This is a genomic window from Pseudomonas sp. AKS31 (assembly GCF_023634765.1).
In the GTDB taxonomy this organism is placed as follows: Bacteria; Pseudomonadota; Gammaproteobacteria; order Pseudomonadales; family Pseudomonadaceae; genus Aquipseudomonas.
Genome location: NZ_JAMLFX010000006.1, coordinates 100,960 through 148,169, shown reverse-complemented (window position 1 = coordinate 148,169; position 47,210 = coordinate 100,960). Strand labels below are relative to the sequence as shown.

Genomic DNA, 47,210 nt, shown 5'->3' with positions numbered 1-47,210 from the left:
CTCGCTCCCACAGTGGGTTTGTGTTGAGGCGGGAGGACGGGGGTCAGGCAGAGATAATCCGATTCTTGCCCTGCCGTTTTGCCTCATACATCGCCCCATCCGCGCGGGCGAACAGGCTGTCGAGGCTCTCGTCTGCTTCGGTAAGACAGGTCAAGCCCTGACTGACGGTGATGCCGAATGTCTGGCCATCATGGCTGAAGCTCAATCGCTGAATCTCCTGCTGCAGCCGTTCAGCCACTTGCATGGCCATGTCCGGGGCACAACCGGGAAACACCGCCGCAAACTCTTCGCCGCCAATCCGCCCGAACAGATCGCCCCGGCGTAACGAGCCGCGTCCGCACTCGGCAATCCGCTGCAGCACGTTATCGCCTTCCGGGTGGCCGTAGGTGTCGTTGATCATTTTGAAATCATCGATATCCAGCAGCAGAAAGGCCATTTGCGCGCCCTGCACCCGCGCTTCTTCGAACGCGCGGTTGGCGCACTCGAAGAAGTGCCGACGATTGCTGCTTTGCGTCAGCACGTCGGTGGTCGCCAGACGGTGCAGCTCGGTTTCCATCTGCTTCTTGTCAGTAATGTCTTCGGCGATGCCGACGATGATCACCGGTTGCCCGGGTTCGTCCTGACGGTTGATGAAGCATTTGTCGCTGAGCCAGCGTACCTGGCCGTCGGCGGCGATGATCCGGTATTCGCGATTTTCCACCGCGCCTTTGTGCAGCACTTCGGCGAGGCTGCGTTCGGCGTAGTCGAGGTCGTCGGGGTAGATGCTGTCGCGCCACTGGTTATAGTCAGCGAGCAGCAGGCCGGCGGAGCGGCCGAAAATCCGTTCATAGGCGGGGCTGACGTACAGCACCTGCCGGGTTTCCCAGTTGAAGGCCCAGAGCACGGCATTGACGCTGACCAGCAAGGAGCTGAACAGCTGCTCACGTTCGCTCAGACGGGCGACTTCGCCCTGGGCGTGCATCAACGCCATGAGGGTTTGCGCGGCCTCGGGCCACTGCGGGAAGGATGAGTCTTTTTGATTGTTGTTGACCATCGGCACAGATCTCAAAGGACGTGCCGCAATTCGACAACGGCCACAGTACAGCCCGCCGGGATGGCGAAGTGTCTTTGAGATAGGCGATTTTTAGCGAAGTTCCCAGCGATGGCGGGGTTCCGCCGGGCGGTGAGTGGCGACGCGTTTTAGCTGTTAAAACGCGTCGTCAGGTTTTGCGACTGCTGCGCAGCCGCACGGGAGCAGGCTCCCTCGCCACATCAGACCGCTGCAGGACGCAGCGAGTAGGTTTTCAACTGGTCAGCAAATTCGCGCAGGGACTGGATGCCACTGGCTTCTGCCTCGTGAATCCACTCTTTGATGGCCGCGAGCATGTCGTGGCCATTTGCGCTGGTCTTGACCCAGATCTGCTGCAGGGCCAGGCGTTTTTCGTAAATTACCTTCAGTGCGTGGCTGTGCTCGAGCATGGTCTGGATGCGCAAGTGATGACGATCTTCCAGCAGGCTGGTTTCCCGCGACAGCAGACGCTTGGCCCGGTGGAACTGGTGACGCACCGAATGATCAACCTTGGCCAGCTCTTGCTTGACCAGCGGGCCGATCACCAATTTGCGGTACTGGGCCATGATCTGGAAGCGGTTGTTGAGGATGGCCATGGCGGTGTCCATGTCCAGATTGCCCTTGCCTTCGACACGGTGGGCGATCGGCGCCACACGCTGAACCTTGGCCAGACGCAGGAAACAGAAGACTTTGATCCACGCCCAACCGAGGTCGAACTCCCACTTTTTCACCGAAAGCTTGGCCGAATTAGGGTAGGTGTGATGGTTGTTGTGCAGTTCTTCGCCGCCGATCAGGATGCCCCATGGCACCAGATTGGTCGCCGCGTCGCGGCATTCGAAGTTGCGATAGCCGACCGCATGGCCCAGGCCATTGATCACGCCAGCAGCCCACACCGGGATCCACATCATCTGGATGGCCCAGATGGTGATGCCGATGGTGCCGAACAGCAGCAGGTCGATAACGCCCATGATCGCCACGCCCAGCAGCGGGTAGCGGCTGTAGACGTTGCGTTCGATCCAGTCTTCGGGGCAGTTCTTGCCGTAGATGCGCAGGGTTTCCGGGTTCTGCGCTTCGGCGCGATACAGCTCGGCGCCGGTGCGCAGCACAGTGGAAAGACCTTTGATGACCGGGCTATGCGGGTCGTCTTCGGTTTCGCACTTGGCGTGATGTTTACGGTGGATGGCGGTCCACTCGCGGGTGTTCTGCGCCGTGGTCAGCCACAGCCAGAAACGGAAAAAGTGCTTCAGGCCGGCATTCAGCTCCAGCGAGCGATGGGCCGAGTAGCGGTGCAGATAGACCGTGACGGCAACAATTGTCACGTGGGTCATCAGCAGGGTGACTGCGACCAGAGACCAGGCCGACAAGCCAAGAAAACCTTCGTACCACATAGGCTATAGGGCCCTCGATAAAGATAAAAACAGCCGTTGCATTATCACCAAGCACACAGATAAAACCAGTCGCCCTTTCAGATAAGAGTCGCTGGATGTTTCTTGACCTATAATTCCAACCTTTTTGTGGGGACATGGACAGCCGAATGCGTGCCACTTACCGCGATGCCTTGCGTGCAGCGCTGCTCTATCTCGTGCTTGCCGCTGTCTGGCTGCAGGGTACTGATCATTTATTAAACAATTTCTTCGATAACTCCGTCGATCTTGCCCGATGGCAACTGATCAATGGTTACGTGTTTGCGGTGCTCAGCGCCGGGCTGATCTTCCTCGCGCGAGCACGCTTGTGTGAGTTCCTCGGGATTGGTGCACGTTTGCGCGAGCGCCACGCTGATCGCGAACGCCTGCGTCAAGCGGCGGCCGTGTTCGATTGCACCCGCGAAGGGGTGTTGGTCACCAACCACCAAGGGCTGATCGTGCATGTCAATCGCGCGTTCATCGAGATCACCGGTTATCAGCGCGAAGAAGTCCTCGGGCAGCAGCCGAGCCTGTTCAAGTCCGGCCATCATCCACCGGGGTTCTATCAAGCGATGTTCGCCACTCTGGAATCGCTGGGCGAATGGAGCGGCGAGATCTGGAACCGGCGCAAAAGCGGCGAGATTTATCCACAGTGGCAAACCATCCGGGTCATTCATGATGATCAGCGCCGGCTCAGCCATTACGTCGCGGTGTTTTCCGACATCAGCGCAATCAAGGATTCCGAACACGAGCTCAAACACCTTGCGCACCACGATCCGCTGACCGATCTGCCCAATCGCCTGCTGTTCAGCGACCGTGCCGAACAGGCACTGGCCTCGGCGCAGATCCACAAGCGCGGCTGTGCGTTGCTGATGCTCGATCTCGATCATTTCAAAATGATCAACGACAGCCTCGGCCATAACGTCGGCGATCGCTTGCTGAAGGCGGTGGCGGCGCGCCTGCAAGCGCTGTTTGGCCCCGGCATTACCCTGGCGCGCCTAGGGGGCGACGAGTTCGCGGTGCTCGCGGAAAGTTGTCCACAGCCGGTGCAGGCAGCGGCGCTGGCGCAACGGATTCACGATGCGCTAAAGGAGCCGTTCTGCATCGATGGCCATCAGCTGTTCATCAACGCCAGCCTCGGCATCAGCCTGTTCCCCAGTGACGCCTTGAGTGCAGAGCAACTGTTGCGCAATGCCGATGCGGCGCTGTTCAAGGCCAAGAGTAGCGGGCGTAACGGCTACGCCTTGTATACCGAAGAACTCACCGCCCACGCCCAGCAACGTGTGGAGATTGCATTCGAGCTGCGCCGGGCGCTGGAGCAGCAGGAACTGCGGGTGTACTACCAACCGGTGCATGACTTGAAAACCAGTCGCCTGATTGGCGTTGAAGCGCTGGTTCGCTGGCAGCACCCGCAGCGTGGCCTGGTGTCGCCGGCGGAATTCATCCCGATTGCCGAACGCACCGGGTTGATCGCCGATATCGACGCGTGGGTGATGCAGCAGGCGTGCCGGCAGATGTGCCAATGGCAGCAGGCCGGGGTGGTGCTGTCATTTGTCGCGGTGAACGTGTCGTCGCGCCTGTTTGCCCGGCGCGAGTTGTACCAGCAGGTGGCGCAGGTGCTACATGAAACCGGACTGGATCCGGCGTATCTGGAGCTGGAAGTCACTGAAAGTGCGGTAATGGATGATCCGGAAGTGGCGCTGGAGCAGATGCACCGTTTGCGCGAGTTGGGTATTCGCCTGGCCATCGATGATTTCGGCACGGGCTATTCCTCATTGCTGCGGCTCAAGCGGCTGCCGGTGCAGAAGCTGAAGATCGATCAGGGTTTCGTCGCCGGGTTGCCGTGGGACGAGGATGACGTGGCGATTGTCCGGGTGATCATCGCGCTTGCGCGGAGCATGGGCATGCAGGTGCACGCCGAGGGTATCGAGCAGGTTGAGCAGGCGGCGTTTTTGCTGGGGCAGGAATGTGATCTGGGGCAGGGGTATTGGTTTGGGCGGCCGGTTCAAGCGCAGGAGATTGATTGGGCAAGAACACCGGTGATTGGTTAAAAGATCAAAAGATCGCAGCCTTCGGCAGCTCCTACACCGATCCCTGTAGGAGCTGCCGAAGGCTGCGATCTTTTGCTCCACCAACGCGCAAACCCTTGCCGTGCCACATAATGTTTTCTGGTTATATAAACATTCTTAAATAGTCTTTTTAAGAATATATGTGCCTCTCTTATATTGCTCCCACGCCGAACGCAGTGCCGCCCACTGCCAGGCATATCCCATTCAAGGAGCAGCACCATGAGCGCATCCCTTCGCAGCGTTGACGGTCAGGACGAAAGCACCATCTTGCGTGAAATCCAGAGCGCCCTGCGCGATCTGCGGTTCGGCGCGGTGGAGATCACTGTGCACAACGCGCAAGTCGTACAGATCGAACGCAAAGAGAAATTCCGGTTGCAGCAACCGGGCAAACAACCGGGCTAAAAGATCGCAGCCTGCGGCAGCTCCTACAGGGGGCTGTGCGTAGGAGCTGTCGAAGGCTGCGATCTTTGAACCGACAACACGATTCCCGAAATACATAAAAAAAAGCCACCACCCAGAATTCCAGGAGCTTTCACCATGTCGTCGATTCGCCGTTACGCTTTGGCCGCACTGGCCAGTGCTGTGTTTGCCGGTTCCGCCGTTGCCAAGGATTACGAACTGCTCAACGTCTCGTATGACCCGACGCGCGAGCTGTATCAGGACTACAACGCTGAATTCATCAAGTTCTGGCAGAAAGATCACGCCGGCGACACCGTGAAAATCCAGCAATCCCATGGTGGTTCGGGCAAGCAGGGCCGCGCAGTGATCGACGGTCTGCGCGCCGACGTTGTGACCCTGGCGCTGGCCGGCGACATCGACGAAATCGCCAAACTCGGCAAAACCCTGCCCGCCGATTGGCAGAAACGTCTGCCGGACGCCAGCACCCCGTACACCTCGACCATCGTGTTCCTGGTGCGCAAGGGCAACCCGAAAGGCATCAAGGACTGGGGCGATCTGGTCAAGAACGACGTCTCGGTGATCACCCCGAACCCGAAAACCTCCGGCGGTGCGCGCTGGAACTTCCTCGCCGCTTGGGCCTACGGTCTGAAAGCCAACGGCGGTGATGAAGCCAAAGCCAAAGAATACGTACAGACCCTGTTCAAACACGTGCCCGTGCTGGACACCGGCGCTCGCGGTTCGACCATCACCTTCGTCAACAACGGTCAGGGCGACGTGCTGCTGGCCTGGGAAAACGAAGCGTTCCTGGCGTTGAAAGAAGATGGCGGCGCCGACAAGTTCGACATCGTCGTGCCTTCGCTGTCGATCCTCGCCGAGCCACCGGTGGCCGTGGTCGACAAGAATGCCGAGAAGAAGGGCAACGCGCAGATCGCCGAAGCCTACCTGAAACATCTGTACAGCCCGGCCGGTCAGGAGATTGCCGCAAAGAACTTCTACCGTCCGCGTGACAAGGACGTGGCCGCGAAGTATGCCCAGCAGTTCCCGAAACTGGAACTGGTGACCATCGACAAGGACTTCGGCGGCTGGAAAACCGCGCAGCCGAAATTCTTCAATGATGGTGGCGTGTTCGACCAGATTTATCAGGCGCAGTAATCTCACCCTTAACCAGCCTGATGTTTGGGCACATGACATGTGGGAGCGAGCCTGCTCGCGAAGGCGGTATTTCAGGCGACAAGGATGTTGACTGATACTCCCTCTTCGCGAGCAGGCTCGCTCCCACATTGATGCGTTTTTAACCAGGGACTTTTATGTCGCGTCGTATCTCCCCCGTCATACCCGGCTTCGGGCTGACGCTGGGCTACACCTTGGTGTACCTCAGCCTGATTGTGCTTATCCCGCTGGCGGCGATGTTCGTCCACGCCGCCCAACTCACCTGGGATCAGTTCTGGACGATCATCTCCGCGCCGCGTGTGCTGGCCGCTTTGAAGCTGAGCTTCGGCACTGCGCTGTGTGCGGCGATCATCAACGGCATCATCGGCACGCTGCTGGCGTGGGTGCTGGTGCGCTACACCTTCCCCGGGCGCAAGGTGATCGACGCGATGATCGATCTGCCGTTCGCCCTGCCGACTGCGGTGGCCGGTATTGCGCTGACCGCGCTGTACGCGCCGGCCGGTCTGGTCGGCCAGTTCGCCGCCGACCTCGGTTTCAAAATCGCTTACACCCCACTCGGTATCACTCTGGCGCTGACCTTCGTGACCCTGCCGTTCGTGGTGCGCACGGTGCAGCCGGTACTGGCCGACATTCCCCGTGAAGTCGAGGAGGCCGCCGCGTGCCTCGGTGCGAAGCCATGGCAGGTGTTTCGCCACATCCTCGTTCCCGCGTTGCTGCCTGCCTGGCTGACCGGTTTTGCCCTGGCCTTTGCCCGTGGCGTCGGCGAGTACGGTTCGGTGATTTTCATCGCCGGCAACATGCCGATGAAAACCGAGATCCTGCCGCTGCTGATCATGGTCAAACTCGACCAATACGATTACACCGGCGCCACTGCCATCGGCGTGCTGATGCTGGTGGTTTCCTTCGTCCTGTTGCTGCTGATCAACTTGCTGCAGCGGCGCATCGAAACCCCATAAGGAGGCGCGAACATGTCCCAATCGTCTATTGCTGCCGCCTCTTCGGCCAACGCTGCGCGCCGTGGCAGTGCCACTTCGCGCAGAATCCTGATCGGTCTTGGCTGGCTGATCTTTTTCCTGTTTCTGCTGCTGCCATTGTTCATCGTGGTGTCGCAGGGTTTGAAGAATGGCCTCGGCGCATTTTTCACCGCGATCTTTGAACCGGACGCACTGTCGGCACTGAAACTCACCGTGTTCGCCGTGTTGATTTCGGTGCCGCTGAACCTGGTGTTCGGTGTCAGCGCCGCGTGGTGCGTGAGTAAATACTCGTTCCGTGGCAAGAGCATGCTGGTGACGCTGATCGACCTGCCGTTTTCGGTGTCGCCGGTAATCGCCGGTCTGGTCTACGTGTTGATGTTCGGCGCACAAGGCCTGTTCGGGCCGTGGCTGCAGGATCACGACATCCAGATCGTCTTCGCCCTGCCGGGCATTGTGCTGGCGACGATCTTCGTCACCGTGCCGTTTGTGGCCCGTGAGCTGATCCCGCTGATGCAGGAACAAGGCACGCAGGAAGAGGAAGCCGCGCGCCTGCTCGGTGCCAACGGCTGGCAGATGTTCTGGCACGTCACCGTGCCCAACATCAAATGGGGCCTGATCTATGGCGTGGTGCTGTGTACCGCACGGGCCATGGGCGAGTTCGGTGCGGTGTCGGTGGTCTCCGGGCATATTCGCGGGGTGACCAACACCTTGCCGCTGCACGTCGAGATCCTCTACAACGAATACAACCACGTGGCCGCGTTCGCCGTGGCGAGCCTGTTGCTGATCCTGGCGCTCTTCATCCTGCTGCTCAAGCAGTGGAGCGAAAACCGTATCAACCGCCTGCGCGCCAGCGCCGCGGAGGAATAATTCATGTCGATCGAAGTGCGTAACGTCAGCAAGAATTTCAACGCGTTCAAGGCGCTGGACAACATCAGCCTGGACATTCACAGCGGTGAGCTGGTCGCGTTGCTCGGCCCGTCCGGCTGCGGCAAGACCACCCTGCTGCGGATCATCGCCGGCCTGGAAACCCCGGATAACGGCAACATCGTGTTCCATGGTGAAGACGTTTCCGGCCACGACGTGCGTGATCGCAATGTCGGTTTCGTGTTCCAGCATTACGCCTTGTTCCGCCACATGACCGTGTTCGACAACGTCGCATTCGGCCTGCGCATGAAACCGAAAAACCAGCGCCCGAGCGAAAGCCAGATCGCGACCAAGGTCCACGAACTGCTGAACATGGTGCAACTGGACTGGTTGTCGGATCGCTACCCGGAGCAGTTGTCCGGTGGTCAGCGTCAGCGCATCGCATTGGCTCGTGCCTTGGCGGTGGAGCCGAAAGTGCTGCTGCTGGACGAGCCGTTCGGCGCCCTCGATGCCAAGGTGCGTAAGGAGTTGCGCCGCTGGCTCGCACGACTGCACGAAGACATCAACCTGACCTCGGTGTTCGTGACCCACGACCAGGAAGAAGCGATGGAAGTCGCCGACCGTATCGTGGTGATGAACAAGGGTGTGATCGAGCAGATCGGCTCACCGGGCGACGTTTACGAAAACCCGGCCAGCGATTTCGTTTATCACTTCCTCGGCGATTCGAACCGCTTGCTGTTGAGCGACGACAACCACGTGCTGTTCCGCCCGCATGAAGTGTCGCTGTCCAAACATGAGCTGGAAGATCACCATGCGGCTGAGGTGCGTGACATTCGCCCGTTGGGCGCGACCACGCGGGTGACGCTGAAGGTGGAAGGGCAGACGGATCTGATCGAGGCCGAAGTGGTGAAAGACCATGACAGCCTGATCGGTCTGGCCAAGGGTGAAACCCTGTTCTTCAAGCCGAAGGTCTGGCAGAAAGTCGCCAACCTCTAAGATCAAAAGATCGCAGCCTTCGGCAGCTCCTACAGGGAAACGCATTCCAATGTAGGAGCTGCCGCAGGCTGCGATCTTTTAAGCGGCCTAAGCCGCCGCTTTGCGATTCGGATTGACTCGCACCACCCCCGCCCGCGCTTCGATCTGTTCTTTCAATTCATGGCGCATCCCGAGGATGAACGCCAACTCGGCGACGACAAACAACGGCCCGACAATCAGCCCCGATAAATCATCGACAAACGCCGGTTTGCGTCCTTCATAGTGATGCCCGACAAACTGGATCACCCAGCCGATCACAAACATCGCCAGGCCACTGCTTAGCCAGACCAGGGTGCTTTGCTGCGCCAACGCATGCCCGGCCCAGACCGATAGCCCCATCAGCACCGTCATCAAGACCCCCAGCTTCACTTCCAGCCGCAAATAAAACCACGCCGAGGCCAGCGCCACGACAACGGCCGGAGATAGCCACAACATGCCCAGCGACCATTCCGGCCGCGACAACAAAACTGCCACGGCCACCACAATCAGCGGAATGCCGATAAAGTGGCTGGCGATGTTGCGCGGATCACGGTGGTAGGCGGCGTATTGACTGAGATGGTCGACGAGGCTTTTCATTGTTGTTCCTCCGGTAGGGTTGATCGCATCATCCCTCGGGATCAGGGTTCGCTCTGTCAGGCAGGCGACAGTCCAGGAGTGTTTATGCAAATACGTTCGCGGCTGATGCATGGCCAGTGGTTCAGTCATCTGCCGGCATCCTTTCAGGATAGTCTGCTGGCGACAGCGCGAGAGCGGCGGCTGACGGCGGGGCAACGCCTGTTCCAGCGTGGCGATGCGCCGTGTGGCTTGTACGCGGTGCTCGATGGCGCCGTGCGTATAGGCGCGGTGAGTGAGCAGGGCAAAGAGGCGTTGTTGAGTCTGGTGGAAGCGCCGCACTGGTTCGGCGAAATCTGCCTGTTCGATGGCCAGCCGCGCACCCATGACGCCTACGCGGTCGGGCCGTGCACCTTGCTCAATATTCCTCAGCCGACGTTACTGAAACTGCTCGACGAGCAGCCGGTGTACTGGCGACATCTGGCGCTGCTGATGAGTCATAAACTGCGTCTGGCCTTCATCAACCTCGAACAACTGAGCCTGCTGCCGGCCCCGGCACGTCTGGCCCATCGACTGCTGATGATCGCCGAAGGCTACGGCGAACTCGACGCGCCACGCCGCGTGCTGCAACTGCCGCAGGAGCAATTGGCATCGATGCTGTCGCTGTCGCGGCAGACCACCAACCAGATTCTCAAGGATCTGCAGGGGCAGGGGATTATCGGGCTCGGGTACGGCGAGATTGAAATCCTCGACGCTGCGCGATTGCGCAGCCTCGCCACGATCTAAAAACACCCATTCCAGACACCACGAACTTGTGGGAGCTGGCTTGCCAGCGATAGCGGAGCATCAACCGACATTGATGTTTTCTGAACGGCCGCCATCGCTGGCAAGCCAGGCTCCCACAGGGTTTCGGGCTTTCGTGACATCTCAGGCAAAGCACAGAACCTGTAGGAGTGAGCCTACAGGGGATTTTTATGGCGATCAGGAACCGCGATAGGTCGAGAAGCCGTACGGGCTGAGCAGCAGCGGGATGTGGTAGTGCTGATCGGTCTGCTTCACTTCGAAGATCACCGGAATCTCCGGGAAGAACGTGTCGTGCTTGACCTTCTTGAAGTACTCGCCGGTCTTGAACACCACCCGGTATTCACCTGCTTCGAAAGGCTGTTTGGCCGGGAACAGTTCGGCAATCCGCCCTTGTTCATTGGTTGTGCCTTGAGCCAGGGGCTGCCAGTTCTGGCCGACGTGTTTCTCCAGTGTCACGTCGATGCCCGGCGACGGCAGGCCGTTTTCCAGGTTGAGCACGTGCACGCTCAACGGGTTGCCGGCGGCGAGGGTCAGACTTGAAAAAGCGCTCAGGCCGAGCGCAGCGAGGGTCATGCGCAAAGTCGTCATGGATGAAACTCCTTATTGGGAACGGGTAGTGGCCAGACCGGTTTTCTCGGCCGCCTTGATTGCACAGTTTTCGTCTTGCTCACCGCCGCCGGAACCGGCCACGCCCATGGCGCCGACCAGTTCCGTGCCGAGGAACAGCGGAATGCCGCCGCCGAGTAACAGCAACTCGTCGAGGGTGTTGAGGTTGGCGGTTTCCGGATTGCTGCGAGCGCGTTCGGCAAACAAGCGGGTGGCGGTTTTGCTCGACAGCGCGGTGTAGGCCTTGCGTTGGCTGGCGGCGGTGTTGTGCGGACCGACGCCGTCGCCGCGAAGGGTTACCAACAGATTGCCGCCCCGGTCGAGCACCGACACCGTGCCGGTGCAGTTGGCCAATGCGCTGTCAGCGAGCAGCCGTGCGGTTTTCAGGTCGAGGTCAGCGTGACGCGGCAGTTCCGGGCTGGCGACAGCGGCACCACTGAGGCCGATCATCAGGCTTGCAACGAAGTATTTGACGGTCATGGACAGGCTCCAAAAGCGAAGGTGATCACCTTAATCGCCGGACTTCGTCAGAACCTCGTCAGTCTGATTACAAGTTTGTAATGGGCAACGCCGCCGAAGGCGCCTAGCCTGTACGCCTGATCAATCGAGGTGTGCCATGCGTTTGCTGGTCGTAGAAGATGAAGCCAAAACCGCAAATTTCCTCGCCAAAGGCCTGGGCGAGTCGGGTTTTGCCGTAGACGTGGCGCTCAATGGCCTCGATGGGCGCTATTTTATCGAGCAGCAGGAGTACGACCTGATCATCCTCGACGTGATGCTGCCGGGCCTCAACGGTTGGCAATTGCTGCAACTGATCCGCCAGCGCGGCGCCACGCCGGTGTTGTTTCTCACCGCCAAGGACGCTATTGAAGACCGCGTGCGCGGCCTCGAGCTGGGCGCTGACGATTACTTGCTCAAACCCTTCGCCTTCGCCGAACTGCTCGCGCGGGTACGCACCTTGCTGCGGCGTGGGCCGATGCGCGAAGCGGAGTCGTACACCATCGCCGATCTGGAAATCGACGTCCTGCGCCGCCGCGTCAGCCGTGGTGGCCAGCGCATTGCCCTGACCAACAAGGAATTCGCCCTGCTGCAATTGCTCGCCAGTCGCCAGGGCGAAGTGCTGTCGCGCACGCTGATCGCCTCGCAGGTGTGGAACCTGAATTTCGACAGCGACACCAACATGGTCGAGGTTGCAGTGCGCCGTTTGCGCTCCAAAGTCGATGATCCCTACATGCCGAAACTGATCCACACCGTGCGCGGTGTCGGTTATCAATTGGAAGCGCCTGACGATGCGCTCTAGGTCGATCGCCTGGCGCCTGGCGCTGGCGTTCGCATTGGTCTGCGCTTTGGTGCTGAGCGCGATTGGCGTGTTTCTCTACCGCTCGCTGGCCACGGAAATCGCCTGGCGTGATGACCTCGCGTTGCTTGGGCGGCTGGAACAGGTCCGCGCCTTGCTCGCCGACAGCGACAGCCTGGGCGCCTTGCAGGCACGGCCGCGGTTGTATCAAAACATGCTCGGTAATCTCGACAGCCTGTTGCTGGTGCGCCGCGCCGATGGTTCCAGTGTGATCGCCATTAATCCACGTCAACGCGAATTGCCGGCGCTGAACGCGATCCCCCGCGAGCAAACGCCGCAGCGCCGCGACGTGCTGACGTGGCAAGCGCCGGATGGTGCCGAGCTGGCGCTGTTGTCCGGTGAAGCGCAAGGGCCGAACGGTGAGCCGCTGACCGTCATCGCCGGCAAGGTGCTGAGCGAACGCGAACAGATGCTCGCCAGTTACCGTTTACGCCTTTATCTGGCCGTCGGCGTCGGTGCGTTGCTTGCCTTTGCCTTGGGCTTGCTGTTGCTGCGCCGGGGTCTGCAACCGTTACGGCAGTTGAGCGCAGCGGTGCGCGGCATCGATCTGCGCAGCCTCGACCAACGCTTGCCCGCCAACGGCACGCCCGCCGAACTGCTTGAACCGGTGCAGGCGCTCAACGGCATGCTCGCGCGGCTGGACGACAGCGTGCAGCGCCTGTCGCAGTTCTCCGCTGACCTCGCCCACGAGATTCGTACGCCGCTGCACACCTTGTTGGCGAGCAACGGGCAGGCGCTGAATCATCCGCGCAGCACCGAGGAGTATCAGGAAGTGCTGGCTTCGAACATGGAAGAGTTCGAACGGCTCAAGCGCATGGCGGAAAACCTGATGTTCCTTGCCCGCGCTGAGCAGGCCGAGCGCGCGCTCAATCTGCAAACGCTGGACTTGCACAGCGTTGGCGGTGAACTGTGTGACTACTTTGAAGCCTTGGCCGATGACCGCGATCTACGGCTGGAGAATCAATTGCACGGCGAACTGTTTGCCGATCAGCAACTGTTGCAGCGTGCGCTGGGCAATCTGCTGGCCAATGCCGTGCGTCATGCCGATCCCGGAACCGTGATCAGCCTGCGTCGCCGCGATGAGTCAGGTTGCTGCTGGTTGCAGGTGCACAACCACGGCCCGGCCATTGCGCCAGAGCACCTGGGCAAACTGTTCGACCGTTTCTACCGCGTCGATCCTGCACGGGCAGAGCCGGGGGATTCCGGTGGGTTGGGGTTGGCGATTGTGCAGTCGATCATGCAATTGCATGGCGGGCAGGTGCGGGTGAACAGTGATGCTGACGGCAGCGTTTTTGAGTTGGGCTTTGCGGTGGTCCGGTGACAGCTTCTTGATCATTCCAAATTAGGCTAAGCTCGATCAATGACTGCATCAAATATGATGCAAAATAAAGAAATAGTTTAGATTTGCATCGTAAATAATGCAGGATTTCGTCATGGAACAGCTTGGTGAGTTGATTAGAGCTTTGCGCAAGGCAAGCAAACTGTCGCAGCAGGCGCTGGCCCAGCAATACGGCATGAGTCGCGCGACCATCTCGGGAATCGAAAACAACACGGTCTCGGAAATCGGTTTGCGCAAGGTGGAAGCGATCCTGAACGGGTTCGGCTATGAGTTGACGGCGGTTCCCCGTCAGTCTCGCCGCCCGACGCTTGATGCGCTGCAAAAGGTAAATTTCCATGACTGAATCGACGGATCGATTGAACGTCTGCGTCGGTGGGCAAATAGCGGGAACACTGGGGCGCGGGCAGGATCGCGCGGATAGCGTCTTCAGTTACCGCGAAGAGACCAGTGACAAAAACGCCGTGTCACTGACAATGCCGCCCCGTCTGGAAACTTATGGTTGGGAGCATGGTATCCATCCGGTCTTCGAGATGAATTTGCCTGAGGGTGCGCTGCGTGATGAGCTGGTCCGGCGCTTCAGTAAAGCGGTTCGTGGTTTCGATGACTTTGCATTGTTGGCGATCGTCGGTCCTTTTCAACTCGGTCGTTTGTCAATTGCCAACGCATCGCCGGCGGACTGCCCGCCCGAAACGTCTCTGGCCGATCTGCTGGTGCACGATGGCGCGCAAGGCTTGTTTGAGGATCTGTTGCAAACCTATGGTCAGTATTCCGGGGTGTCAGGTGTGCAGCCCAAAGTGCTGGTACGTGACAGTACTGCTGGGATTGATCGCCTGACTCATCGAGGGTCAACCCATCTGGTCAAAGCGTTTCGTGCCGATGAATATCCGCAGTTGGCAACCAACGAATACTTCTGCATGCGTGCCGCGCAGCACTGCGGGCTTGAAGTGCCAAAGTTCGAGCTCAGCGAGCAGGGCAAATTTCTGGTCATCGAGCGCTTTGACTTGAGCTCTACGGGCTACCTCGGTTTCGAGGACTTTTGCGTACTCAATGGTTGGTCATCGAAGGCCAAATACGACGGCTCTTACGAAGGTGCGGCCCGGCAGATCAAAGCGTTTGTGTCACCCGCGCTGCTCAATCAGGCGCTGGAAGCATTTTTCAAAATAGTGGCTTTGTCCGCAGGCCTGAAAAACGGCGACGCGCATCTAAAAAATTTTGGCGTGCTTTACGAAAACTGCGGTGAGGAATCAGTAATCAGGCTCGCCCCCGCATACGACATCATCACCACCTCGGTCTACATAAAGAACGACAGTATGGCGTTGCTGTTGGGTGGTTCGAAGGCCTGGCCAAAGCACAAAATGCTGGTGCGCTTTGGTCGAACTGCCTGCAATCTGACCGAAGCGCGTTGCAATGAATTACTGCAGCAAGTCGCTAATGGCATGCAGATAACGATGGGCGAAATGGCCGAGTACAGCGCAGGTCATCCAGCGTTCGCTGAGATGGGTGCTGCGATGATCGAACAATGGTTGTCTGGTATGGCGCGCAGCCTGAGTAAAAGCTGACGATCAGCGCAAGCCATCGCGAAACTGCCCCGGCGTCAGCCCCGTCCAGCGCTTGAACGCGCGGCTGAAGCTGCTGGTGTCGGCAAAACCCAGCAAATAACTCACCTCACTCAACGAGCACTGCGGATCGCGCAGGTGCAGCAGCGCCAGATTCTCGCGGCTCTCGTTGAGCAACGTATCAAAGCGACAACCTTCATCCGCCAGATGCCTTTGCAGACTGCGCAGACTCAGGTGCAAGGCCTGAGCAATCCGTTCGGCACTGGGCTCACCTTCCGGCAGTTGCTCTTCAATGGCATCGCGAACCTTGCGCTCCCAGGTCAGCGGCTGGAGCTGGGCCATCGTGCGATTGAGCACCGCTTCATTGTGTTCGGCGAGTTCCGGGTTGGCGTCGTCGAGGTGGCTGTCGAAGTCGGCGAGGGCGAACTCCAGGCGATCCTCGACGCAGCCGAAGTGCACCGGGGCGCGGAAGACTTTGTGCCATTGCTGCGAATCGCTCGGTTCCGGGCGGCGCAGGTACACGGCCAGCGGCGCGTAGTCGCGGCCGAGGCGATTGCGGCAGGTGCGCACGTAGATCGCGGTGAAGGCGTCGATGGCTTCGAAGGCTGGCGCCGGATTGCCTGACGGAATTTTCAGACGGAATTGGTAGCGGTCGTCGCCGCGGCTCAGCTCCAGCTCCAGCGCATCGCTGACCACCGGGTGATAGCGCACGATGCGTTCGAACACTTCGCGCAAACTGCCGCTGGCCACCAGCGCATAACCGAGTGCATGAAAAGTAGTCGGGCTGACGAACCGCGATACGCGCAAACCAATCGCCGGGTCGCCGCTGCTCTGCACGGCAATTTCCCACAGGCGCGTGGTGCCGGACAGTGGATAGCGCGCGTTGGGGTCGTCCATCAAGTTCGGGTCGAGCCCGGCCTGTTGGCACAGGGCAATGCTGTCCAGCCCCAGCGCATCGAGTTGCTTGCGCAAGGCACGGGTCCAACTGGCGAGAGAGGTCGGTTCCTTCATGCTGATTGGCGCTTCCGGTCAACAGGTTGGCGTTCTCGGCTACCGCGAAACAAGGTCTGACGAGGCACGATGCGAGCATCCATAAACAGAGGATGGAAGCATGGACGGTACTTCTGCAAGTCCCCAGCGACACAATGCTGCCCAGCGATCAGCGCATATTCGCGAAGTGGTGCTGGCCAGAGGCGTCGAGCTGCGTCAGCGCTACCCGATTCTCCAGCATCAGGATGCGCTGGGCGCGGGGATTCTGGCCTTTGCCCTGGCGGGGATGATCGGTTCGGCAGCGTTGTACATCAGCGGCCATATGGCGTGGTGGGTGTGCCTGCTGCTCAACGCGTTTTTTGCTTCGCTGACCCATGAGCTGGAGCATGACCTGATCCACAGCATGTACTTCCGCAAGCAGCGTGTGCCGCACAACCTGATGATGGGCCTGGTCTGGCTGGCGCGGCCGAGCACGATCAACCCGTGGATCCGCCGGCATCTGCACCTCAATCACCACAAGGTCTCCGGGACTGAAACCGACATGGAGGAGCGCGCGATCACCAACGGCGAACCATGGGGTTTTGCGCGCTTGCTGATGGTCGGCGACAACGTAATGTCGGCGTTTATCCGCATGCTGCGGGCCAAGACCTGGGCGCACAAGTTCAGCATCATCAAGCGCACGCTGAAGGTCTACGCGCCGCTGGCGCTGGTGCATTGGGGCGCCTGGTATGTGTTTCTCGGTTTTCATGCGGCCAATGGCATCGCCTATCTGCTGGGTTCGCCAATCGAGTGGTCGGCGACGACGTTGTCGGTGATGCAGGTGATCGATATCGCCGCCGTGGTGATCATCGGCCCGAATGTGTTGCGCACGTTTTGCCTGCACTTCATCAGCTCGAACATGCATTACTACGGCGATGTCGAGTTGGGCAATGTGCTGCAGCAGTGCCAGGTGCTGAACCCGTGGTGGTTGTGGCCGTTGCAGGCGTTTTGCTTCAACTTTGGCAGCAGTCACGGGATCCATCATTTTGTCGTGAAGGAGCCGTTTTACATTCGCCAGATGACCGTACCAGTGGCGCATAAGGTGATGCGCGAGATGGGCGTGCGGTTCAATGATTTCGGCACGTTCGGGCGGGCGAACCGCTTTGTTCGTCGGGATGAAGTTGCGGTGTCTGGTGAGGCGGTGGAGGCCTGACAAGCTGCCCTCACCCTAGCCCTCTCCCAGAGGGAGAGGGGACTGACCGAGTTGTTTGCGCTTGATACATCGACCTGAAACTGCGAGTCGAACTCAGGTTTGAAGAACATGAAGATCTGCTCCCTTTCCCCCTCTCCCTCTGGGAGAGGGCTGGGGTGAGGGGCTCTTGATCCTGTCTCAATCCGGCTGAAACGGCGAAGCACTGAGAATCACCCCGGTCTCTTCCACATATTGCTGCCAATGCCCGATCAACGTGCTGAGCTTGTCCGGCTCACTCAACGCCAGATCATGAATCTCCCCCGGATCACTGCTCAAATCATAGAGCTGCCACGTCGCCGGCCCCACCGGCCCGGGAATCCATACCGCTTTCCACGACCCTTGGCGAATCGCTCTCCGTCCGAACAACTCCCAACCCGTCACCGTATGCTCGTCATGCACTTGCGCGGTCTCGCCGGACAAGAATCCCAACCACGATTTACCGCGCAACGGCGCTACCGGTTTGCCGTGCCAGAGCTTGCCCGGATGCCTCACGCCGGCCAGATCGAGAATGGTCGGCGTGATGTCCATCACCGTGCCGAAACCATGGCTGATCTGCCCTTTGAGCGGCAACTGCGGATAGTGCAGCAGCGCCGGCACGCGAATTCCGCCCTCGGTGGTGAACGCCTTGAACAGACGCGACGGCGCAGTCGCTACCTGCGCCCAGTTCGGCCCGTACCAGACGTAGGAATTGGCCCGGCCGATGTTGTCCAGGCTGTTGTCGTAATGCTGGTTCAGATAGGTCATCAACTCCGGCCCGAATTTCGGGAACGCCTCCAGCAGCGCACCTTCGGCACCGTTGTCGGACATGAACAGGATGAACGTGTTGTCGAGTTGCCCCTGCTGGCGCAGATAGTCGACGACCCGGCCGATGTTCCAGTCCATGCGCTCGACCATCGCCGCGTAGACCTCCATCGCCCGCGCGGAAATCTGTTTTTGTTCCTCGCTCAACGCGTCCCACTGTTGGGTCAACTGAATCAGTGGATGCGGCTCGACGTCTGGCTCGATCAGCCCCAACGCTTTGAGTTTTTCCAGTCGCTCCAGACGCAGCACTTCCGGCCCGGCGTCATAGCGGCCACGGTATTTCTCGACAATGTCGGCCGGCGCCTGCAACGGCCAGTGCGGCGCGGAGAACGGCAGATAGGCGAAGAACGGCCGGCTCTGGTCACGCTCCTTGAGGTATTGCAGCAGCTTGTCGCCAAAGGCATCGGAGGAATAGAAATCCTTGGGCAATTCGTCGAGGAAGTTGTCGTCCTCGATGTACAGCGCCGGGGTGGATTTCAGCAGACCTGGGGTTTGCTCATCGTAGGTCGGCTCGAAGCCGTAATGGTTGGCCGCGCCCGGCAACAGCGAAAACGAGCGCTCGAAACCTCGTGCATGGGGCGCCAGTTCGGCCTTCAGACCGAGGTGCCATTTGCCGCTCATCAAGGTTTGATAACCGGCCTCGCGCAGCAGCTCCGGCAGCGCCACAACACGATCATTGAGGTAACCCTCGTAACCCGGTTTGCCGATCAGCTCTGGGGTCAGCGCTTCGGCCATGGTGCCGATGCCGGCGATGTGGTGGTCAGTGCCGGTCAGCAACATCGAACGGGTCGGCGAACAGGTTGGCGCGGTATGAAAGTCGGTCAGGCGCAGGCCGTTGTTGGCCAGGGCATCAAGGTGCGGCGTGGCGATTTCGCCGCCGAACGCACCGATGTCGGAGAAACCTAAATCGTCGGCAAGAATCACCAGAAAATTGGGACGTTGCGGCATCGCAAAACTCCTGTTCAGCAGGCAATGAACGTCAGCGGCAGATCGCGGATCTGCACTGGCACGCTCGGTTGGTAATGGTCATCACTGGTCAGTTCGTGCAGCAGTTCTTCACGCAACTGATGGAAGTCGAAACTGCTGCGCTGACGCGGGTGCGGCAGGGCGATGTCGACCACTTGCTTGATCCGTCCCGGGCGCGGCTCCATCACCACCACGCGGTCGGCGAGGAAGATCGCTTCTTCGACGTCATGGGTGACGAGGATCGTGGTGATTTTTGCGCGATCGCGAATCGCCAACAGCTCGTCCTGCATCTGCTGGCGGGTCAGTGCATCAAGGGCACCGAAGGGTTCATCAAGCAGCAGAATGCGTGGGCTGGCGACGAGGCCGCGAGCGATCGCCACGCGCTGGGCCATGCCGCCGGACAACTGATGCGGGTAGGCGCGGGTGAAATCGCGCAGGCCGACCAGATCGATGAAGTCGTTGATCCGTTGTTGCTTCTGCGCAACGCTCAGCGGTTCGTTGACCAAGCCCAGACCGATGTTGTCGGCGACGGTGAGCCACGGGAACAAACGGTGCTCCTGAAAGACGATGCCACGCTCGCCACCGATGCCGCTGACGGCTTTGCCGTCCACGGTAATCTGCCCGCGAAACTGCGTATCCAGGCCCACCAGCAAGCGCAGCAAGGTGGATTTACCGCAGCCGCTGGAGCCGACAATGGCGACGAATTCGCCCTCGGCGATGTCCAGGTTGAATTCGCGAATCGCCTCCAGTTCGAAACCGTCGACGTCGAAGGATTTGCCTACGTGATTGAAGCTGACAATCGGTGCGTTCATGCGTGTCTCCAGCGGGTCGCGTGAATTTCCAGGCGTTGGCCAATGAGGTTGAGCAGGGCGCCGGTGAGACCGACGAAAAGCATGCCGGCCATGATCAGGTCCATGCGCAGCAGTTGTTGTGCGCCAATCATCTGGCTGCCGATGCCGCCATTGGACGGCATGAAATATTCGGCGCCGATGGTGCCGAGCCAGGCGTAGATCAGGCTCAGGCGCAGACCGGCGAAAATCCCCGGCGCGGCGCCGGGCAGCACTAATCGACGCAGACGCTGGCCGAGGCTCAGGCGCAGCACTTGCGCGGCTTCGTTGAGCTGTGGCGAGAGGTTGGCGACGCTGCGTTGCGTGGCGATAAACAGCGGGAAGAATGCAGCGAGGGCGACGAACACCCACTTTGCCAATTCGCCGAGGCCGAACCACGCGGTGAGCAGCGGCACCCAGGCGAAAATGGCGATCTGGCGGATGGCCGCGAGAGTTGGGCCGAGCAGGCGTTCGCTGGTGCGCGACAAGCCCAGCAGCAAGCCGAGGGCGAAACCGAGTCCGCCGCCTAACAGCAAACCGCCGAGGGTGCGACCGAGGCTGAGCGCCATGCCGCTGATCAACGTGCCATCGAGCACGCCAGCCCATGCCGTGCTCAAAACGGCCAACGGGCTGACCAGAATATTGGCGTCGACCCACTGCTGGTCACTCGCCAATTGCCACAGTGCCAACAAGCCCAACGGCAGCAGCCACGGTTGCAAACGCTGCCAGCCTTGATAGCGCGGGCCGCGACGGATTTCGGCAGTGGCCGGGTGCGGCCAGTGCACCAGTTTCTTGTCCAGCAGACCGATACCGCGATCCATCGCCACGCCGATCAAACCGATGACGACGATGCAGACGAACACGATGTCGAGCATGAACAGTTGTCGCGCCCAGACCATCAGGTAGCCGATGCCTTCGCTGGAGGCCAGCAACTCGACGGCCAGCAATGAGGTCCATCCGGCGGCGAGCGCCAGACGTACGCCGGCCATGAACGCGGGGAGGGCGGCGGGCAATACCAGGCGCCGAATCAGCAGGCGTGGCGGCAGGCGCAAAACGGCGGCGGCTTCACGCAATTTCGGCTGGGCATCTCTTACGCCGACGAGTGTGTGCAGCGTCACCGGCACCACGATCGCTTTGATCAGCACCACCAGTTTCAGCACTTCGCCGATGCCGAAAAAAACCATGAACAAGGGAATCCACGCCAGCGTCGGTACTTGCGACAGGCCGGCGAAGGTCGGGAAGATCAAACGTTCAAGACGCTGACTGAAGCCCAGTGCTGCGCCGAGCAATGCACCGGCCGAAACCCCGGCAAGCAGGCCCCAGAACAAACGCTGCAGGCTGATCCACAAATGGCTCCATAACTCGCCTTGAGACAGCTCGACAGCGCTGTTCCAGACCAGCGACGGCGCCGGCAAGATCTGCTCGCTCATCCATTCATTGCCTGCGGCCAGCCACCACAGCGTGAACAGACTGAGCGGCAGCAGCCAAGGCAACAGGCGTTGGTTCAGGCTTGGCCAGGTGCGGCGGCTTTTCAGCGGCGGCGCGGGCAGGGGGAGACTGAGCAAGGATTGGCGGGCCATGGGTGACCTCCGTTGTCGGGTTGGCTCAAGATCAAGATCAAAAGATCGCAGCCTTCGGCAGCTCCTGCGGGGGAATGCGTCCGTGAAGTGACCCCTGTAGGAGCTACCGAAGGCTGCGATCTCTTGCGGTATTAACTAAGAGCTAATGGTTATAAATAATCTTTAATAAGTTGTTTTTAGAGATAAGCAGCGCCATTTAAGGCCTCCAGCCCACACGCATCCAATGCATTCGAAGAATATTTTCAATGCTGTTAATGCATATGCCGCTGCAAGCCCCGGCGCTGCTCGCTTAGCGTAAAAAGCTATAAAAATGTGCATTTATAGTATTTAAGCGCTGGTAGTCGTTCGGCCTACTTTCGGCTCCTCAACGCCCGTCGTGATCAAGGAGCAGCACCCATGAACCTTCCCTTCAAACGTGTTTTCAGTCTGTTTGCCGTTCCGGCTCTGGCGGGCCTGCTGGCGTTCACCGCGCATGCCGACGAGCTCAAGGAAATCAGGATCGCCGTGCCTGACCTGAGCGCCGGCACTCAGCACAGCGGTGGGGGTGTGGTTGATGTGTTGCGCGATCAGCAGATCTTCGAAAAGGCCTTCGCCGATCAGGGCATCAAGATTCAGTGGAGTTTCTTCAAAGGCGCGGGACCGGTGATCAATGAGGCGTTTGCCAACGGTCAGGTTGATCTGGCGTATCTGGGCGACCTGGCGGCAATCATCGGCAAGTCCAACGGCCTGGATACGCGTTTGCTCAGCGCCAGTGCCCGTGGCGTGAAGCAGTATCTGGGCGTGGTGCCGGGTTCGGGGATCAAGACGTTGCAGGATCTCAAGGGCAAGCGCGTGGCGATCTTCCGTGGCACCGCGACGCAGTTGTCGTTTGATGCGGCGCTGGCCAGTCAGGGCCTCAGCGAGAAGGACCTGAAAGTCATCAATCTGGATTTCAATGCGGCGGTCGCGGCGTTGGCAGCCAAGCAGATCGATGCGTCATGGGGCAGCTCCGGGTTGAGCGCATTGCAGGCCAAGGGGCTGGCCGAGTTGCCGCTGAACACCAAGGATCTCGGTGGCGCAGGCAGCGTGCAGTCGGTACTGGTCGGCACGGGCAAGTTTGTCGACGCGCACCCGGAAGCAGTGGCCAAGCTGCTCAAGGCGCAACAACAGGCCGTGGAGTGGCTGACGCAGGACAGCAACAAGGCCGCTTACGTGCAACTGGTCTCGGGTTTGGCCAGCTATCCGCCGGTGATCCTGACCCAGGATCTGCAGGATCAGAAGTTGAGCGAAGTGTTCCCGTCGACGCTGGATCCGGTGTTCCTTGGCAAGTTGCAGGACTCGGTGGATCTGGCGGCGAAGGAGAGGCTGATTCGCAAGCCGTTCAAGGTCAGCGATTGGGTGGCGCCTGAGCTGGCTGCGGCCAAGCTATGAATCTCTAGCGCCTGCTCTGGCCTCTTCGCGAGCAGGGTTCTTAGGTGAACACAGATTCTGCATTCACCACCGAACCACTGTGGGAGCGAGCCTGCTCGCGAAAGGGCCCTAAACAGCGACGCTGATCTTCTGCCGATCCACCGCCACCAACGTCTCGATCATTGCCCGTGCCGCCGGCGACAGCCGAAACCCGGTACGACTGACAATCCCGCAGCGCGCATTCATGCTCTCCAGGTTCTGCGGCAAATTGCGCCAGTGCAGCAACACCAGCGAACCCTTGGCAATGTCCTCGACAAATGCCTCCTCCGTACCGACGCCAATCGCATTCGATTGCAGCACCACTTTGACCAGCGCCGGAAAGTGCTCGGTCTCGATGCTCGGGGAAAAATCGATGCGCCCGCTGAGGTTCGCCAGCAGTTTGCGAATGCCCGGCGGGATCAGCGTGGTCGCCAGCGGATAGTCGAACATATCGTTGGTCGACAGGCTTTCCTTGGCCAGCAACGGATGCCCCGGGCGGCAGAAAAACACCCCGCGCTTGGGCGTCAGCGCCTGGGTCTGGAAGTTCGGATCGGACTCGAAATGGCGAATGTCGGCGATGAAGAACTCGATCTCTTCACGGCTCAGTGCGCGGCTGAGTTTTTCCCAGTTATCCACCTGAAAACAGGTGCGCACTTTCGGGTGCGCATTGATGAATTGCGCCACCGCATCCGGCACCAGTTTCACCGCCGGTGCCGGGCCGCAGCCGAAGTGCACCTCGCCGGCGTCGAGCTTGGTCATCTGCGTCACTTCGGCGCTGAGCAACGCTGCGCCCTGCACCAGCGTCAGGGCGTGTTGCAGCACCACCTGGCCCTCGGGCGTGGGGCGCAGATCCTTATTGCCGCGATCCACCAGTACGCAACCGAACTCTTGCTCCAGCCCTTGAATACTGCGGCTGAACGCCGGTTGAGTGATGCCCATCGCGTCGGCCGCGCGGACAAAACTGCGGTGTTCGTTGAGGGCGATGAAGTAACGCAACTGGCGAAGATCCATATGCTTTTCCGGCATCCTAAAAATAGCTCGAAGGCATTTGCGACGAGGGTTACTAGAGGTTTTAAATGCATGCTCTTATTCCGTCAACGAAGCATGTGGCTATCTATTAGATGTAAATGGAATATAGATAGAGCGTTGTTTCGCTGCCGCCAAACCGTAAGCAGTCGATGAGGGTCTACCCATGAGCAATGCCGCACTCGCAGTAAAACCCGCTGTCCACGCGCTGGAAATTCATCCGGTGGCCGGTCGTATCGGCGCCGAGATCCGTGGCGTGCACCTGTCCGGTGAGCTGGACGCCGCCACCGTCGAAGCGATTCAACAGGCCCTGGTCCAATACAAAGTCGTGTTCTTCCGCGAGCAGACTCAGCTCGACGATCAGCGTCAGGAAGCCTTCGCGCATTTGCTCGGCGAGCCGGTGGCGCATCCAACGGTGCCGTCCCGCGAGGGCACGCGTTATCTGCTCGAACTGGACGGCGCCGAAGGCCAGCGCGCCAACTCCTGGCACACCGACGTGACCTTCGTCGACGCCTACCCGAAAGCCTCGATTCTGCGCTCGGTCGTCGCGCCGGCGTTCGGTGGCGATACCCTGTGGGCCAACACCGCGACGGCGTACAACGGCTTGCCGACCGAGCTGCGTGAACTGGCCGACAAACTGGTCGCCGTGCACAGCAACGAATATGACTACGCCAGCGCGAAACCGGACGTCTCGGCGGAGAAGCTTGAGCGCTATCGCAAGGTCTTCACCTCGACCGTTTACGAGACCGAACACCCCGTGGTCCGCGTGCACCCGATCAGCGGTGAGAAGAGCTTGCTGCTGGGGCATTTCGTCAAACGCATCAAGGGCTATTCGCAGGCGGATTCGGCGCATCTGTTCGGGCTGTTGCAGAGCCATGTGATTCGTCAGGAAAACACCGTTCGCTGGCGCTGGAAGGCCGGTGATGTGGCGATCTGGGATAACCGCTCGACGCAGCATTACGCGATTGATGATTACGGCACTCAGGATCGAGTGGTGCGTCGGGTGACGTTGAAGGGGGAAGTGCCGGTTGGGGCTTCGGGACAGCGTAGCCAGACCATCAAAGGTCGCGATTGAAGATCAAAAGCCCCTCATCGGAACGCCGCCCGCCCAGCCCTCTCCCGGGGGGAGAGGGAGCCGATCGGGGGCTTTTCGAACCTGAGTTCAACCTTGATATTTCAGGTCGGCGTAAACCTAAAAAACAACTCGTTCAGTCCCCTCTCCCTACGGGAGAGGGTTAGGGTGAGGGGCTCTTAAAGCTACCAAACACCAATCTGAACAACCTTCTCGGCTTCCGGCTCACCATAACGAAACCGCTGCCCACGCCAATCAATCTCCTGATGACTAATGGTCGTGCGCCGCTTCAACCCGCGCACCCACTCAAACAAATACCCCGCATGTTCCTCGCGCACCGCCGCGAACGCCGGATCATCTCCCAGGTCACGCAGCTCCTGTGGATCATTCAACAGATCAAACAACTGCGGCCGAAAGCCGTCGTACGCCAGGTATTTCCAGCGCTCGCTACGCACCATGGTCATGCGGCAACGGTCGATCGGCTGGCCCAAACGCTCGCGCGCCGGCGCCTGAAAGGCGTAGTCATATTCACTGATTGCATAGCGGCGCCAGTCCGGATTTTCGCCGTGTAGAAGCGGGATCAACGAACGCCCTTCAAGCCGATGCTCTGCTCCCGGCAGCCCTAATGCTTGAAGAAACGTCGGCAGTGCGTCGATGGTTTCCGCCAGTCGCTCATCAACCGTTCCGCGCGTGATATCTGCCGCCGCCCGAGGATCGCGCACGATCAGCGGCACACCAACCGCCTGCTCCAGCAAATACTCCTTCTCTCCCAACCAGTGATCACCGAGAAAGTCGCCGTGATCGCTGGTGAACACGATCAACGTGTCCTCCCAACGGCCGTTGCTCTGCAAAAAATCGAACAGCCGCCCGAGTTGATCATCCACTTGCTTGATCAGACCCATGTACGTAGGGATTACAGTCAATCGTACTGAATCGCGGGAGAAGTTGAGGCTTTCCTCATGCTGGCGAAAGGCAGCGTATACAGGGTGTTTGCTGGCGTCGGAGGGCGTCGCGCGGACTGCTTCGAGAATCGATTTCGTACTGTACAAGGCGTGGTACGGCGCCGGTACGATGTAGGGCCAGTGCGGTTTGATATAGGAGAGGTGTAAACACCACGATTTCTCGCCTTGCTCGGTGATGAAGTCGATGGCTCGATTTGTAGTGTAGACAGTCTCTGAGTGTTGCTCGGGAATTCGTGCTGGCAAATTCGCATGACGCATTTGCCAGCCACTGAGGATTTCACCGTTCGTGCCTTCGGCGGCGTTGGCCCAGTCGTGCCAGGGGTTTTTGCCGTCGAAACCGTGTTCGCGCAGGTAATGGGTGTAGGGCGCGGATTCGCGCTTGTCGTCGAACAGCGGGTCGTCGGGATAGATGCCGTCATGGCGCATGTAGGGTTCGAAGCCGACTTCGTTGAGGATTTCGGCCTGTTCGCTGTCGGGGTTGATCGCCAGGCGTTGCAAGGCATCGATATTCGCCGTGGCGTGGGTCTTGCCGACCAGCGCAGTACGAATGCCGTGGGGGCGCAGGTAATCGCCGATGGTCAGTTCTTCCAGCGGCAACGGCACGGCGTTCCACGCCACTTGATGACTGCTGACATAGCGTCCGGTGTAAGCAGACATCCGCGACGGGCCGCAAATCGTGCCTTGAGTGTAGGCGCGGCTGAAACGTACGCCGGCTGCAGCCAGGCGATCGATGTTCGGCGTGTGCAAATGCGGATGGCCGTAGCAGGACAGGTAATCGCGGCGCAGTTGGTCGCACATGATGTACAGCACGTTGCGCACGGGGTTTGGCGGGGTGGGCATGGGGTTCACCGGTCAATGGGACAGGCGAGGGTTGTCGCTTTCGCTGGGGGTGTTCGGCAAGTGCATTTGGGGAATGGGTTTTATGCAGGAAATGCATCGTTGCCTGCACTGCCGCCATCGCTGGCAAGCCAGCTCCCACAGGTATTGGGAGTGTTCAAATGGTTTGTGCTCGGCGCGAATCATGTGGGAGCTGGCTTGCCAGCGATAGCGGTGGATCAAACGGCGAGATTCTGCAGCGAGCAAACCTCCTCATCCTGCTGATCTATCGCCTTGATCTGCTCAATCATCGCTTCCGCCAACGGCGACAACCGATACCCCGCCCGGCTGACAATCCCGTAACGGGTGTACAACTCCTCAAGATCATCGGCCAACCCTTCAATGCGCAGACACACCAGCTCACCCTTGGCCTGATGCAACGCATCCGAATACGCGCCAACAATCCCGATCGCCTCCGAGCGCAGCACCACGCTGAGCAGGCTGGCACTGTTTTCACATTCCACATTGGGCGTGAAATCCGGGCGGCCGCTGAGGTCGATGATGACCTTGCGCAGGTTCGGCGGACGAATACTTACCGCCAGCGGATAGCTCATCAATTGTTCGGCCGTGACCCGCTCAAAACCGGCCAGCGGATGCCCCTCACGGCAACAGAAATGCCATTTGCGCGGACGCAACCGGTGCGTCAGATAGTCTGGATCGGCCTCGAAGTAGCGCGTGTCCGCGACGAAGAATTCGAACTCCTCACTGAGTAACCGCTTGCTCAGACTCTGCCAGTCATCGACCTGAAACTGCACTCGCGCTTTCGGATAGCGCCCTATAAAGCTGCCAATCGCCCGAGGGATCAAACCCGCCGCCGGCGCCGGCCCGCAACCGAAGCGTAATTCCCCCGCTTCCAGCCCTTTGAACTGACTGATCTCGTTGGCCATCTGCTGCGCGCCACTGACCAGTCGCCGCGCGTGCTCCAGCAGCACCTGGCCCTGTTTGGTCGGCGGTAACTCCTTGCGCCCGCGATCAACCAACTGACAGCCAACGCTGTGCTCCAGCGCCTGAATGCTGCGGCTGAACGCCGACTGCGACAGGTTCACCGCCTGCGCGCCGGCGACGAAGCTGCGTTGTTCAGCCAAGGCGATGAAGTGACGAAGTTGGCGCAAGTCGATATGCATTTTTCACATAAAAAATATCCGGGAAATGCATTGGATATGCATTAGGTCGACTCCTTATAAAGGCAATCTCTTATGCAGTAAATATTTGTAAATCCATAAATAAATAACTTAAAAGAATATGCAGCGTTGATGATGTCTGTGTGTTTTTTGACCAGGAGCCGCGCCATGAGTCCGTTGAACCTTGCGTCACCCTTAACGCCACGACGGCTCAAACGCCTGCCTCTGGCCCTGCTGCTGGCAGGGAGCGCGAGCTGGACTCACGGTTACGCCGCCGAAGCGGAAACCCCGGCGCCGGTGCCGGCCGGCAAGCCTGCCGCCAACAGTTCACAACTGGAAACCGTGACCGTCACCACCCGCCGTCGCGAAGAAAGTTCGCAGGACGTACCGACGCCAATGAGTGTGGTCAGCGGACAGAATCTGGAGACGCAGCGCGTCTACCGGATTCAGGATTTGCAGCAACTGGTGCCCAGCGTCAACGTCGCCTACATGCACGCGCGGCAGTCCAGCGTGTCGATCCGTGGCCTCGGCAACAACCCGGCGAGCGATGGCCTGGAAGGCAGCGTGGGCCTGTACATAGACAACGTCTATCTGGGCCGTCCGGGGATGGCGGTGTTTGACTTGATGGACATCGAGCAGCTTGAGGTCCTGCGCGGGCCGCAGGGCACGTTGTTCGGCAAAAACACCACCGCCGGGGTGATCAATATCAGCACCCGCGCGCCAACTCTCACGCCTGAGCGCAGCATCGAAACCTCGGTCGGCGAGGACGGTTATTTCCAGACCAAGGGCACCATTTCCGGGCCGCTCAACGACCAACTGGCCGGGCGTTTTTCGGCCTACCGCACGCGCAGTGACGGCGACATCAAAAACGAATACGACGGCCATGATTTGAATGGCGGATCGCGCGAGGGCTTCCGCGCGCAACTGCTGTTCAAGCCCAATGAAGATTTCAACCTGCGCTGGATCGGCGACTACAACGAAGAGGATTCCAGTGCCGGTACCCGCGTGCTGTACAACACCGGGCCGACCATCAACGGCGTCAATCTCTATCAGGCGCGGGCCAATGCCGCCGGCGCAACACTGGTCAACGGATCGCACCGCAAGGTCAATCTGGACAATGACCAGCATGTCACCGTGCATCAGGGCGGCACCTCGGTGGAGGCCAACTGGACGCTGCCAAGCGACTTCACACTGACCTCGATCAGTTCCTATCGCTTCTGGAATTTCACTCCGCGCAACGACGACGGCCTCAACGTGCCGGCGAGTTATAACGCCGGGGTGTCGGTGGAAGACAAGCAGTACTCGCAGGAATTTCGCCTGGCCTCACCCAAGGGTGAGTTCTTCGATTACGTCGTGGGCGCCTACTACTTCGGTTCGGATCTGGACAACAAATCCTTCGCCTATTACGGCCCGCAAGCCGATATCTGGAATGGCACGGCGCGCGGAGCGCTGGCCAATGTCACCAGTATTGGCAACGGCCATATCAAGACCGACAGCTTCGCGCTGTTCGCCCAAGGCACCTGGCACCTTACCGAGCGGCTGGACTTCACCGCCGGGGTACGTGGCACTTATGAAGAAAAATCTGCCTGGGTCACACGGGATGCGCCGATTGGTGGCGCTGCCGTAACGGGCGCTGCGGCCACGGCGCGGCGCGGTCGTGCCGGCGCCTACGATTCCGGCGATCTGAATCAGTACAGTTCCAGTCCGTCCGGGCTGCTCAACCTCAGCTATCGCATCACCGATGATGTGCTCGGCTACGCCACGTTGTCCCACGGCGAGAAATCCGGCGGGGTTAACCTCGCGGTCGGTTCCGCACCGGTGGCCGGCGCCGATTCGTTGCTGATCGGCACCGAACGCGCGAACAACGCCGAACTCGGTTTCAAGAGCACGCTGTGGGACCACCGTTTGCAACTCAACGCCAACGTGTTCTGGACCCAGGTCAATGCTTACCAGACCAACGCCTACGACGCTGAAAACCGCGTGCAATACCTGACCAACGCCGGTTCCGTACGTTCACGCGGGGTCGAGTTCGAAAGCACGGTGATCCCGTTGCGCGGCCTGACATTGAACATCAACGGCTCCTACAACGACGTCAGTTACCTCTCGTACAAAGATGCCCCGTGCCCGCCGGAAGTCAGCCAGGCGCCGGGTGCTCCAGCGTCTTGCGACCTCAGCGGTCATCAAGTGGTCGGCGCCTCGAAATGGATCGGCAACGCCAACGGTGAATACAAATGGAATCTGGATAACGGCTTCGAACCCTACGTCACCGCGAGCTATGCGTTTCGCTCGAAAGCCGTCGGCACGGTCGAGGATTCCGACTACGGACAGATCCCGAGTTACGCCGTGGTCAACTTCTCCACCGGCCTGCGCGGCGACTTCAATCAGGGTCAGTGGGACGTGTCGCTGTGGCTGAAAAACGCCTTCGACAAAACTTACTACACGACCCTGTGGACGGGCGGCAACGGCGGCTATGAAGGCCTGCTCGGCACACCGCGCACGCTGGGCGTCACCGGTCGCTACGACTTCTGATTCGTCGCTCTGGGATCAGAGCTGGAGTGGGGCGGCAAAAAAGTAGTCTGGCAGTACAGCGCGGCGAACTCAAAGCTGCCGGGGTGGGCGTTTTACGGTTCGTCTATCAGCAGGCGTATCGGGCGCTGGCTGTGAGTTATGACTGGGTGCCAACGGGTACGCCACGCTGCGAGACGGGAGTTAATGCCCCGGTTGTCGGCGCGCAACAAACCAGTGCCAGTCGTTAGTTTAATTGGAATAAGTGCTCGAACGAACGGCGATAAATTATGAGCGAGTTGAATGGTGCTTATTGCAATTTGGTTGGTAAGTCGCGTGGACAATAGTTGAATGTCCGACCATTCTGACTGTCGTGAGTTTCCAGGAGGGAACTTGCTCTCATCGGAAGACACTTATCCAACGATAAAGGAAATCTTGTTATGTCGAGCATTAATGGCAATTATGTAAACGCTAACGCTGGCGCCAAACTGACGATTACCGATGGCAACGACTCCAACGGCACCTTCAGCGGAAAATTCAGCCAGAACGGCGTCAATTACGACATCGCATACGGTCACTACCATTTCCAGAACAGCACCGGGCAGCCTACGATCATCACTTTCGCGGCGTTGAATGACGGCACTGGTTATCAGTCCTGGACATTGTTCTCGCCGGATCACAATTACTCGAAAGTTCGTGCGGTTGGCTCGCGTACCAACTTTGATGGTGATGTTGTTGGCCTGGCCGGGGAATTCGTCAAGCAATAACATTTGTTTTACAAGAAGGGCCGACGCACGAAAGTGCGCCGGCCTTTTTTCTTGTTTCGGGAAAATAATAATCAACTATCTACTTGGTATTAGTTGTCCCATAAAACCGGGTCAGGCGAATTTGATGCGTTGCATGAATACTTTCAATGCCTGAAAAGCATGCCATTTTCACGGCATCGCTGCAGCCCGCGTGGCACGTGGCTTTGGCGGAATTGATCAATTCATATATTCCATAATGGCCTATGCATAACGTTAAAGATTACTTTCGGAAATAAGCATCAAACCCAATGATTCACCTATCGATCAGCCGTGGGGGATTCAACAAACGGTCGATCGGCAGTTTTTGTAGAGAACGCAAAAAGACCGCAGGGAGTGAATCAATGGGCAATGTCCAGACCGCCGCCAGCGCAGAGGAGTTGCTGTGGCGTCAGACGCCGGGTGGCGAATTGGTCGATCTCGGCCGGCCGCATCGTGTGCCGTTGGGACAGCTGCGTTTGCAGCGTGCGCCCAAAGGTATTTTGAGTCGGCGCGAAATCCTTCTGCTCGGCGTGCTCGCATTGGTGGTGCATGGCGCGGTGATCTACTGGATCAGCCAGAAGCCGACGCCAGTGCTGCCGATCGTGCCGCCGGAAATTCCGCCGATGACCATCGAGTTTTCGCGCCCGGCACCGCCAGCCCCACCGGTTGTCGAGCCGCCGCCACCTGCGCCTGTGGTTGAGCCACCGCCGCCGGTAGAAGACGAACTGGCGGTAAAACCACCGCCGCCAAAACCCGTTCCGAAACCCAAACCGGTGATTAAACAAGCCCCCAAGCCAGCGCCGAAAGCCGTCGAGCAACCGCCCGCGCCGCCACAACCGGCAGCCCCGGTTGCAGCGCCAGCGCCACCTGCGCCACCCGCGCCGGCACCGGTAACCCCGGCGTCAGCGAATGCCGCGTACCTGAAAAACCCGGCACCGGAATACCCGTCGCTGGCTCAGCGTCGCGGTTGGGAAGGCACGGTGTTGCTGCGTGTGCATGTGTTGGCCAGCGGCAAGCCGGGTGAGATCCAGATAGCCAAAAGCAGCGGCCGGCAACAGCTCGACGACGCGGCGCTGAACGCCGTCAAACGTTGGAGTTTCGTCCCGGCCAAGCAGGGTGATGTCGCCCAGGACGGCTGGGTCAGCGTGCCCATCGATTTCAAGATTCATTAAACCGAAACCAAATTCGCGCGAAACGTTTACACGAGGAATACATCATGACGTTACTGGCATCTCCACTGGAATCCATCGAAAGCGCGGTGATCTGGCTGCTGGTGGTTTTTTCCGTCGCCACTTGGGGGCTGGCATTGCTCAAGGCTTTGCAGTTCGGACGTCTGAAGGCACAGGATCGGCGCTTTCATAAGCGTTTCTGGGCGGCGTCGAGTCTCGATTCTGCCGCCGAGTTGAGTGAAACCCAGCCTGGCGCTGCAGCGCGGGTGGCACAGGCCGGTTACGCGGCGATTCAGGTGGGCGAGGCGCCACAGGCCAATGATTTGAGCCAGGCGATCAACCATCAGGATCGACTGGAGCGTGCCCTGCGTCAGCAAATTGTCCGCGAACGCCGTTCGCTGGAAACAGGCCTGGCAGTGGTCGCCAGTATTGGCAGCACCTCGCCGTTCATTGGTTTGTTCGGCACGGTGTGGGGAATCATGGAAGCGTTGAAAGGCATCAGCGCCGCAGGTTCGGCGAGCCTGGAAACGGTCGCCGGGCCAATCGGTGCGGCACTGGTCGCCACGGGTGTGGGGATCGCCGTCGCGGTGCCGGCAGTGCTGGTTTACAACTATTTTTTGCGCCGGTTGAAACTGACGGCAGCGGATCTGGATGACTTCGCCCACGACTTCTACAGCCTGGCGCAGAAGAGTGCGTTCCGCGTGTTGATCCACCCGACGGCGCACAAGGTCGCAGTGCCGGGCAACGCAGCAAAAGTGAAGGAGGCGTCCTGATATGGCCTTCTCCACGCAGGACAGTGATGAGGTACTCAGCGAGATCAACGTGACGCCGCTGGTGGACGTGATGCTGGTGCTGCTGGTGGTTTTTATCGTTACCGCACCGCTGCTGACCAACGCGATCCCGATCAATCTGCCGAAGACCGAAGCCGTGGCGCCGGTCGAGCAGAAGGACCCGCTGGTGGTGAGCATCGATGGTGCCGGCAAGCTGTTTATCAACAAGGACGAGATTCAGCCGGACTTGCTGGAATTCAACCTCAAGTCGGCCAAGGCCAAAGACCCGGAAGTGCGCGTGCAGTTGCAGGCCGATGACGGGGTGAACTACGGCGAAGTGGCGCGCGCCATGGCTTCGATTGAACGGGCGGGGATTACCAAGTTGTCGGTGATTACTGCGCGCTGACAGATACAACGTTTTTCCGGGGCCGTCTCCTTGGCAGGGTGCGGCCCTTTTTTTATTTCTGGCATATGGAAAAGCCCCTCACCCTAACCCTCTCCCGGAGGGAGAGGGAACTGACCGAGGTGATTGTTTGAGGTACGCCGACCTGATATTTCGAGAAGAACTCAAGATTTGAACGGCATGAAGATCGGCTCCCTTCCCCCCTCGCCCCCATGGGGGAGAGGGCTGGGGTTGAGGGGGAAAAGATTTCCAGCCATGCACAAATCTCATATTCATTTCAGATCTTAATAAATAGCTTCTTATTCCTTAGCGAATATAAATCCCCTCCCTATACTCGTTCAGGAACAGACACGACGCAGGAGAGCTCCCCATGCGCAACGAATCAATCCGCTACCTGATTGTGCCGGGCTGGCAAGGATCGCCAGAAGATCATTGGCAAACCCATTGGCAGAACAGCCTGCCGAACAGCGCGCGGGTCGAGCAGGCCGATTGGCTGACGCCGCGTCGTGAAGACTGGGTCGCGGCGCTGGCCGAGGCGATCGCCGCCGACAGCACGCCGGTCATCCTTATCGCCCATAGCCTGGGCTGCATCACTGTGGCCCATTGGGCAGCCACGGCGCCGCTGCAATACCTGCGTCAGGTCCGCGGGGCCTTGCTGGTCGCACCAGCGGATGTCGAGCGTCCGGCCTGCGCGCCGGCGCTGCGCAATTTCGCGCCGATCCCGAGCGATCTGCTGCCGTTCCCGAGCCAGGTCGTCAGCTCCGACAACGACGCCGCCGTGAGTGCGCCGCGAGCGCTTGAGCTGGCGCGTAACTGGGGCGCCGAGGCGGGGATTCTCGCCGGTGCCGGACACATCAACGTCAAGTCCGGGCATCAGCGTTGGGAGCAGGGTTTTGCTTATCTCTATCGCCTGCAAAACCGCATGGAACACCACGCCCGCCGTCGCGCCTGATTTTTATTTCTTTCAACGCCCCCGTCTGCCGGCGGTTTTGGGCGGGAGTCTGCCATGAGTTTCGAAACCTTCGGTCAGCCGTTGCTGACCTTTCCCGATGCGGAAAAAAGCCCCCTGAGTATTCGCGCCAAGGCGCTGGTGTTCGTCGATCCGCGCTCGCGTCAGTTGCGCGAAGAACTGGAGCAACTGGCGCCGCGTTCGATTTCAGTATTGATTCGCGGCGAGACCGGTACGGGTAAAGAATTGCTCGCCCGGCACATCCATCGCGCCAGTGACCGCAGCGGTCTGTTCGTTTCGGTCAATTGCGGAGCGATCAGCCCGACCTACGCCGATGCCGAGTTGTTCGGCTACGCTGCCGGCAGTTACAGCGGCTCGGCCAGCAGCCGTGCAGGCTGGTTCGGTTCGGCCAATGGCGGCACCTTGTATCTGGATGAAATCGGCGATCTGCCGCTGCCGATTCAAATCAAATTGCTCGCGGCATTGGAGAATCACGAAGTCACCCGTGTCGGTGCGCCTCAGCCAAGTCCCGTGGATGTGCGCCTGGTCGCGGCCACCAGCATTGATCTGGCGCAAGCGGTGGACGCCGGGAAATTCCACGAGCGGCTTTATCACTATCTCAGCGAAGGCCATCTCGAGTTGCCGGCGTTACGCGCGCGCACCGGCGATATCCTGTCGCTGGCCGAGTACTTTTTAGGCATCTACAGCCAGCGCCTTGATCTCCCTGTGCCGCTGATTAGCGAAGCGGCGCAGCATGTGCTCGAACAACACAGTTGGCCGGGCAATACCCGTGAGCTGGAAAACGTCATTCATTTCGCGTTGCTGGTGAGCACGGGCGACGAGATTCTGCCGGAGCACTTGAACCTCCCCGAGGCGTCTGGGCCGCAGCTTCAGATCGAACGGCTGGTGGCACAAATCAACATCGGCGGTAGCGTCGCTGAGCGTAAGGCATTGAAAGATTTGCTGATTCGTTTGAGTGAGGGCTTGTAACCGTTTTGTTCAACATGAACAAAATGGAATATGAAGCTGAATAAACGTTATTGTCCGGTAATAAAAAATCCCGGTATTGTCCGACCCACGCCAGCGATGTCACTTCACTGGCACACGTATTAAATGCCGTCGTCGATGACGACCGTGATTTTCGATAAGGACACTGCATGAAAAAGGTTCTGTTGTTTACCGCATTGGCGGCTGCTCTGACTGCGTCCCTGGCCAATGCCGGCGAGAAACTGGTGGTTGCCGCGACGCCGGTACCACACGCTGAAATTCTCGAGCTGATCAAACCGACCCTGGCCAAAGAAGGCGTGGATCTGGAAATCAAAGTCTTCACCGACTACGTTCAGCCGAACGTACAAGTGGGCGAGAAGCGTCTGGACGCCAACTACTTTCAGACCAAGCCTTACCTGGACAGCTTCAACGCCGGTAAGTACAAGGACGACAAGGCCAAGTACCTGGTGACCGTGCAGGGCGTGCACGTTGAACCGTTCGGTGGCTACTCGAGCAAGTACAAGACCCTGGCTGAACTGCCGGACGGCGCCACCATTGCTATCCCGAACGAAGGCAGCAACAGCGGCCGCGCACTGATCCTGCTGCAGAAGGCTGGCCTGATCGAGCTGAAAGACCCGAAAAACGCCGTGGCAACGCCGAAAGATATCGCCAAGAACCCGCACAACTTCAAGTTCAAGGAACTGGAATCGGCCCTGCTGCCACGCGTTCTGAAGGAAGTTGATCTGGACATGATCAACACCAACTACGCGCTGGAAGCCAAGTTGAATCCGCAGAAAGATGCGCTGGTGATCGAAGGTTCTGACTCGCCGTACGTGAACTTCCTGGTGGCCCGTGAGGACAACAAGAACAGCGACGCGATCCAGAAACTGGCCAAAGCCCTGACCAGCCCGGAAGTCAAAGCGTTCATTGAGAAGAAGTACAACGGCGCAGTACTGCCGGCGTTCTGATCTGACGCTTGAGTGAATCCCTTCAAGGTATGAAAACGCCGATGGCCAGTGATGGTCATCGGCGTTTTTGTGTGTGCGTTGAAAAGCCCCTCACCCTAACCCTCTCCCAGAGGGAGAGGGAACTGATTGGGGGATGCTGTGGAAGTACGCCGACGTGAAAGATCTTAGCTGAATCCATAATCGACTCGATCTCTCAGGTCGATGTCAAACGCCATACGACTCGGTCGGCTCCCTATCCCTCAGGGAGAGGGGGAACTGATTGGGGGATGCTGTGGAAGTACGCCGACGTGAAAGATCTTAGCTGAATCCATAATCGACTCGATCTCTCAGGTCGATGTCAAACGCCATACGACTCGGTCGGCTCCCTATCCCTCAGGGAGAGGGGGGCTGATTGGGGGATGCTGTGGAAGTACGCCGACGTGAAAGATCTTTAGCTGAATCCATAATCGACTCGATCTTTCAGGTCGATGTTAATCGCCAGACACTTCGGTCGGCTCCCTCTCCCTCCGGGAGAGGGTTGGGGTGAGGGGCTTTTGATTTACGCTGTGGCCTTCAACGCTCGGCGCAACGCCACCAACAATTTCACAATCTCCTGCGGATCCAGTCGCTGCGGCACTTTTACGTCCATGTTCTCTTCCTTGTTATGTAATTGGCCGGGGGAGTCTGGCCAAAAGCTGTTCGTCCTTGGAGGGCTTTCATGAAAAAAAGATCCTTCCTACAGCGCAAAGGAAAATAGCCTTCTTATTCCTTCCCGGCAAACCCACAAGATAGTTTTTTGGGTGATATCAATATGCTTTAACGGTATTTAAATTCTTTTTTTTATACCTATAAAGTCGGTGTCTGCCGGACAGCCACCCGCTGTCCATGGACTGCACCACCGTCGCTTACCGAGCGGCGTTCAGGACGTTTCATGACCTTCGATTACGCATTTATCCTCAGTACCCTGCCGGCGTTTCTCAAAGCCGTGGGCGTGACGTTGCAGGTCGGGTTTATTGCCATTGGTACTTCGCTGCTGGTGGCGCTGCTCAACGCGACGATTCTGGTGTTCCGCACGCCGTACCTGCAAAAACTGGTCGGCCTGTATGTGGAACTGGCGCGCAACACGCCGCTGCTGATCCAGTTGTTTTTCGTCTACTTCGCCTTGCCGGCGCTGGGCATCAAGGTCTCCGGTTTCACTGCCGCGATCATCACCATGACCTTTCTCGGCGGCGCTTACCTCACCGAAGTGTTGCGTGCGGGTGTCGATGCGGTGCCGCAGGCGCAACTGGAGTCGGGGCGTTCGATTGGCCTGTCCCATGGTCAGTTGCTGCGCTACGTGATCCTGCCGCAAGCGGGGATTCTCAGCCTGCCGTCGCTGTTCGCCAATTTCATTTTCCTGCTCAAGGAAACCACCGTGGTTTCGGCGGTGGCCGTGCCGGAAATTCTCTACACCACCAAAAGCTACATCGCGCTCTACTACAAAACCTACGAAATGCTCGCCGTGCTGACGCTGATCTGCGTGCTGCTGTTCTTGCCGCTGTCGTTGCTGCTCAGCCGCCTGGAAAGGAGGCTCCAGCATGGCCAGTTCGGGTCTTGAACTGCTCTGGGTGTCGTTGCCGCAATTGGCCAAAGGTGCCGGGCAAACCCTGTCGATCTCGTTTCTGAGCATCGCCATCAGCACCGTTGGCGGCGTGCTCTACGGCGTGCTGCGCACGCTCAACGTGACCTGGCTGAACGCGCTCCTGCGGGCCTATCTGGAGTTGTTCCGGGCGATTCCGGTGCTGGTCTGGTTGTACCTGCTGTTCTTCGGCTTACCGATCTTTTTTGGCCTGAGCCTGCCGAGTTTCTGGTGCGCGGTGCTGGTGCTGTCGCTGTGGGGCGCCAGCGAGGTGGGTGAAGTGGCGCGCGGTGCGTTGCATTCGTTGCCACGCGGGCAGCGCGAAGCAGGGCTTTCGATTGGTTTGAACACCGCGCAACTCTACGGCTACGTGTTGCTGCCGCAAGCGCTGAAACGCATGACGCCGCCGACCATCAACGTCTACACGCGAATCATCAAGACCAGCTCGCTGGCGGTGCTCATCGGTGTGGTCGACGTGATCAAAGTCGGCCAGCAGATCATCGAACGCACCTACGAATCGGTGCTGATCTACGGCGCGCTGTTCCTGTTTTTCTTTTTCATCTGCTACCCGCTCTCGGCCGCTTCGCGCGTGCTGGAGCGGCGCTGGACGCAAGCATGAGCGCATTGATCGAGTTTCACGGTTTCAACAAATTCTACGGCGAGCAACAGGTGCTCAACGGCATCGACCTGCAGGTGCAGAGCGGCGAAGTGATCGTCATCCTCGGCCCCAGCGGCTGCGGCAAAAGCACCTTGCTGCGTTGCCTCAATGGCCTGGAAGAGGCCCACAGCGGCAGCCTGAAATTTGTCGGCCGCGAACTGCTGGACAAGGCCACCGACTGGCGCGAGATCCGCCAGCAGATCGGCATGGTGTTCCAGAGTTATCACCTGTTCCCGCACATGAGCGTGCTCGACAACTTGTTGCTTGGCCCGCTCAAGGTGCAGAAGCGTCAACGCCGCGAAGCGCAGCAACAAGCTGAAGCCTTGCTCGAACGCGTGGGGCTGGCGGACAAGCGCGATGCTTTCCCGCGTCAGCTCTCCGGCGGCCAGCAGCAACGCATCGCCATCGTTCGTTCGTTGTGTATGAACCCGCGCGTGATGCTCTTCGACGAAGTTACCGCAGCCCTTGATCCGGAAATGGTCAAGGAAGTTTTGCAGGTCATTCAGGGCCTGGCCCGCGAAGGCATGACCCTGTTGATCGTCACCCATGAAATGGCCTTCGCCCGCGCGGTGGCCGACCGCATTGTGTTCATGGATGCCGGGCGCATCCTTGAACAGAACCCGCCCGAGATTTTCTTTACGAACCCGCAAACCGCACGCGCGCAGCAGTTTCTGGAGAAGTTCTCCTTCGTGGCAACACTGCCCAAAACGAATCCGACAAAGGAACTGGAACTGTTATGAAAACTGCCGCTTTTTTACTGCCTCTGCTCAGCCTTGCCTTGCTTGCCGGTTGCAGCAAAACCGAAGAACCGCCGAAGCCGAAAGTCGCCAGCGAAAGCACCGCGCCGGCCGGTTATCTGGACAAGATCAAGGCCCGCGACAAATTGATCGTCGGCGTCTTTACCGATAAACCGCCCTTCGGATTTGTCGATCAGGCCGGGCGTTACGTTGGCTTCGATACCGACATCGGCCGCCGTTTCGCCAAGGATCTGCTCGGCGATGAAAACAAGGTCGAGTTCGTCGCTGTTGAACCGGCGAGCCGTATTCCATTTCTGCAAAGCGACAAGGTCGACCTGATCCTCGCCAACATGACCGTGACCCCGGAGCGCAAGGAAGCGGTGGAGTTCACCAATCCGAATCTCAAGGTCGCGGTGCAGGCGCTGGTGCCGCAAAGCAGCGCGGTGAAAAACCTTGATGACCTGGCGACCCGCACCACCATCGTCACTACGGGCACCACCGCCGATATCTGGCTGACCAAGAATCACCCGGACTGGAAACTGCTCAAGTTCGAGAAGAACTCCGAGTCGCTGCAAGCCCTGGCCAATGGTCGTGGCGATGCCTATGCGCAGGACAATCTGGTGCTGTTCAGCTGGGCCAAGCAGAACCCGGGCTATCGCGTGCTGGATGAAAAACTCGGTGCCGAAGCGCCGATTGCGCCGGCGGTGAAGAAGGGCAATATCGAGCTGCGTGACTGGGTGAATAGCGAGCTGACCAAGCTGGGTGAGGAGAAGTATTTGCTCAAGCTGTACGACCAATATGTGCGTAAAGAGCTGAGCGATGACACCAAGCCTGAGAGCGTGATTGTCGAGGGTGGCAAGTGGCAGGGGTGATTGCCTGTTGAATCGGTGGTGAGGCCTGCCCCTCACCCCAGCCCTCTCCGGAGGGAGAGAGAGCCGACCGAGTTGTTTTGCATTGGACATCGACCTGACAAACCGAGTCGGTTATGGATTCACAGAAGCATTTTCAGGTCGGCGTTATTCACCAGCATCCCCCAATCAGTCCCCTCTCCCTCTGGGAGAGGGTTAGGGTGAGGGGCTTTTAATCCGGCCAGTTCCAAGCCGGCTCATCCAGCACCCGCTGCCCGACCATCCCGGTCTGCCCCAGGGTTTTCTCCAGCACAATGCAGTTGCACTCCGGGTCTTGCTGCAACGCCGAAATCAACCGCCGCGCATGGGACACCACCCACACCTGACACTGCTCTGAGGCACGGATAATCAACCGCGCCAACGCCGGCAACAGATCGGGGTGCAGGCTGGTTTCAGGTTCGTTCAGCACCATCAGCGACGGCGGCCTTGGCGTCAGTAGCGCCGCAACCAACAGCAGATAACGCAACGTCCCGTCTGACAGCTCCGCCACCGACAATGGACGCAGTAAACCTTCCTGATAGAACTCGATGGCAAACCTCCCACCGGCCTGCGCTTCGATATGCACCCGTGCGCCAGGAAACGCATCGGTAATCGCCGCCCGCAGGGCATCGCCATCACCGATTTCGATGATGGTCTGCAACGCCGCCGCCAGATCTCGGCCGTCGTGATGCAGCACCGGCGTGCGTGTGCCCAATTGTGGCTGACGCACCGGCGCATCGGCATCGCTGCGAAAGTGATCATAAAAGCGCCAGCGGCGAATGAACTCGCGCATCTGGAATACTTCCGGCGAGCTGCGCAGGCTACCGACCTGATCAAACAGACTGTCGAAATTCGGTGTGTGCTGCGCCAGCACATCCCATTTGCGCTCGGCGCGTGCGCGGATCATCGGGCCGTCGCGATCCACCAGCAGGCTGGCGGGGCGGTAGAGCGCGCCGGCCCAGATGCACTCGCGCTTGATCTGCGGATCGAGACTGAATCGCGAGGGAATGGGGTGCGAATGCTCGGGCAGCATGAAGTGACCGTTGGAGTCGGGCAGCCCCAGGCTGATCGAGTAACTGAAATCTTCCCCGGCGAACCCCAGGCGCAGACGCTTCACGCTTTGGCGAACCGTCGACTGGATCGGCACTTCACCATTGCGCATGCGCCGGCTGATGGTTTCCGGCCCGGCCCAGAACGTCGAATCCAGCCCACCCTCACGGGCCAGCGCATTGACCACGCCGCCCTGAGCGGTTTCGGCAAGCAGGCGCAAGGCCCGGTAGAGGTTGGACTTGCCGCTGCCGTTGGGGCCGGTGATCAGGTTCAGCCGGCCGAGCGGAATCACCAGTTTGTTGATCGAGCGGTAATTGGCCACCGCGAGAGTATTGAGCATGGAATTCCTTCTCTTGAGGCGCCTGATTGTAGGAGCTGCCGCAGGCTGCGATCTTTTGATGTTGTTTTTAAAAGATTAAAAGATCGCAGCCTGCGGCAGCTCCTACAGGGAAATATGGGGATCGAACGGGCGAACGTTGAACCCTGTTCTAAGCTCACAGTCGTATCGTCACTTGCACGTTCGTACACAGGAAGGAGTCTGCATGGCGAGTCCCGGATTGAAAACAGCGGTCATGCTGAGTCTGTTCACCCTGCTGACCGCCTGCGGCGAGAAAAAGGCCCCTGAGGAATACCTGCCCAGGGTCTTTGTACAGGAAGTCAAACCCACGGATTACGCGGCTTCGGTGACGTTGACCGGTGACGTGCAGGCGCGCGTGCAGACCGAATTGTCGTTCCGTGTTGGCGGCAAGATCATCCAGCGCATGGTCGACGTAGGCGACCGGGTCACCGCCAAACAGGTGCTGGCCAAACTTGATCCCAAGGATTTGCAGACCAACGTCGATTCGGCCCAGGCCCAGGTCGTCGCTGAGCAAGCCCGGGTGAAACAGAGCGCTGCAGCGTTCGTGCGCCAGCAAAAACTCTTGCCCAAGGGTTACACCAGCCAGAGCGAATACGATTCCGCCCAAGCCGCGTTGCGCAGCAGTCAGAGCGCCTTGAGCGCGGCGCAGGCGCAATTGGCCAACGCTAAGGATCAGCTCAGCTACACCGCGCTGATCGCTGATGCGCCGGGCGTGATTACCGAGCGTCAGGCCGAAGTCGGCCAGGTCGTGCAGGCCACTGCGCCGATTTTCAGCCTGGCCCGCGATGGCGATCGCGACGCGGTGTTCAACGTTTATGAATCACTGCTGGCCGAGCGGCCAGCGGACAACAAGATCACCGTCAGCCTGCTCGACAATCCCGAAATCAAAACCACCGGCACCGTGCGCGAAGTCACCCCGGCGGTGTCGGCGCAGTCCGGCACCGTACAAGTCAAAGTCACCCTCGACAAACTGCCGCCGGGCATGCAGCTCGGTTCAGTGGTCAGTGCCACGGCCAAAGGCTCGGGTCAGTCGGCGGTTGAACTGCCGTGGTCGGCGCTGACCAAAAACGTCAGCGACCCGGCGGTGTGGATGGTCGACGACAAGGGCGAGGCGCAACTGCATACGGTCACGGTCGGCCGTTACCTGACCGGCAAAGTCATCATCAGCGAAGGCCTCAAGGGTGGCGAAAAAGTCATCGTCGCCGGTGGGCAATTGCTGCACCCGGGGATGAAAGTCGAGATCGCCGAAAACACCTACAAGGATCTGCAACCGGGAGCACAGCCATGAAGCGTCTGTGGCTGTTACCCATGGCTGTGTTGTTGGCCGCCTGCTCAAAGAAAGAACCTCCGCCGGAGCCGGTGCGCCCGGTGCTGTCGGTCAAGGTTGAGGCCTTGAGTGAAGAAAATCTCGGGCGCTTTGCCGGCAGTATTCAGGCGCGCTACGAGAGCAACACCGGTTTTCGCGTCGGTGGCCGTATAGCCAGCCGTAACGTCGATGTCGGCGCCGAAGTGGAGAAGGGCACGCTGCTTGCCACCCTCGACCCGTCCGATCAGCAAAACCAGTTGCGCTCGGCTCAGGGCGATCTGGCGAAAGTCCAGGCGCAGCTGATCAACGCCCAGGCCAACGCGCGCCGTCAGCAGGCGCTGTTCGATCGCGGCGTCGGTGCGCAGGCACAACTGGACATTGCCACGACCGATCTGAAAACCACCCAGGCCTCGCTGGATCAGGCGCGCGCGGCGGTCAATCAGAGCAAGGACCAGCTCGGCTACACCGAATTGCGCTCTGACCACCGCGCCGTGGTCACCGCGTGGAACGCCGAGGCCGGGCAGGTCGTCACCGCCGGCCAGCAAGTGGTGACCCTGGCGCAACCGGACATCAAGGAAGCGGTGATCGATCTGCCGGACACCCTGGTCGACCAGATTCCCAGCGACGTGGTGTTTGCCGTGGCTGCGCAACTCGACCCGAGTATCAACACCACCGCGGTCATCCGCGAGATCGAGCCGCAGGCGCAAAGCGCTACGCGCACGCGGCGCGCGCGCCTGACCCTGGCCGACACGCCGGACGGCTTCCGCCTCGGCACGGCGATCAGCGTGACCTTGAGTTCGGCGATCAAACCACGCATCGAGTTGCCCGTCACCGCGCTGCAGGAGGTCGACGGCAAATCGCGGATCTGGGTAATCGATACGCAAAACAAAACCGTCAGCCCGCGCGACATCACGGTGGTCAGTCGCAGCGACAGCAGCGTGGTGCTGGCGGGCGGCGTGAAGAACGGCGAGCGCGTGGTCAGCGCCGGCGTCAACAGTCTCAATCCCGGGCAATCGGTAAAACTTGACGAGGACAGTCAATGAAAGGCTCTTTCAACCTCTCCGAATGGGCCCTCAAGCATCAGTCATTCGTCTGGTACCTGATGTTCGTCGCGTTGCTGATGGGCGTGTTCTCGTACTTCAATCTGGGACGCGAAGAAGACCCGTCCTTCACCATCAAGACCATGGTGATCCAGACCAAATGGCCGGGCGCGACCCAGGAGGAAACCCTCAAGCAGGTCACCGACCGCATCGAGAAAAAACTCGAAGAACTCGACTCCCTCGATTACGTGAAGAGCTACACGCGCCCGGGTGAATCGACGGTCTACGTGTACCTGCGCGACACCACCAGTGCCAAGGACATCCCGCAAATCTGGTACCAGGTGCGCAAGAAGATCGATGACATTCGCGGGCAGTTTCCCCAGGGGATTCAGGGGCCGGGATTCAACGACGAATTCGGGGATGTGTTCGGTTCGGTGTATGCGTTCACCGCTGACGGCCTGACCATGCGCCAGTTGCGCGACTACGTCGAGCAGGCCCGCGCCGAGATCCGCAACGTGCCGGGGCTGGGCAAGATCGAAATGGTCGGCCAGCAGGACGAAGTGATTTACCTCAACTTCTCCACGCGCAAACTCGCTGCACTGGGCATCGATCAACGTCAGGTTGTGCAGAGCCTGCAATCGCAAAACGCCGTGACCCCGGCGGGTGTGATCGAAGCAGGTCCCGAACGGATTTCCGTGCGCACCTCGGGGCAGTTCGCTTCGGAGAAGGATCTGGCCGAGGTCAATCTCAAGCTCAATGACCGTTTCTATCGTCTGGCCGACATTGCCGACATCAGCCGTGGTTACGTCGACCCGGCCACCCCGGAGTTCCGCTTCGACGGCAAACCGGCCATCGGTCTGGCCATTGCCATGCAGAAGGGCGGCAACGTTCAGGAGTTCGGCAAGGCGCTGCACACACGCATCGATGAGCTGACGGCGGACTTGCCAGTGGGCGTTGGCGTGCACACCGTTTCCGATCAGGCTGTGGTGGTGGAAGAGGCTGTCGGCGGCTTTACCAGCGCGCTGTTCGAGGCGGTGATCATCGTGCTGGTGGTGAGCTTTATCAGTCTCGGCGTGCGTGCCGGTCTGGTGGTGGCGTGCTCGATCCCGTTGGTGCTGGCGATGGTGTTTGTATTCATGGAATACAGCGGCATCACCATGCAGCGGATTTCCCTCGGTGCACTGATTATCGCCCTCGGCCTGCTGGTGGACGACGCGATGATCACCGTGGAAATGATGGTCACGCGCCTGGAAATGGGCGAGACCCGTGAGCAGGCGGCGACGTTTGCTTACACCTCGACGGCGTTCCCGATGCTCACGGGAACACTGGTGACAGTGGCCGGTTTCGTGCCGATTGGCCTCAATGCCAGCTCCGCCGGTGAGTACACCTTCACCCTGTTCGCGGTGATCGCCGTGGCGATGCTGGTGTCGTGGGTGGTGGCGGTATTCTTCGCCCCGGTGATTGGCGTGCACATTCTCAGTGCCAACGTAAAACCCCATGAGGCCGAGCCGGGCCGCATCGGTCGCGCGTTCAATGGTGGCCTGTTGTGGGCCATGCGCAATCGCTGGTGGGCGATCGGCATTACCGTGCTGCTGTTTGCCCTGTCGATTTTCTGCATGCGCTTTGTGCAGAACCAGTTCTTCCCGGCATCGGACCGCCCGGAAATTCTGGTCGACCTGAACCTGCCGCAAAATGCCTCGATCGACGAAACCCGCAAAGCTGTCGACAAGCTCGAAGCGACGCTCAAGGGTGATCCGGACATCGTGCGCTGGAGCACTTACATCGGTCAGGGCGCGATCCGTTTCTACCTGCCTCTCGACCAACAATTGCAAAACCCGTACTACGCGCAACTGGTGATCGTCAGCAAGGATTTCGAGGCCCGTGAGGCGTTGAGCCAACGCCTGCGCGAACGCTTGCACAAAGACTTCGTCGGCATCGGCAGTTACGTCCAGGCGCTGGAAATGGGCCCGCCGGTGGGACGTCCGATTCAGTACCGGATCAGTGGCAAGGACATCGACCAGGTGCGCAAGCACGCCATCGACCTGGCCACCGAACTGGACAAGAACTCGCACATCGGCGAGATCATTTACGACTGGAACGAGCCGGGCAAAGTCCTGCGTATCGATATCGCCCAGGACAAGGCGCGCCAGCTCGGGCTGTCGTCCGAAGACGTGGCGAAGCTGATGAACAGCATTGTCAGCGGTTCGCCGTTGACTCAGGTCGATGACGATATCTACCTGATCAATGTGGTCGGGCGTGCGGTGGATTCCGAGCGTGGCACCCCGGAAACCCTGCAAAACCTGCAGATCGTCACCCCGAGCGGCACGTCGATTCCGCTGCTGGCGTTCGCCACCGTGCGCTATGAACTGGAGCAGCCGCTGGTGTGGCGTCGCGACCGTTTGCCGACCATCACCATCAAGGCCTCGGTACGCGACGAGATCCAGCCGACCGACCTGGTGAAAATCCTCAAGCCATCGATTGATGCCTTCGCCGAGAAACTGCCGGTCGGCTACAAAGTCGCCACCGGCGGTACGGTCGAGGAGAGCGGCAAGGCCCAGGGGCCGATTGCCAAGGTCTTGCCGTTGATGCTGTTTTTGATGGCGACTTTCCTGATGATCCAGTTGCACAGCGTGCAGAAGATGTTCCTCGTCGCGAGTGTCGCGCCGCTGGGGCTGATCGGTGTGGTGCTGGCGCTGGTGCCGACCGGTACGCCGATGGGCTTCGTGGCGATTCTGGGGATTCTGGCGCTGATCGGCATCATCATCCGTAACTCGGTGATTTTGGTGACGCAGATCGATGAGTTCGAGCAGAAAGGCTATGCGCCCTGGGATGCGGTGGTGGAAGCGACCGAACACCGGCGCCGGCCGATCCTGCTGACCGCCGCCGCGGCGAGCATGGGCATGATCCCGATTGCCCGGGAAGTGTTCTGGGGGCCGATGGCTTACGCAATGATTGGCGGGATTGTGGTGGCGACGTTGCTGACGCTGC

42 protein-coding genes and 1 pseudogene are annotated in these 47,210 nt (G+C 59.6%); 30 read left to right on the top strand and 13 right to left on the bottom strand.

Features of this window, described 5'->3' with window-relative positions; all coding sequences use genetic code 11:
• Window positions 1-43 precede the first annotated feature (43 nt).
• Together M9827_RS18260 and desA are read right to left on the bottom strand one after the other, a co-directional pair.
• Entirely contained in the window at window positions 44-1,033 is a 990-nt protein-coding gene (locus M9827_RS18260; protein WP_250606480.1) for a GGDEF domain-containing protein, read from the bottom strand.
• A gap of 218 nt (window positions 1,034-1,251) precedes the next feature.
• Entirely contained in the window at window positions 1,252-2,436 is a 1,185-nt protein-coding gene (gene desA, locus M9827_RS18255) for a delta-9 fatty acid desaturase DesA (protein ID WP_250606479.1), read from the bottom strand.
• Window positions 2,437-2,582: 146 nt separating this feature from the next.
• Between desA and dibA the strand changes: the two genes are divergently transcribed.
• The 6 genes from dibA to M9827_RS18225 all read left to right on the top strand — a co-directional run bounded on the left by dibA (window position 2,583) and on the right by M9827_RS18225 (window position 8,923).
• Window positions 2,583-4,502 carry a phosphodiesterase DibA gene (gene dibA / locus M9827_RS18250; RefSeq protein WP_250606478.1) on the top strand — a complete coding sequence of 640 codons (1,920 nt, stop codon included), beginning with the start codon at window positions 2,583-2,585 and terminating at the stop codon, window positions 4,500-4,502.
• A 237-nt stretch (window positions 4,503-4,739) separates the two neighbouring features.
• Entirely contained in the window at window positions 4,740-4,922 is a 183-nt protein-coding gene (gene oscA / locus M9827_RS18245) for a sulfur starvation response protein OscA (RefSeq protein WP_007917682.1), read from the top strand.
• A 135-nt stretch (window positions 4,923-5,057) separates the two neighbouring features.
• A complete protein-coding gene (locus M9827_RS18240; RefSeq protein ID WP_250606477.1) occupies window positions 5,058-6,071 on the top strand; it encodes a sulfate ABC transporter substrate-binding protein in 1,014 nt (337 codons plus the stop codon).
• Window positions 6,072-6,226: 155 nt separating this feature from the next.
• Window positions 6,227-7,045, top strand: coding sequence for a sulfate ABC transporter permease subunit CysT (cysT, locus tag M9827_RS18235; RefSeq protein ID WP_007917680.1), 819 nt, complete (start codon window positions 6,227-6,229; stop codon window positions 7,043-7,045).
• Between the two features lie 12 nt (window positions 7,046-7,057).
• Window positions 7,058-7,930 carry a sulfate ABC transporter permease subunit CysW gene (gene cysW, locus M9827_RS18230; protein ID WP_007917679.1) on the top strand — a complete coding sequence of 291 codons (873 nt, stop codon included), beginning with the start codon at window positions 7,058-7,060 and terminating at the stop codon, window positions 7,928-7,930.
• A gap of 3 nt (window positions 7,931-7,933) precedes the next feature.
• Entirely contained in the window at window positions 7,934-8,923 is a 990-nt protein-coding gene (locus tag M9827_RS18225; RefSeq protein WP_110720850.1) for a sulfate/molybdate ABC transporter ATP-binding protein, read from the top strand.
• Between the two features lie 87 nt (window positions 8,924-9,010).
• Here M9827_RS18225 and M9827_RS18220 read toward each other — a convergent pair whose 3' ends face one another.
• Window positions 9,011-9,538 carry an Mpo1 family 2-hydroxy fatty acid dioxygenase gene (locus tag M9827_RS18220; RefSeq protein ID WP_250606476.1) on the bottom strand — a complete coding sequence of 176 codons (528 nt, stop codon included), beginning with the start codon at window positions 9,536-9,538 and terminating at the stop codon, window positions 9,011-9,013.
• 84 nt (window positions 9,539-9,622) lie between these two features.
• Between M9827_RS18220 and M9827_RS18215 the strand changes: the two genes are divergently transcribed.
• On the top strand, window positions 9,623-10,300 hold the full coding sequence (locus M9827_RS18215) for a Crp/Fnr family transcriptional regulator (RefSeq protein WP_250606475.1): 678 nt from the start codon (window positions 9,623-9,625) through the stop codon (window positions 10,298-10,300).
• A 195-nt stretch (window positions 10,301-10,495) separates the two neighbouring features.
• Here M9827_RS18215 and uraH read toward each other — a convergent pair whose 3' ends face one another.
• Window positions 10,496-10,906: a hydroxyisourate hydrolase gene (gene uraH / locus M9827_RS18210; RefSeq protein WP_250606474.1), complete on the bottom strand. Its 411-nt coding sequence runs from the start codon at window positions 10,904-10,906 to the stop codon at window positions 10,496-10,498.
• Between the two features lie 12 nt (window positions 10,907-10,918).
• Entirely contained in the window at window positions 10,919-11,404 is a 486-nt protein-coding gene (locus M9827_RS18205; RefSeq protein WP_250606473.1) for a GlcG/HbpS family heme-binding protein, read from the bottom strand.
• Between the two features lie 136 nt (window positions 11,405-11,540).
• Here M9827_RS18205 and M9827_RS18200 point away from each other — a divergent pair, with 136 nt between their 5' ends.
• From M9827_RS18200 to M9827_RS18185, 4 genes are all read left to right on the top strand, one after another.
• Complete coding sequence (locus M9827_RS18200) at window positions 11,541-12,221, top strand: heavy metal response regulator transcription factor (protein WP_038367211.1); 681 nt, start codon at window positions 11,541-11,543, stop codon at window positions 12,219-12,221.
• Complete coding sequence (locus M9827_RS18195) at window positions 12,211-13,599, top strand: heavy metal sensor histidine kinase (RefSeq protein ID WP_250606472.1); 1,389 nt, start codon at window positions 12,211-12,213, stop codon at window positions 13,597-13,599. The genes M9827_RS18200 and M9827_RS18195 overlap by 11 nt, the downstream gene beginning before the upstream one ends.
• Before the next feature lie 112 nt (window positions 13,600-13,711).
• A complete protein-coding gene (locus M9827_RS18190) occupies window positions 13,712-13,960 on the top strand; it encodes a helix-turn-helix domain-containing protein (protein WP_250606471.1) in 249 nt (82 codons plus the stop codon).
• Window positions 13,953-15,176 (top strand): type II toxin-antitoxin system HipA family toxin, encoded by a 1,224-nt coding sequence (locus tag M9827_RS18185; RefSeq protein WP_250606470.1) that lies wholly within the window; start codon window positions 13,953-13,955, stop codon window positions 15,174-15,176. Before M9827_RS18190 ends, M9827_RS18185 begins: the two co-directional genes overlap by 8 nt.
• 3 nt (window positions 15,177-15,179) lie before the next feature.
• Here M9827_RS18185 and M9827_RS18180 read toward each other — a convergent pair whose 3' ends face one another.
• Entirely contained in the window at window positions 15,180-16,184 is a 1,005-nt protein-coding gene (locus M9827_RS18180; RefSeq protein ID WP_250606469.1) for an AraC family transcriptional regulator, read from the bottom strand.
• A gap of 100 nt (window positions 16,185-16,284) precedes the next feature.
• On the opposite strand from M9827_RS18180, the gene M9827_RS18175 reads away from it, so the two are divergent.
• Window positions 16,285-17,355, top strand: coding sequence for a fatty acid desaturase (locus M9827_RS18175; RefSeq protein ID WP_250606468.1), 1,071 nt, complete (start codon window positions 16,285-16,287; stop codon window positions 17,353-17,355).
• A gap of 177 nt (window positions 17,356-17,532) precedes the next feature.
• Here the strand turns inward: M9827_RS18175 and M9827_RS18170 are convergent, their stop codons facing one another.
• From M9827_RS18170 to M9827_RS18160, 3 genes are read right to left on the bottom strand one after another with little or no spacing between them, the layout of a single operon-like run.
• Window positions 17,533-19,143, bottom strand: coding sequence for an arylsulfatase (locus tag M9827_RS18170; protein ID WP_250606467.1), 1,611 nt, complete (start codon window positions 19,141-19,143; stop codon window positions 17,533-17,535).
• Window positions 19,144-19,157: 14 nt separating this feature from the next.
• Window positions 19,158-19,973, bottom strand: coding sequence for an ABC transporter ATP-binding protein (locus M9827_RS18165; protein WP_250606466.1), 816 nt, complete (start codon window positions 19,971-19,973; stop codon window positions 19,158-19,160).
• A complete protein-coding gene (locus tag M9827_RS18160; RefSeq protein WP_250606465.1) occupies window positions 19,970-21,568 on the bottom strand; it encodes an ABC transporter permease in 1,599 nt (532 codons plus the stop codon). Before M9827_RS18160 ends, M9827_RS18165 begins: the two co-directional genes overlap by 4 nt.
• A 396-nt stretch (window positions 21,569-21,964) precedes the next feature.
• On the opposite strand from M9827_RS18160, the gene M9827_RS18155 reads away from it, so the two are divergent.
• A complete protein-coding gene (locus M9827_RS18155) occupies window positions 21,965-22,978 on the top strand; it encodes an ABC transporter substrate-binding protein (protein ID WP_250606464.1) in 1,014 nt (337 codons plus the stop codon).
• 108 nt (window positions 22,979-23,086) lie between these two features.
• On the opposite strand, the gene M9827_RS18150 is transcribed toward M9827_RS18155, so the two are convergent.
• Window positions 23,087-24,007, bottom strand: a complete 921-nt coding sequence (locus M9827_RS18150) for a LysR family transcriptional regulator (RefSeq protein ID WP_250606463.1) — start codon at window positions 24,005-24,007, stop codon at window positions 23,087-23,089.
• Window positions 24,008-24,188: 181 nt separating this feature from the next.
• Here M9827_RS18150 and M9827_RS18145 point away from each other — a divergent pair, with 181 nt between their 5' ends.
• On the top strand, window positions 24,189-25,097 hold the full coding sequence (locus M9827_RS18145) for a TauD/TfdA dioxygenase family protein (protein ID WP_099757694.1): 909 nt from the start codon (window positions 24,189-24,191) through the stop codon (window positions 25,095-25,097).
• 182 nt (window positions 25,098-25,279) lie between these two features.
• Here M9827_RS18145 and M9827_RS18140 read toward each other — a convergent pair whose 3' ends face one another.
• On the bottom strand, window positions 25,280-26,896 hold the full coding sequence (locus M9827_RS18140) for an alkaline phosphatase family protein (protein WP_250606462.1): 1,617 nt from the start codon (window positions 26,894-26,896) through the stop codon (window positions 25,280-25,282).
• Window positions 26,897-27,111: 215 nt separating this feature from the next.
• A complete protein-coding gene (locus tag M9827_RS18135) occupies window positions 27,112-28,056 on the bottom strand; it encodes a LysR family transcriptional regulator (protein WP_250606461.1) in 945 nt (314 codons plus the stop codon).
• A gap of 165 nt (window positions 28,057-28,221) precedes the next feature.
• On the opposite strand from M9827_RS18135, the gene M9827_RS18130 reads away from it, so the two are divergent.
• The 13 genes and pseudogenes from M9827_RS18130 (at window position 28,222) to M9827_RS18070 (ending at window position 40,453) form a co-directional block, all read left to right on the top strand.
• The gene (locus M9827_RS18130; RefSeq protein ID WP_250606460.1) at window positions 28,222-30,582 is read left to right on the top strand and encodes a TonB-dependent receptor; all 2,361 of its coding nucleotides are present in this window, start codon (window positions 28,222-28,224) and stop codon (window positions 30,580-30,582) included.
• Window positions 30,583-30,621: 39 nt separating this feature from the next.
• Window positions 30,622-30,809: pseudogene (locus tag M9827_RS18125) on the top strand (ArsR family transcriptional regulator); the annotation flags it as partial.
• A gap of 189 nt (window positions 30,810-30,998) precedes the next feature.
• Complete coding sequence (locus tag M9827_RS18120; protein WP_007952780.1) at window positions 30,999-31,325, top strand: hypothetical protein; 327 nt, start codon at window positions 30,999-31,001, stop codon at window positions 31,323-31,325.
• Window positions 31,326-31,705: 380 nt separating this feature from the next.
• On the top strand, window positions 31,706-32,515 hold the full coding sequence (locus tag M9827_RS18115; protein WP_095125255.1) for an energy transducer TonB: 810 nt from the start codon (window positions 31,706-31,708) through the stop codon (window positions 32,513-32,515).
• A 44-nt stretch (window positions 32,516-32,559) separates the two neighbouring features.
• Window positions 32,560-33,285 (top strand): MotA/TolQ/ExbB proton channel family protein, encoded by a 726-nt coding sequence (locus tag M9827_RS18110; RefSeq protein ID WP_250606459.1) that lies wholly within the window; start codon window positions 32,560-32,562, stop codon window positions 33,283-33,285.
• Between the two features lies 1 nt (window position 33,286).
• Complete coding sequence (locus M9827_RS18105; RefSeq protein WP_003220570.1) at window positions 33,287-33,688, top strand: ExbD/TolR family protein; 402 nt, start codon at window positions 33,287-33,289, stop codon at window positions 33,686-33,688.
• A gap of 367 nt (window positions 33,689-34,055) precedes the next feature.
• Window positions 34,056-34,637 (top strand): alpha/beta hydrolase, encoded by a 582-nt coding sequence (locus M9827_RS18100; protein ID WP_100846608.1) that lies wholly within the window; start codon window positions 34,056-34,058, stop codon window positions 34,635-34,637.
• 54 nt (window positions 34,638-34,691) lie between these two features.
• Window positions 34,692-35,624, top strand: coding sequence for a sigma 54-interacting transcriptional regulator (locus M9827_RS18095; RefSeq protein WP_250606458.1), 933 nt, complete (start codon window positions 34,692-34,694; stop codon window positions 35,622-35,624).
• A gap of 167 nt (window positions 35,625-35,791) precedes the next feature.
• Window positions 35,792-36,589, top strand: coding sequence for a MetQ/NlpA family ABC transporter substrate-binding protein (locus tag M9827_RS18090; RefSeq protein ID WP_250606457.1), 798 nt, complete (start codon window positions 35,792-35,794; stop codon window positions 36,587-36,589).
• A 910-nt stretch (window positions 36,590-37,499) separates the two neighbouring features.
• Window positions 37,500-38,165 carry an amino acid ABC transporter permease gene (locus tag M9827_RS18085; RefSeq protein WP_123375646.1) on the top strand — a complete coding sequence of 222 codons (666 nt, stop codon included), beginning with the start codon at window positions 37,500-37,502 and terminating at the stop codon, window positions 38,163-38,165.
• The gene (locus M9827_RS18080) at window positions 38,146-38,805 is read left to right on the top strand and encodes an amino acid ABC transporter permease (protein WP_250606456.1); all 660 of its coding nucleotides are present in this window, start codon (window positions 38,146-38,148) and stop codon (window positions 38,803-38,805) included. The genes M9827_RS18085 and M9827_RS18080 overlap by 20 nt, the downstream gene beginning before the upstream one ends.
• A complete protein-coding gene (locus M9827_RS18075) occupies window positions 38,802-39,584 on the top strand; it encodes an amino acid ABC transporter ATP-binding protein (RefSeq protein WP_250606455.1) in 783 nt (260 codons plus the stop codon). The genes M9827_RS18080 and M9827_RS18075 overlap by 4 nt, the downstream gene beginning before the upstream one ends.
• Window positions 39,581-40,453 carry a transporter substrate-binding domain-containing protein gene (locus M9827_RS18070; RefSeq protein WP_250606454.1) on the top strand — a complete coding sequence of 291 codons (873 nt, stop codon included), beginning with the start codon at window positions 39,581-39,583 and terminating at the stop codon, window positions 40,451-40,453. The genes M9827_RS18075 and M9827_RS18070 overlap by 4 nt, the downstream gene beginning before the upstream one ends.
• 208 nt (window positions 40,454-40,661) lie before the next feature.
• On the opposite strand, the gene M9827_RS18065 is transcribed toward M9827_RS18070, so the two are convergent.
• Window positions 40,662-41,858, bottom strand: a complete 1,197-nt coding sequence (locus tag M9827_RS18065; RefSeq protein WP_250606453.1) for an AAA family ATPase — start codon at window positions 41,856-41,858, stop codon at window positions 40,662-40,664.
• Between the two features lie 202 nt (window positions 41,859-42,060).
• Between M9827_RS18065 and M9827_RS18060 the strand changes: the two genes are divergently transcribed.
• The 3 genes from M9827_RS18060 to M9827_RS18050 all read left to right on the top strand — a co-directional run.
• Window positions 42,061-43,164 (top strand): efflux RND transporter periplasmic adaptor subunit, encoded by a 1,104-nt coding sequence (locus tag M9827_RS18060; protein WP_250606452.1) that lies wholly within the window; start codon window positions 42,061-42,063, stop codon window positions 43,162-43,164.
• Complete coding sequence (locus tag M9827_RS18055) at window positions 43,161-44,225, top strand: efflux RND transporter periplasmic adaptor subunit (RefSeq protein WP_250606451.1); 1,065 nt, start codon at window positions 43,161-43,163, stop codon at window positions 44,223-44,225. Before M9827_RS18060 ends, M9827_RS18055 begins: the two co-directional genes overlap by 4 nt.
• On the top strand, window positions 44,222-47,210 hold a 2,989-nt coding region (locus M9827_RS18050), incomplete at its 3' end, for an efflux RND transporter permease subunit (RefSeq protein WP_250606450.1). The genes M9827_RS18055 and M9827_RS18050, both read left to right, overlap by 4 nt.

Excerpts from the sequence above, each read along its gene's own strand:
- M9827_RS18130 (WP_250606460.1), top strand. The coding sequence starts at position 28,222 with ATGAGTCCGTTGAACCTTGCGTCACCCTTAACGCCACGACGGCTCAAA.
- M9827_RS18175 (WP_250606468.1), top strand. The coding sequence starts at position 16,285 with ATGGACGGTACTTCTGCAAGTCCCCAGCGACACAATGCTGCCCAGCGA.
- M9827_RS18150 (WP_250606463.1), bottom strand. The coding sequence starts at position 24,007 with ATGGATCTTCGCCAGTTGCGTTACTTCATCGCCCTCAACGAACACCGC.
- M9827_RS18090 (WP_250606457.1), top strand. The coding sequence starts at position 35,792 with ATGAAAAAGGTTCTGTTGTTTACCGCATTGGCGGCTGCTCTGACTGCG.
- M9827_RS18180 (WP_250606469.1), bottom strand. The coding sequence starts at position 16,184 with ATGAAGGAACCGACCTCTCTCGCCAGTTGGACCCGTGCCTTGCGCAAG.
- M9827_RS18225 (WP_110720850.1), top strand. The coding sequence starts at position 7,934 with ATGTCGATCGAAGTGCGTAACGTCAGCAAGAATTTCAACGCGTTCAAG.
- M9827_RS18135 (WP_250606461.1), bottom strand. The coding sequence starts at position 28,056 with ATGCATATCGACTTGCGCCAACTTCGTCACTTCATCGCCTTGGCTGAA.
- M9827_RS18190 (WP_250606471.1), top strand. The coding sequence starts at position 13,712 with ATGGAACAGCTTGGTGAGTTGATTAGAGCTTTGCGCAAGGCAAGCAAA.
- M9827_RS18155 (WP_250606464.1), top strand. The coding sequence starts at position 21,965 with ATGAACCTTCCCTTCAAACGTGTTTTCAGTCTGTTTGCCGTTCCGGCT.
- M9827_RS18100 (WP_100846608.1), top strand. The coding sequence starts at position 34,056 with ATGCGCAACGAATCAATCCGCTACCTGATTGTGCCGGGCTGGCAAGGA.
- M9827_RS18105 (WP_003220570.1), top strand. The coding sequence starts at position 33,287 with ATGGCCTTCTCCACGCAGGACAGTGATGAGGTACTCAGCGAGATCAAC.
- M9827_RS18095 (WP_250606458.1), top strand. The coding sequence starts at position 34,692 with ATGAGTTTCGAAACCTTCGGTCAGCCGTTGCTGACCTTTCCCGATGCG.
- M9827_RS18140 (WP_250606462.1), bottom strand. The coding sequence starts at position 26,896 with ATGCCCACCCCGCCAAACCCCGTGCGCAACGTGCTGTACATCATGTGC.
- desA (WP_250606479.1), bottom strand. The coding sequence starts at position 2,436 with ATGTGGTACGAAGGTTTTCTTGGCTTGTCGGCCTGGTCTCTGGTCGCA.
- M9827_RS18160 (WP_250606465.1), bottom strand. The coding sequence starts at position 21,568 with ATGGCCCGCCAATCCTTGCTCAGTCTCCCCCTGCCCGCGCCGCCGCTG.
- M9827_RS18055 (WP_250606451.1), top strand. The coding sequence starts at position 43,161 with ATGAAGCGTCTGTGGCTGTTACCCATGGCTGTGTTGTTGGCCGCCTGC.
- M9827_RS18185 (WP_250606470.1), top strand. The coding sequence starts at position 13,953 with ATGACTGAATCGACGGATCGATTGAACGTCTGCGTCGGTGGGCAAATA.
- M9827_RS18060 (WP_250606452.1), top strand. The coding sequence starts at position 42,061 with ATGGCGAGTCCCGGATTGAAAACAGCGGTCATGCTGAGTCTGTTCACC.
- M9827_RS18070 (WP_250606454.1), top strand. The coding sequence starts at position 39,581 with ATGAAAACTGCCGCTTTTTTACTGCCTCTGCTCAGCCTTGCCTTGCTT.
- M9827_RS18080 (WP_250606456.1), top strand. The coding sequence starts at position 38,146 with ATGGCCAGTTCGGGTCTTGAACTGCTCTGGGTGTCGTTGCCGCAATTG.
- M9827_RS18065 (WP_250606453.1), bottom strand. The coding sequence starts at position 41,858 with ATGCTCAATACTCTCGCGGTGGCCAATTACCGCTCGATCAACAAACTG.
- M9827_RS18120 (WP_007952780.1), top strand. The coding sequence starts at position 30,999 with ATGTCGAGCATTAATGGCAATTATGTAAACGCTAACGCTGGCGCCAAA.
- M9827_RS18145 (WP_099757694.1), top strand. The coding sequence starts at position 24,189 with ATGAGCAATGCCGCACTCGCAGTAAAACCCGCTGTCCACGCGCTGGAA.
- cysT (WP_007917680.1), top strand. The coding sequence starts at position 6,227 with ATGTCGCGTCGTATCTCCCCCGTCATACCCGGCTTCGGGCTGACGCTG.
- M9827_RS18085 (WP_123375646.1), top strand. The coding sequence starts at position 37,500 with ATGACCTTCGATTACGCATTTATCCTCAGTACCCTGCCGGCGTTTCTC.
- M9827_RS18200 (WP_038367211.1), top strand. The coding sequence starts at position 11,541 with ATGCGTTTGCTGGTCGTAGAAGATGAAGCCAAAACCGCAAATTTCCTC.
- M9827_RS18220 (WP_250606476.1), bottom strand. The coding sequence starts at position 9,538 with ATGAAAAGCCTCGTCGACCATCTCAGTCAATACGCCGCCTACCACCGT.
- dibA (WP_250606478.1), top strand. The coding sequence starts at position 2,583 with ATGCGTGCCACTTACCGCGATGCCTTGCGTGCAGCGCTGCTCTATCTC.
- oscA (WP_007917682.1), top strand. The coding sequence starts at position 4,740 with ATGAGCGCATCCCTTCGCAGCGTTGACGGTCAGGACGAAAGCACCATC.
- M9827_RS18195 (WP_250606472.1), top strand. The coding sequence starts at position 12,211 with ATGCGCTCTAGGTCGATCGCCTGGCGCCTGGCGCTGGCGTTCGCATTG.
- M9827_RS18205 (WP_250606473.1), bottom strand. The coding sequence starts at position 11,404 with ATGACCGTCAAATACTTCGTTGCAAGCCTGATGATCGGCCTCAGTGGT.
- M9827_RS18260 (WP_250606480.1), bottom strand. The coding sequence starts at position 1,033 with ATGGTCAACAACAATCAAAAAGACTCATCCTTCCCGCAGTGGCCCGAG.
- M9827_RS18115 (WP_095125255.1), top strand. The coding sequence starts at position 31,706 with ATGGGCAATGTCCAGACCGCCGCCAGCGCAGAGGAGTTGCTGTGGCGT.
- uraH (WP_250606474.1), bottom strand. The coding sequence starts at position 10,906 with ATGACGACTTTGCGCATGACCCTCGCTGCGCTCGGCCTGAGCGCTTTT.
- M9827_RS18240 (WP_250606477.1), top strand. The coding sequence starts at position 5,058 with ATGTCGTCGATTCGCCGTTACGCTTTGGCCGCACTGGCCAGTGCTGTG.
- M9827_RS18110 (WP_250606459.1), top strand. The coding sequence starts at position 32,560 with ATGACGTTACTGGCATCTCCACTGGAATCCATCGAAAGCGCGGTGATC.
- M9827_RS18165 (WP_250606466.1), bottom strand. The coding sequence starts at position 19,973 with ATGAACGCACCGATTGTCAGCTTCAATCACGTAGGCAAATCCTTCGAC.
- cysW (WP_007917679.1), top strand. The coding sequence starts at position 7,058 with ATGTCCCAATCGTCTATTGCTGCCGCCTCTTCGGCCAACGCTGCGCGC.
- M9827_RS18075 (WP_250606455.1), top strand. The coding sequence starts at position 38,802 with ATGAGCGCATTGATCGAGTTTCACGGTTTCAACAAATTCTACGGCGAG.
- M9827_RS18215 (WP_250606475.1), top strand. The coding sequence starts at position 9,623 with ATGCAAATACGTTCGCGGCTGATGCATGGCCAGTGGTTCAGTCATCTG.
- M9827_RS18170 (WP_250606467.1), bottom strand. The coding sequence starts at position 19,143 with ATGCCGCAACGTCCCAATTTTCTGGTGATTCTTGCCGACGATTTAGGT.